Annotated in this window: 53 protein-coding genes and 2 pseudogenes (1 of these 55 running past the window's edge); 39 read left to right on the top strand and 16 right to left on the bottom strand. The window is 59.5% G+C overall.

Annotated features, from left to right (window positions below):
* The 4 genes from phaC (CKW23_RS23505) to CKW23_RS23490 all read left to right on the top strand — a co-directional run.
* Window positions 1-87, top strand: partial view of a class II poly(R)-hydroxyalkanoic acid synthase gene (gene phaC / locus CKW23_RS23505; RefSeq protein ID WP_025262303.1) — the 3' portion only. It extends 1,593 nt beyond the left edge of the window; only the last 87 of its 1,680 coding nucleotides appear in the window; the start codon falls outside the window, past its left edge; the stop codon is at window positions 85-87.
* 147 nt (window positions 88-234) lie between these two features.
* Entirely contained in the window at window positions 235-1,092 is an 858-nt protein-coding gene (gene phaZ / locus CKW23_RS23500; protein WP_025262304.1) for a poly(3-hydroxyalkanoate) depolymerase, read from the top strand.
* A gap of 160 nt (window positions 1,093-1,252) precedes the next feature.
* Window positions 1,253-2,938 (top strand): class II poly(R)-hydroxyalkanoic acid synthase, encoded by a 1,686-nt coding sequence (gene phaC, locus CKW23_RS23495; protein ID WP_095068437.1) that lies wholly within the window; start codon window positions 1,253-1,255, stop codon window positions 2,936-2,938.
* A 155-nt stretch (window positions 2,939-3,093) separates the two neighbouring features.
* A complete protein-coding gene (locus tag CKW23_RS23490) occupies window positions 3,094-3,708 on the top strand; it encodes a TetR/AcrR family transcriptional regulator (RefSeq protein WP_025262306.1) in 615 nt (204 codons plus the stop codon).
* Between the two features lie 44 nt (window positions 3,709-3,752).
* Here the strand turns inward: CKW23_RS23490 and CKW23_RS23485 are convergent, their stop codons facing one another.
* From CKW23_RS23485 to CKW23_RS23475, 3 genes are all read right to left on the bottom strand, one after another.
* Window positions 3,753-4,529, bottom strand: coding sequence for a phasin family protein (locus CKW23_RS23485; RefSeq protein WP_025262307.1), 777 nt, complete (start codon window positions 4,527-4,529; stop codon window positions 3,753-3,755).
* A 10-nt stretch (window positions 4,530-4,539) separates the two neighbouring features.
* Entirely contained in the window at window positions 4,540-5,013 is a 474-nt protein-coding gene (locus CKW23_RS23480; RefSeq protein WP_025262308.1) for a phasin family protein, read from the bottom strand.
* Window positions 5,014-5,277: 264 nt separating this feature from the next.
* Window positions 5,278-5,556 (bottom strand): polyhydroxyalkanoic acid system family protein, encoded by a 279-nt coding sequence (locus CKW23_RS23475; RefSeq protein ID WP_025262309.1) that lies wholly within the window; start codon window positions 5,554-5,556, stop codon window positions 5,278-5,280.
* A gap of 144 nt (window positions 5,557-5,700) precedes the next feature.
* Here CKW23_RS23475 and ubiE point away from each other — a divergent pair, with 144 nt between their 5' ends.
* The 12 genes and pseudogenes from ubiE to CKW23_RS27320 all read left to right on the top strand — a co-directional run bounded on the left by ubiE (window position 5,701) and on the right by CKW23_RS27320 (window position 15,919).
* The gene (ubiE, locus tag CKW23_RS23470; RefSeq protein WP_025262310.1) at window positions 5,701-6,471 is read left to right on the top strand and encodes a bifunctional demethylmenaquinone methyltransferase/2-methoxy-6-polyprenyl-1,4-benzoquinol methylase UbiE; all 771 of its coding nucleotides are present in this window, start codon (window positions 5,701-5,703) and stop codon (window positions 6,469-6,471) included.
* On the top strand, window positions 6,471-7,094 hold the full coding sequence (locus tag CKW23_RS23465) for an SCP2 domain-containing protein (protein ID WP_025262311.1): 624 nt from the start codon (window positions 6,471-6,473) through the stop codon (window positions 7,092-7,094). Before ubiE ends, CKW23_RS23465 begins: the two co-directional genes overlap by 1 nt.
* On the top strand, window positions 7,091-8,710 hold the full coding sequence (ubiB, locus tag CKW23_RS23460; RefSeq protein WP_025262312.1) for a ubiquinone biosynthesis regulatory protein kinase UbiB: 1,620 nt from the start codon (window positions 7,091-7,093) through the stop codon (window positions 8,708-8,710). The genes CKW23_RS23465 and ubiB overlap by 4 nt, the downstream gene beginning before the upstream one ends.
* A 70-nt stretch (window positions 8,711-8,780) precedes the next feature.
* A complete protein-coding gene (hisI, locus tag CKW23_RS23455; protein WP_025262313.1) occupies window positions 8,781-9,173 on the top strand; it encodes a phosphoribosyl-AMP cyclohydrolase in 393 nt (130 codons plus the stop codon).
* A 2-nt stretch (window positions 9,174-9,175) separates the two neighbouring features.
* Window positions 9,176-9,508: a phosphoribosyl-ATP diphosphatase gene (locus CKW23_RS23450; RefSeq protein WP_025262314.1), complete on the top strand. Its 333-nt coding sequence runs from the start codon at window positions 9,176-9,178 to the stop codon at window positions 9,506-9,508.
* A gap of 42 nt (window positions 9,509-9,550) precedes the next feature.
* On the top strand, window positions 9,551-9,826 hold the full coding sequence (locus CKW23_RS23445; protein WP_095068435.1) for a twin-arginine translocase TatA/TatE family subunit: 276 nt from the start codon (window positions 9,551-9,553) through the stop codon (window positions 9,824-9,826).
* 3 nt (window positions 9,827-9,829) lie between these two features.
* Entirely contained in the window at window positions 9,830-10,264 is a 435-nt protein-coding gene (tatB, locus tag CKW23_RS23440) for a Sec-independent protein translocase protein TatB (RefSeq protein WP_025262316.1), read from the top strand.
* On the top strand, window positions 10,261-11,058 hold the full coding sequence (tatC, locus tag CKW23_RS23435; protein ID WP_025262317.1) for a twin-arginine translocase subunit TatC: 798 nt from the start codon (window positions 10,261-10,263) through the stop codon (window positions 11,056-11,058). Before tatB ends, tatC begins: the two co-directional genes overlap by 4 nt.
* The gene (locus tag CKW23_RS23430) at window positions 11,055-11,762 is read left to right on the top strand and encodes a 16S rRNA (uracil(1498)-N(3))-methyltransferase (protein ID WP_025262318.1); all 708 of its coding nucleotides are present in this window, start codon (window positions 11,055-11,057) and stop codon (window positions 11,760-11,762) included. The genes tatC and CKW23_RS23430 overlap by 4 nt, the downstream gene beginning before the upstream one ends.
* A gap of 171 nt (window positions 11,763-11,933) precedes the next feature.
* Window positions 11,934-13,769 (top strand): methyl-accepting chemotaxis protein, encoded by a 1,836-nt coding sequence (locus tag CKW23_RS23425; protein ID WP_371856596.1) that lies wholly within the window; start codon window positions 11,934-11,936, stop codon window positions 13,767-13,769.
* A gap of 152 nt (window positions 13,770-13,921) precedes the next feature.
* Window positions 13,922-15,058, top strand: a pseudogene (locus tag CKW23_RS27325) (methyl-accepting chemotaxis protein); the annotation flags it as partial.
* Window positions 15,044-15,919, top strand: a complete 876-nt coding sequence (locus CKW23_RS27320) for a methyl-accepting chemotaxis protein (RefSeq protein ID WP_371856595.1) — start codon at window positions 15,044-15,046, stop codon at window positions 15,917-15,919. The pseudogene CKW23_RS27325 and the gene CKW23_RS27320, both read left to right, overlap by 15 nt.
* A gap of 79 nt (window positions 15,920-15,998) precedes the next feature.
* Here the strand turns inward: CKW23_RS27320 and mdoH are convergent, their stop codons facing one another.
* The 4 genes from mdoH to pip all read right to left on the bottom strand — a co-directional run bounded on the left by mdoH (window position 15,999) and on the right by pip (window position 22,265).
* Window positions 15,999-18,581 carry a glucans biosynthesis glucosyltransferase MdoH gene (mdoH, locus tag CKW23_RS23415; protein ID WP_095068433.1) on the bottom strand — a complete coding sequence of 861 codons (2,583 nt, stop codon included), beginning with the start codon at window positions 18,579-18,581 and terminating at the stop codon, window positions 15,999-16,001.
* A complete protein-coding gene (locus CKW23_RS23410; RefSeq protein WP_025262322.1) occupies window positions 18,574-20,505 on the bottom strand; it encodes a glucan biosynthesis protein G in 1,932 nt (643 codons plus the stop codon). Before CKW23_RS23410 ends, mdoH begins: the two co-directional genes overlap by 8 nt.
* Before the next feature lie 263 nt (window positions 20,506-20,768).
* A complete protein-coding gene (gene dtd / locus CKW23_RS23405; protein ID WP_095068432.1) occupies window positions 20,769-21,206 on the bottom strand; it encodes a D-aminoacyl-tRNA deacylase in 438 nt (145 codons plus the stop codon).
* Between the two features lie 87 nt (window positions 21,207-21,293).
* Entirely contained in the window at window positions 21,294-22,265 is a 972-nt protein-coding gene (pip, locus tag CKW23_RS23400; RefSeq protein ID WP_025262324.1) for a prolyl aminopeptidase, read from the bottom strand.
* Window positions 22,266-22,543: 278 nt separating this feature from the next.
* Here pip and CKW23_RS23395 point away from each other — a divergent pair, with 278 nt between their 5' ends.
* The 6 genes from CKW23_RS23395 to CKW23_RS23370 all read left to right on the top strand — a co-directional run bounded on the left by CKW23_RS23395 (window position 22,544) and on the right by CKW23_RS23370 (window position 29,363).
* Window positions 22,544-24,994, top strand: a complete 2,451-nt coding sequence (locus tag CKW23_RS23395) for a glycogen/starch/alpha-glucan phosphorylase (protein ID WP_025262325.1) — start codon at window positions 22,544-22,546, stop codon at window positions 24,992-24,994.
* A 238-nt stretch (window positions 24,995-25,232) separates the two neighbouring features.
* Complete coding sequence (locus tag CKW23_RS23390) at window positions 25,233-26,582, top strand: DUF3999 domain-containing protein (protein ID WP_256590481.1); 1,350 nt, start codon at window positions 25,233-25,235, stop codon at window positions 26,580-26,582.
* 146 nt (window positions 26,583-26,728) lie between these two features.
* A complete protein-coding gene (locus CKW23_RS23385) occupies window positions 26,729-27,739 on the top strand; it encodes a class 1 fructose-bisphosphatase (protein WP_025262327.1) in 1,011 nt (336 codons plus the stop codon).
* 4 nt (window positions 27,740-27,743) lie between these two features.
* Window positions 27,744-28,346, top strand: a complete 603-nt coding sequence (locus tag CKW23_RS23380) for a DUF924 family protein (protein ID WP_025262328.1) — start codon at window positions 27,744-27,746, stop codon at window positions 28,344-28,346.
* A 189-nt stretch (window positions 28,347-28,535) separates the two neighbouring features.
* On the top strand, window positions 28,536-28,790 hold the full coding sequence (bamE, locus tag CKW23_RS23375) for an outer membrane protein assembly factor BamE (protein ID WP_025262329.1): 255 nt from the start codon (window positions 28,536-28,538) through the stop codon (window positions 28,788-28,790).
* A 3-nt stretch (window positions 28,791-28,793) separates the two neighbouring features.
* Complete coding sequence (locus CKW23_RS23370) at window positions 28,794-29,363, top strand: lipocalin family protein (RefSeq protein WP_025262330.1); 570 nt, start codon at window positions 28,794-28,796, stop codon at window positions 29,361-29,363.
* A gap of 50 nt (window positions 29,364-29,413) precedes the next feature.
* Here CKW23_RS23370 and CKW23_RS23365 read toward each other — a convergent pair whose 3' ends face one another.
* On the bottom strand, window positions 29,414-30,778 hold the full coding sequence (locus tag CKW23_RS23365) for a formimidoylglutamate deiminase (protein WP_025262331.1): 1,365 nt from the start codon (window positions 30,776-30,778) through the stop codon (window positions 29,414-29,416).
* Window positions 30,779-30,963: 185 nt separating this feature from the next.
* Here CKW23_RS23365 and hutC point away from each other — a divergent pair, with 185 nt between their 5' ends.
* The 6 genes from hutC to CKW23_RS23335 all read left to right on the top strand — a co-directional run bounded on the left by hutC (window position 30,964) and on the right by CKW23_RS23335 (window position 35,486).
* Window positions 30,964-31,674 carry a histidine utilization repressor gene (hutC, locus tag CKW23_RS23360; protein WP_176767556.1) on the top strand — a complete coding sequence of 237 codons (711 nt, stop codon included), beginning with the start codon at window positions 30,964-30,966 and terminating at the stop codon, window positions 31,672-31,674.
* Window positions 31,671-32,267, top strand: coding sequence for a HutD family protein (locus CKW23_RS23355; RefSeq protein ID WP_095068430.1), 597 nt, complete (start codon window positions 31,671-31,673; stop codon window positions 32,265-32,267). Before hutC ends, CKW23_RS23355 begins: the two co-directional genes overlap by 4 nt.
* A gap of 34 nt (window positions 32,268-32,301) precedes the next feature.
* Window positions 32,302-33,477: a Na+/H+ antiporter NhaA gene (nhaA, locus tag CKW23_RS23350; protein WP_025262334.1), complete on the top strand. Its 1,176-nt coding sequence runs from the start codon at window positions 32,302-32,304 to the stop codon at window positions 33,475-33,477.
* 106 nt (window positions 33,478-33,583) lie between these two features.
* Complete coding sequence (locus tag CKW23_RS23345; RefSeq protein WP_025262335.1) at window positions 33,584-34,117, top strand: DUF3455 domain-containing protein; 534 nt, start codon at window positions 33,584-33,586, stop codon at window positions 34,115-34,117.
* A gap of 104 nt (window positions 34,118-34,221) precedes the next feature.
* Window positions 34,222-34,788 carry a sigma-70 family RNA polymerase sigma factor gene (locus tag CKW23_RS23340; protein WP_025262336.1) on the top strand — a complete coding sequence of 189 codons (567 nt, stop codon included), beginning with the start codon at window positions 34,222-34,224 and terminating at the stop codon, window positions 34,786-34,788.
* Complete coding sequence (locus CKW23_RS23335) at window positions 34,785-35,486, top strand: anti-sigma factor domain-containing protein (RefSeq protein ID WP_025262337.1); 702 nt, start codon at window positions 34,785-34,787, stop codon at window positions 35,484-35,486. The genes CKW23_RS23340 and CKW23_RS23335 overlap by 4 nt, the downstream gene beginning before the upstream one ends.
* 22 nt (window positions 35,487-35,508) lie before the next feature.
* On the opposite strand, the gene CKW23_RS23330 is transcribed toward CKW23_RS23335, so the two are convergent.
* Entirely contained in the window at window positions 35,509-36,696 is a 1,188-nt protein-coding gene (locus tag CKW23_RS23330; protein ID WP_095068429.1) for a cyanate transporter, read from the bottom strand.
* Between the two features lie 479 nt (window positions 36,697-37,175).
* On the opposite strand from CKW23_RS23330, the gene hutU reads away from it, so the two are divergent.
* The 9 genes from hutU to hutG all read left to right on the top strand — a co-directional run bounded on the left by hutU (window position 37,176) and on the right by hutG (window position 48,406).
* A complete protein-coding gene (gene hutU / locus CKW23_RS23325; protein ID WP_095068428.1) occupies window positions 37,176-38,873 on the top strand; it encodes a urocanate hydratase in 1,698 nt (565 codons plus the stop codon).
* Window positions 38,874-39,005: 132 nt separating this feature from the next.
* Entirely contained in the window at window positions 39,006-39,971 is a 966-nt protein-coding gene (locus tag CKW23_RS23320; protein ID WP_095068426.1) for an ABC transporter substrate-binding protein, read from the top strand.
* 71 nt (window positions 39,972-40,042) lie between these two features.
* The gene (locus CKW23_RS23315; RefSeq protein WP_025262344.1) at window positions 40,043-40,894 is read left to right on the top strand and encodes a proline/glycine betaine ABC transporter permease; all 852 of its coding nucleotides are present in this window, start codon (window positions 40,043-40,045) and stop codon (window positions 40,892-40,894) included.
* Window positions 40,894-41,721: a glycine betaine/L-proline ABC transporter ATP-binding protein gene (locus tag CKW23_RS23310; RefSeq protein WP_371856594.1), complete on the top strand. Its 828-nt coding sequence runs from the start codon at window positions 40,894-40,896 to the stop codon at window positions 41,719-41,721. The genes CKW23_RS23315 and CKW23_RS23310 overlap by 1 nt, the downstream gene beginning before the upstream one ends.
* An 11-nt stretch (window positions 41,722-41,732) precedes the next feature.
* Entirely contained in the window at window positions 41,733-43,274 is a 1,542-nt protein-coding gene (hutH, locus tag CKW23_RS23305; RefSeq protein WP_025262346.1) for a histidine ammonia-lyase, read from the top strand.
* A gap of 69 nt (window positions 43,275-43,343) precedes the next feature.
* Entirely contained in the window at window positions 43,344-44,891 is a 1,548-nt protein-coding gene (hutH, locus tag CKW23_RS23300) for a histidine ammonia-lyase (RefSeq protein ID WP_025262347.1), read from the top strand.
* A gap of 104 nt (window positions 44,892-44,995) precedes the next feature.
* Window positions 44,996-46,372 (top strand): amino acid permease, encoded by a 1,377-nt coding sequence (locus tag CKW23_RS23295; RefSeq protein ID WP_025262348.1) that lies wholly within the window; start codon window positions 44,996-44,998, stop codon window positions 46,370-46,372.
* A 16-nt stretch (window positions 46,373-46,388) separates the two neighbouring features.
* A complete protein-coding gene (hutI, locus tag CKW23_RS23290; protein WP_025262349.1) occupies window positions 46,389-47,594 on the top strand; it encodes an imidazolonepropionase in 1,206 nt (401 codons plus the stop codon).
* A gap of 11 nt (window positions 47,595-47,605) precedes the next feature.
* Entirely contained in the window at window positions 47,606-48,406 is an 801-nt protein-coding gene (gene hutG / locus CKW23_RS23285) for an N-formylglutamate deformylase (protein WP_025262350.1), read from the top strand.
* Window positions 48,407-48,469: 63 nt separating this feature from the next.
* On the opposite strand, the gene CKW23_RS23280 is transcribed toward hutG, so the two are convergent.
* Complete coding sequence (locus CKW23_RS23280) at window positions 48,470-50,698, bottom strand: heavy metal translocating P-type ATPase (RefSeq protein ID WP_025262351.1); 2,229 nt, start codon at window positions 50,696-50,698, stop codon at window positions 48,470-48,472.
* Window positions 50,699-50,780: 82 nt separating this feature from the next.
* On the opposite strand from CKW23_RS23280, the gene cadR reads away from it, so the two are divergent.
* A complete protein-coding gene (gene cadR / locus CKW23_RS23275) occupies window positions 50,781-51,227 on the top strand; it encodes a Cd(II)/Pb(II)-responsive transcriptional regulator (protein WP_095068424.1) in 447 nt (148 codons plus the stop codon).
* A 54-nt stretch (window positions 51,228-51,281) separates the two neighbouring features.
* Here cadR and CKW23_RS23270 read toward each other — a convergent pair whose 3' ends face one another.
* The 4 genes from CKW23_RS23270 to CKW23_RS23255 form a co-directional block, all read right to left on the bottom strand.
* Complete coding sequence (locus CKW23_RS23270) at window positions 51,282-52,253, bottom strand: thymidylate synthase (RefSeq protein WP_095068422.1); 972 nt, start codon at window positions 52,251-52,253, stop codon at window positions 51,282-51,284.
* A gap of 52 nt (window positions 52,254-52,305) precedes the next feature.
* Complete coding sequence (gene lgt / locus CKW23_RS23265) at window positions 52,306-53,115, bottom strand: prolipoprotein diacylglyceryl transferase (RefSeq protein WP_025262354.1); 810 nt, start codon at window positions 53,113-53,115, stop codon at window positions 52,306-52,308.
* 337 nt (window positions 53,116-53,452) lie between these two features.
* Window positions 53,453-55,732 carry a phosphoenolpyruvate--protein phosphotransferase gene (gene ptsP, locus CKW23_RS23260; RefSeq protein ID WP_025262355.1) on the bottom strand — a complete coding sequence of 760 codons (2,280 nt, stop codon included), beginning with the start codon at window positions 55,730-55,732 and terminating at the stop codon, window positions 53,453-53,455.
* Window positions 55,733-55,753: 21 nt separating this feature from the next.
* The gene (locus CKW23_RS23255) at window positions 55,754-56,233 is read right to left on the bottom strand and encodes an RNA pyrophosphohydrolase (RefSeq protein WP_025262356.1); all 480 of its coding nucleotides are present in this window, start codon (window positions 56,231-56,233) and stop codon (window positions 55,754-55,756) included.
* 142 nt (window positions 56,234-56,375) lie between these two features.
* On the opposite strand from CKW23_RS23255, the gene CKW23_RS23250 reads away from it, so the two are divergent.
* On the top strand, window positions 56,376-57,029 hold the full coding sequence (locus CKW23_RS23250; RefSeq protein WP_025262357.1) for an HAD family phosphatase: 654 nt from the start codon (window positions 56,376-56,378) through the stop codon (window positions 57,027-57,029).
* A gap of 12 nt (window positions 57,030-57,041) precedes the next feature.
* Here CKW23_RS23250 and CKW23_RS23245 read toward each other — a convergent pair whose 3' ends face one another.
* Both CKW23_RS23245 and CKW23_RS23240 read right to left on the bottom strand, forming a co-directional pair.
* Window positions 57,042-57,437, bottom strand: coding sequence for a DUF2269 family protein (locus CKW23_RS23245; protein WP_025262358.1), 396 nt, complete (start codon window positions 57,435-57,437; stop codon window positions 57,042-57,044).
* A 98-nt stretch (window positions 57,438-57,535) separates the two neighbouring features.
* Window positions 57,536-57,671: pseudogene (locus CKW23_RS23240) on the bottom strand (threonine dehydratase); the annotation flags it as partial.

The following is a 57,671-nucleotide window of genomic DNA, read 5'->3' as shown; positions in this document are numbered from 1 at the left end:
AAGCTGAAGAAGGCACCTGCGGCACTGGGTAACAAGGCATTCCCGCCAAGTGAAGCCTCGCCGGGTACATACGTTCACGAACGCTAAGCTGATAGAGAAGAGCGAATGCTTGCTGCCGGGTCCAGGACGGAAGTACCGGCAACAGGCAGGCGCAAACATGACCGTCGCACCTCGGTCGATCTGGTAAAAGCGCAGGACGGCTTTCCCAGCGGTTTAACCAACAGGGCTTAGCGTATGCCTCAACCGTTTGTTTTCCGTTCCATCGATCTGGACGGTCATACCATCCGCACCGCAGTGCGACCCGGCAAGAGCCATCTGACGCCCTTGCTGATCTTCAATGGCATCGGCGCCAACCTTGAGTTGGTGTTTCCGTTTGTCGACGCGCTGGACCCTGATCTGGAAGTCATCGCTTTCGATGTACCGGGAGTTGGTGGTTCTTCGACGCCCAGCCGCCCTTATCGTTTTCCGGGGCTGGCGAAGCTGGCGGCGCGCATGCTCGATTACCTGGATTACGGCCAGGTCAATGCGATTGGTGTGTCATGGGGCGGAGCGCTGGCTCAGCAGTTCGCTCACGACTACCCCGAGCGCTGCCGCAAACTGGTGCTGGCGGCGACGGCGGCCGGCATGATCATGGTGCCGGGCAAACCTCGTGTGTTGTGGTTGATGGCCAGCCCACGGCGTTATATCCAGCCGTCCCATGTCATCCGCATTGCGCCGGAAATCTATGGCGGTGCCTTCCGGCGCGATCCGCATCTGGCAGCCAATCATGCGGCCAAGGTACGTTCGTCCGGCAAGCTGGGTTACTACTGGCAACTGTTCGCCGGCATGGGCTGGACCAGCGTCCACTGGTTGCACAAGATCCATCAGCCGACGCTGGTCCTGGCCGGCGACGACGATCCATTGATACCACTGGTAAATATGCGCCTGCTGGCCTGGCGTATACCCAATGCCCAGCTACACATAATCGATGACGGTCATTTGTTTCTGATCACACGAGCCGAAGCCGTGGCTCCCATCATCATGAGTTTCCTGCAGCAGGAGCGCCAACGCGCTGTCATGCATCCACAGCCCACGCCACCCAAAGGGCACTGATCCGACACGTCGTACTCAACGAAGCAGGAACGCTTCGAGACAATCGCTTTACCGACTGCGCCACGACAGGAGTGTCACACGGAGCAGAACGACGCATGCTGCCATGACAGGCGCTGCGTCAGTCCACTGGTTGATGGCTTGACGAAGGAGTGTTGCCCTCATGCGAGAAAAATCAACGAAGGTCGCCGCCACGACTCCGGCGACTTACATAAATGCACAAAGCGCTATTACCGGCCTGCGCGGTCGAGACCTGTTTCATACCCTGCGCAGCGTCGCCTCCCAAGGCTGGAAACATCCACTGCGCAGTGCCCGACATGCCCTAGCGCTGGGCAGCCAGCTGGGCAAAGTGATGCTTCTGGGAGACATGCCCCATACCCCCAACCCGCGCGACAGCCGCTTCGCGGACCCGACCTGGAGCCTGAACCCGCTGTACCGTCGTGGCTTGCAGGCTTACCTGAGCTGGCAGCACCAGACTCGACTCTGGATCGATGAAAGCGACCTGTCCAAGGACGACCGGGCACGGGCGCACTTTCTGTTCTCGCTGATCAACGATGCGCTGTCACCGTCCAATACACTGCTCAACCCGCTGGCCATCAAGGAGCTTTTCAACTCCGGCGGCAGCAGCGTGCTCAAAGGCTTGGGCCATATGGCCGACGACCTGCTGCACAACAATGGCCTGCCTCGTCAGACCACCAAGGATGCCTTCGAGATTGGCCGTACGCTCGCCACCACTCCAGGCTCCGTGGTGTTTCGCAATGAAATGTTCGAGCTGATCCAGTACAAGCCGATGAGCGAAAAACAGTACTCCCGGCCTTTGCTGATCGTCCCGCCACAGATCAACAAGTTCTACATCTTCGACCTGAGCTCCACCAACAGCTTTGTGCAGTACGCCCTGAAGAATGGCCTGCAAACCTTCGCTATCAGCTGGCGTAACCCCGATGTACGGCATCGCGAATGGGGACTCTCCAGTTACGTCGAAGCGACCGAGGAAGCCATGAACATCTGCCGGGCGATTACCGGCGCACGGGAAGTCAATCTGCTGGGCGCCTGTGCAGGAGGCCTGACTATCGCAGCCCTGCAAGGCCATTTGCAGGCCAAGCGGCAGATCCGCCGGGTCGCCAGTGCGACTTACATGGTCAGCCTGCTGGACAGCCAGATCGAAAGCCCGGCTACGTTGTTCATCGACGAGGAAGCCCTGGAAGCAGCCAAGCGTCGCTCGTATCAGCGCGGCGTGCTGGAGGGCAGCGACATGGGCCGGATCTTTGCCTGGATGCGCCCCAACGACCTGATCTGGAGTTACTGGATCAACAACTACTTGCTGGGAAAGACTCCGCCCGCGTTCGACATCCTGTACTGGAACAACGACACCACGCGCCTGACGGCAGCGCTGCATGGCGACCTGCTGGACTTCTTCAAACACAATCCGCTCAGCCATCCTGGCGGCCTGGAAGTCTGCGGCACGCCCATCGACCTGCAGAAAGTGACGGTGGACAGCTTCAGCATTGCCGGCATCAACGACCACATCACGCCTTGGGATTCAGTCTATCGATCAACGCTGCTGCTGGGCGGCGAGCGACGCTTCCTGTTGGCCAACAGCGGCCACGTGCAAAGCATCCTCAACCCGCCGGGCAACCGCAAAGCCAACTTTGTCGAAAACGACAAACTGAGCAGCGACCCTCGGGCCTGGTATTACGATGCCAAGCACAACGAAGGCAGTTGGTGGCCAACCTGGCTGAAATGGATTCAGGAACGCTCCGGCACCCAGCACGAAACCCGGATCGAACTTGGCAACGCCAATTACCCTTCGATGGAAGCCGCGCCGGGAACCTATGTGCATATGCGTTGAAGGTGTAAGCAGGAGCGAATTCATTCGCGAGACGTCATTGGAGGCGATAGATTTTCTTCGGATGTACGGGCCTGTCGCGAATAAATTCGCTCCTACGATGCTAACAACCGAACGCCATCAGTTTTGCGTCCCTGAACCCCAAACAAGAAGACTGGATGAAAACCCGCGACCGCATACTTGAATGCGCCCTGATACTGTTCAATCAGCAGGGCGAGCCTAATGTATCCACTCTGGAAATCGCCAACGAACTGGGTATCAGCCCCGGCAATCTCTATTACCATTTCCATGGCAAGGAGCCGTTGGTGATGGGATTGTTCGAGCGTTTCCAGGCCGAACTGGCACCGTTGCTCGATCCACCTGCCGATGCGCGACTCAATGCCGAAGATTACTGGCTGTTCCTGCACCTGATCGTCGAGCGTCTGGCGCACTACCGTTTTCTGTTTCAGGACTTGTCCAACCTGGCCGGTCGCCTGCCAAAACTGGCACGCGGCATTCGCAACCTGCTCAACTCCCTCAAGCGCACCCTGGCTTCGCTACTGGCCAGACTCAAGGCTCAAGGGCAATTGATCAGCGAAACCCAGGCACTGGGGCAACTGGTGGAGCAGATCACCATGAACCTGCTGTTCTCGCTGGACTATCAGCGCATTCTGGGACGCGAAGGGGAAGTACGGGTGGTGGTCTATCAGATCATGATGCTCGTGACACCGCATCTGATACCGACATCAAGGCAGGCGGCCGAAGAGCTGGCCATGCAGTATTTGAGCAGGTAAACCCGACCTGTCGAACAGGTCGGGCTGGATGCAGCAACCTGTTATCAGGCCTGACCGGTTGTTGGCGTCGACGCAGGGGGGGTCGACGGCGCAGCAGCCGGAGAAGCAGCAGGTGTCGCCGAGGCCGACGCTGCTGGTTTGGCAGCAGGTTTTGCAGCCGGCTTCCTGGCAGCAGGTTTTTTCGGAGCAGGTTTGGCTACCGATTTGGCCTTGTCTGCAGTCGAAGATGCAGCCTTGCTCACAGCATCGACCGGCTTGGCGGCAGCTTTCTTGACTGCCGGTTTGGCCGCTGCGGTTTTGGTTGCAACCTTGTCTGCGGTTTTCGCCACAGTCTTGGCAGCAGCCTTGACCAGCGGTTTCGCCGTGCTTTTGGCAGGTGCTGTCGAACGGGACGCAACCGGCTTGGCCTTGGCGCCTGTCAACAGCTCGATCTGGCGGGTCAGTTCATCGACCTTGCCGTGCAACGCCTGCACTTCATTACGGCTCGGCACACCGAGGCGCGAAATGGCACTGTTCAGACGCTTGTCGAACGCGCCTTCGAGTTCATTCCATTTGCCCAGCGCGAGATCCTTCACGTCACCCACACGGGACTTGGCAGCCTTGGCAGTATCCTTGGCATTGTCGAGTTGCTTCTCGGCTTCTACCTTGGTCTGCTTCTCGGCCTTTTCGCCGTCTTTTACCAGTGTTTCAAATAACTTACTGCCGTCATTGCTGATCTTGGAGTAAGCGCCCAAACCAGCCAGCCAGATCTGGCGAGAGTATTTTTCAACCTCGCCAATCCAGGAGCTGCCTTCTTTTTCAACTTTTTTCTTGCCAGCCATCCTGCTCTCCTTAATGTTCAGGCTCGATACGTTCGAGCTTTTTGGGCTCATTACGCTCGAGCTTTTTAGGCCCGACACGTTCAAGCAATGCCGTCAGCTCATCGAGCTTAGCAGAGAGTGTCTCAACATCATGTTTAGATGGAATGCCGATCCGGTTCAAGCCCTTGGCGACACGGCGATCAAAGGCGCTTTCGATCTTGTCGAACTGAGCCTCGACACGGCCCTTGACGCCTGAAACCTCGCCTTTTATCGAATCGATTTCGCTGTTGGCCGCTTCAAGCTTTTCATCGACAGCCTTCTTGGCGTCTTTCTCCACTTTTTCGCCAGTCTTGATCAGTTCTCTGACGTACTCGGTGCCTTCCTGATTAGCCTTGGCATAAGCGCCCAGGCCAGCCAGCCAGATTTTGCGGGCATACAGTTTCACTTCGGAAAACGCTGTTGCCTGCTCGTCTTCAATTTTTTTCTTCAGGGTAGCCTTGGCCATGGTGCACCTCACTCTCGAAAGTTCAAGGAACCGCCCTTGTGGGGGCATGACTCAAAGGTACGGAGAAAAATTAGAATGCACACCCTAGTGTGGAAAACACAGTCTCCTTCGCGAAAGGCCAGGGCATCTGAAAAGAATCTATCGCTTTCAATGACGTCTCGCGGATAAATCCGCTCCTACTCAGCCGATGGCCGCGCAGGTTAGGTGGCTACTGAAGTAGGAACGAATTCATTAGCGAAGGGCGTTTGAACTCTCACCCGGCACTCAAGCCACCAGCGCCTTATCCAGCACACGTTCCACTTCGGACTTGATCGAGCCGCTCATGGCCGACAGGATGAAGTTCAGTTCGATGCTGACGCGGATAAGTGCCTCTTCAACTTCAACCTTGCCTTTGGCGCCCTTGCCTTCGAGTTTCACGGTGTCGCCGACCCACTCATGGGCCAGCCCGTATTTCTCAGACAGTTTCTCGACCAACTGCTCAGCCCTCTCCCGCGCCTTGTCACGGCCCAGAGTGTGCGGGCGCTCAACCGTTATTTTCGCCATTGGAGAGTTCCTTTTTCGTCGAATGAATCGCGGCGCAACTATAACAGTCGCTCGTCCCGAAGAAAGCCCTGACGATGAGCCTTGTCAAGACAAAGCCAGCCCTGGCGATTAGAATGATCGGCATTCTATTCCGGCGGCAGCGATATGAACGATCAGCGCAAAGGTAGCGATACCGAACCCACCACTCATTTCGGCTACAAAAACGTACCGGAAAGCCAGAAGGCCGAGAAAGTCGCTGAGGTTTTCCACTCCGTAGCGGCCAAGTACGACTTGATGAACGACCTTCTGTCCGGCGGCATGCACCGGCTCTGGAAGCGCTTCGCCATTGAGCTTTCCGGTGTTCGCACGGGCAACCGGGTACTGGATATCGCGGGCGGCACGGGCGACCTGACCCGCAAGTTCTCGAATCTGGTCGGCCCGACCGGTCATGTGGTCCTGGCAGACATCAACGCTTCGATGCTCAAGGTCGGGCGTGATCGCCTGCTGGACCTGGGCGTTTCGGGTAATGTCGAGTTCGTACAGGCCGACGCCGAGAAGCTGCCGTTCCCAGACAACCATTTCGATTGCGTGACCATCGCTTTCGGCCTGCGCAACGTGACGCACAAGGAAGATGCCCTGCGCTCCATGCTGCGCGTGCTCAAGCCCGGCGGTCGCCTGTTGGTGCTGGAGTTCTCCAAGCCGACCAACAAGCTGATGTCCAAAGCCTATGACGCCTACTCGTTCGCGTTCATGCCGTTCATGGGCAAGCTGGTCACCAACGACTCGGAAAGCTATCGCTATCTGGCAGAGTCGATCCGCATGCACCCGGATCAGGAAACCCTGAAGTCGATGATGGTAGACGCCGGTTTTGACCGGGTGACCTACCACAACATGACATCCGGCATCGTCGCCCTGCACCGCGGTATCAAGCCCTGATGCTGCTCCGGGGTCTGCTCGCCAGCGTCGAGCACGGCATCAATCGCGTGCTGCGCCTGGACAGCACGGCTGCGCCGCGTCTTGCCGCACTGACAGGCAAGATCATCGCCATCGATTGCCGTGACCCGGCCTTGCAACTGTTCATCCTGCCCAGTGACGAAGGCCTGCTGCTGGCGGCTGACTGGGCAGCCGATGCCGATTGCATCCTGCGCGCCCCGGCAGCCAGCCTGCTGCGTCTGGCGTTGAGTCAGGACAAGACCGCCGTGCTGCATGGCCCCGAAGTCGAGCTGGACGGTGACAGCGCCGTCTTGCTGGAGCTGGTCGGCATCCTGCAAGACCTGGAGCTGGACTGGGAGCATGAGCTTTCCCGCTGGCTTGGCCCGGTAGCCAGCCCGTTGCTCAGTGGCCACCTGCGCAGCCGCGCACGCTGGACCCGCGATAACTTCGCCAGCCTCAGCCAGAATGTGGCCGACTACCTGAGTGAAGAATCGCGTACTCTGGTCGGCAAACACGAGGCCGAAGCCCGCTTTGCCGAACTCGATCAGATCAAAATGGATCTGGAACGTCTTGAGGCGCGCTTTGCACGCCTCGCCCAATCCCTCAATTCCAGCGATAACGCATGAAGCTGCTTGCCGTCCGCCGTCTGTTTCGTATCAACCGCGTCGTGATCCGCTATCGCCTCGATGACCTGCTCTTCGCTCTTCCGCTGCCGTGGTGGATGCTGGCCGTACGCTTTGTGCTGCCGTGGCGCTGGTTGCCGCGCAAGGCCTCGGACCTGAACCGTGGCGCACGCCTGCGCCTGGCGCTTCAGGATCTTGGGCCGATCTTCATCAAGTTCGGCCAGTTGCTTTCGACCCGACGCGACTTGCTGCCCGAGGACATTGCCGACGAGCTGATGCTGTTGCAGGACCGCGTCCCGCCGTTCGACCAGCAACTGGCCGTGCAACTGATCGAAGAGCAATTGGGTGCAAGAATCAGCGAGGTCTTCAGCCGCTTCGACGTGACGCCACTGGCTTCTGCTTCCGTGGCCCAGGTACATGCCGCACGCCTCAAGAGCGGCGAAGAAGTGGTGGTCAAGGTCGTGCGCCCGGGCCTCAAGCCCATCATCGGCCAGGATCTGGCCTGGCTGTTCATCCTGGCCCGTACCGCCGAGCGGCTGTCTGCCGATGCACGGCTGCTGCATCCGGTGCAGGTGGTCAGCGACTATGAAAAAACCATCTACGACGAACTGGACCTGCTGCGCGAAGCCGCCAACTCCAGCCAGTTGCGCCGCAACTTCGAAGGCTCAGACCTGCTGTATGTGCCCCAGGTCTACTGGGACTGGTGCCGCCCGAAAGTGCTGGTCATGGAGCGTATCTACGGCGTTCAGGTCACCGATCTGGCGACTCTGGCCGATCAGCGTACCGACATGAAGCTGCTGGCCGAACGCGGTGTGGAGATCTTTTTCACCCAAGTGTTCCGTGACAGCTTCTTTCATGCCGACATGCACCCCGGCAATATTTTCGTCAGCACGGTCAATCCGTGGCGCCCGCAGTACATCGCCATCGACTGCGGAATCGTCGGCAGCCTGACGCCACAGGATCAGGATTATCTGGCCCGCAACCTGTTTGCCTTCTTCAAGCGCGATTATCGCCGGGTGGCGCAATTGCACATCGATTCAGGCTGGGTGCCCGCCGAAACCAAGCTCAACGAGTTCGAGGCCGCGATTCGTACCGTTTGCGAACCGATCTTCGAGAAGCCGCTCAAGGATATTTCCTTCGGCCAGGTGCTGATGCGCCTGTTCCAGACTGCACGCCGCTTCAATATGGAAGTCCAGCCGCAACTTGTATTGCTGCAAAAGACCCTGCTCAATATCGAAGGCCTGGGCCGTCAGCTCTATCCGGACCTGGATCTGTGGACCACCGCGCAACCCTTCCTGGAGCGCTGGATGCGTGAGCGGGTCAGCCCCAAGACCCTGGTTCAGAACCTGCAGACCCAGGTCGAACAGTTACCGCATATTGCAGGCATGACCCGTGACCTGCTGGAGCGCCTGTCACGGCCCCACGCTAACGACCCACCGCCGCCACGATTCGGCTCCAGCGATGGCTGGGCCTTGCGCCTGCTGGGCGCGGCACTGCTGAGTGGCGGCGCGGTGCAGGTCTGGGCGTTGAGCGCAGCCGGCCTGCCACTGTTGACGCTGACTGCATGGCCGGTTGGAATCATGCTGGTGGCCGGGCTGTATCTGATCGTTCGCCGATAGCCAGCGACGCATGTGACTGGCACACTGTTCAACCCGCCGGGATTATTGAAGCCCGGCTGCCGGAGTAGTTATGAAAGACTGGCTGGACGAAATCAAGTGGAACAGCGACGGTCTGGTGCCTGCAATCGCTCAGGATCACAAGACCGGTCGTGTATTGATGATGGCCTGGATGAACCGCGAATCCCTGAGCCTGACTGCAAAAGAGAACCGTGCAATATATTGGTCGCGTTCGCGTGGCAAACTCTGGCGCAAGGGAGAGGAATCCGGCCACGTTCAGCAGTTGCATGAACTGCGCCTGGATTGCGACGCCGACGTCATCATCCTGATGGTCGAGCAGATCGGCGGCATTGCCTGCCATACCGGACGCGAAAGCTGCTTCTACCGGGTTTATGAAAACTCGGGCTGGAAGACGGTCGACGCGGTGCTCAAAGACCCGGATGCCATTTATCACGCAGGACACTGAACATGACTGATACCTTGTCCCGTCTGGCCCAGGTGCTGGAATCGCGCAAGGATGCCGCTGCCGACAGCTCGTATGTCGCCAGTCTGTACCACAAGGGTTTGAACAAGATTCTGGAAAAAATCGGTGAAGAATCGGTCGAAACCATCATTGCTGCCAAGGATGCCGCCATCAGCGGTGACTGCAGCGATGTCATCTACGAAACCGCTGACCTCTGGTTTCACAGCATGGTGATGCTGGCGGCACTCGGTCAGCATCCACAGGCTGTGCTCGATGAGCTGGACCGCCGTTTCGGGCTGTCCGGACACGCAGAAAAAGCTGCACGCACGGCGGATTAACTACCTGTCTTTCAGGTTCGAATTTTCTACGAGGAATGCTTCATGGGTATTTTTGACTGGAAACACTGGGTCGTCATCCTGATCGTGGTCGTGCTGGTTTTCGGCACCAAGAAACTCAAGGGCCTGGGTAGCGATATCGGCGAATCGATCAAGGGCTTTCGCAAGGCCATGAACGATGACGAGAAACCTGCCGAGCAGCCAGGGGCGCAGCCACAGCAGGCTCAGGCCGCACCTCAGTCCTCGCCGCTGAACCAGCCGCACACCATCGACGGGCAGGCGCATAAAGTCGAAGAGCCGACCCGCAAAGACCAGGTGTAAGCCATGTTCGGTATCAGCTTCTCTGAACTGCTGCTCGTGGGTCTGGTGGCCTTGCTGGTGCTGGGCCCCGAACGCCTGCCGGGCGCAGCGCGCACCGCCGGCCTGTGGATAGGCCGGTTGAAGCGCAGCTTCAATGCGATCAAACAGGAAGTTGAACGTGAAATCGGTGCCGACGAAATCCGTCGGCAACTGCACAATGAGCACATTCTGTCTCTGGAAGAAGAGGCGAGAAAAATCTTCTCGCCCCACTCCGAGCCAGAACCTGCCGCAGAGCCGCAGAACGAACCGCAAGCAGCACCCACCCAGGAAATCGGTCCGGCAGAACCGGCACCCAAGAGCCAGCTGTCTCTGGAAAAACGTCCCAAACAGACGGCATCCCCGGTACCGGTCACGCCACCTTCCGCCCACGATTCGTCACTGCCCCCACGAGCCCCATGAGCGATATCCCGGAAAACGATCAGCAAATGCCGCTGGTCTCGCACCTCACAGAATTGCGTACACGCCTGCTGCGTTGTGTTGCGGCGGTGTTCCTGATTTTTGCCGGTCTGTTCTACTTCACTCAGAAGATCTACACGCTGGTTTCGGCTCCGCTACGGGTCTACCTGCCTGAAGGCGCGACAATGATCGCCACAGACGTGGCCTCGCCGTTCATCACGCCGTTCAAGCTGACCATGATGGTAGCGCTGTTCCTGTCCATGCCGGTCATCCTGCACCAGATATGGGGCTTTATCGCGCCAGGCCTGTACAAGCACGAGAAGCGTGTTGCCGTTCCTTTGCTGGTATCGAGCATCATCCTGTTTTATGCAGGCATGGCGTTCGCTTACTTTCTGGTCTTCCCGCTGATATTCCACTTCTTCGCCAGCGTGACGCCTGAAGGCGTGTCAATGATGACTGACATCGCCAGTTATCTGGACTTCGTCATGACGCTGTTCTTCGCCTTCGGTGTCGCCTTCGAGATTCCGGTAGCCGTGGTGCTGCTGGTCTGGATCGGCATCGTCGACGTGAAGTACCTGAAAAAGATTCGTCCCTACGTGATCATCGGCTGCTTCGTGGTCGGCATGATACTCACGCCGCCGGACATCTTTTCCCAGACCCTGCTCGCCGTGCCCATGTGGCTGCTGTTTGAACTGGGCATCCTGTGCAGTTCGATGATCAAGAAGCGTGGCGAACACCCGGACGACCAGCCCGACGACGCTGACAAGCAAGACCAGCCGCCCGCGACACTGTCGTGAACCTGCTGCTTCTTGAAGAGGCCGACTTCATTGCGGTCGACCGGGTCATTCTGCGCGACAGGCGCCTCAAGCACATGCAAGAGGTGCATCGCGCAGAAATCGGCGACAGCCTGCGCGTAGGCCGCCTCAACGGCTTGCTGGGCACCGCCGAACTGATTCGTCTCGAAAGCCATGAAGCCGAATTGCGCATCAGCCTGGACACTGCACCTCCCGCCAAACTGCCCCTGACCCTGCTGCTGGCCCTGCCTCGGCCCAAGATGCTGCGCCGGGTGTTCCAGACGGTTGCGACCATGGGTGTCCCGAAAGTCATCCTGCTCAACAGCTACAGAGTTGAGAAAAGCTTCTGGCAGACGCCATTTCTGGAGCCCGACGCCATTCGTGAGCAACTGATTCTGGGGCTGGAACAGGCTCGCGACAGCGTGCTGCCAGAGATCGTGATCGAGAAGCGCTTCAAACCGTTCGTCGAAGATCGTCTGCCACAACTGGCACAAGGCACGCTCGGGCTGGTGGGTCATCCCGGTGAGTTTGCGGCCTGCCCGCGAGCAGTTGAGCAACAGGTCACACTGGCAATCGGTCCCGAAGGTGGCTGGATTCCCTATGAAATCGACCTGCTGCGCAAATCCGGCCTGCAACCGGTGCAACTGGGTGACCGCATACTGAGAGTCGAAACCGCCGTGACAGCCCTGCTGGCCCGTCTATTCTGAGCCTTTCTTTTATCGGTTCCCTGACTACAGTTTTGTAATTGAGAGCCGATGTAGAAGCGAATCTATAAAAATAGATATTGAGGAGTTGTCATGTATCGCTGGTTCGCTCGAAGTCTCGCAAACGCGGGTGTAAGTTTGAAATTGGCGATCGGCTTCGGTCTGGTCCTGGCATTGACGCTGATGATTACGGCTACGGCCTGGCTCAGCACACAAGGCCTTATCTCTCGCGGAGACAGGGTTGCGTCGATCACCGATGTCAACGTGCTGACGCTTGAGCTGCGCATCAATCGCATGCGTTACGAAACACTGTACAACGCCGAAACAGCCAGCGCTGTCGTGGCAAATCTGGACAAGCTCGACGCCGCACTCAAGTCAGCCAGAGCCTTGCTCCGATCCCCTGAGAATATCAAGCGGCTGGACGCCCAGATCCAGAGCGCCAATGAGTATCGCCAAGCCTTCGGCGAAATGACCAAGGCTATCGAAACCCGTGAAGGCACTCGCAGCCTGATGGGCGACAATGCCGACAAGGCCGTTGCCGAAGTCGGCAAGATCGAAGCCGAACTCTTGAAAGCCGACAACATCCTGGCCTTCAACAATATTGTCGGTGCCAGCAAACAGATCCAGCAGGCTCGCTTTCAAGTGCGCGGCTACACCTACAGTGGCCGCGCTGAATTCGAGAAAAACGCCAATGCGGCCATCGATGAAGCGATGACCGGTATCAATACGCTGGCAGGTGATATTTCCTCGTCTTACCTGCCCATGCTGCAACAAGCCATTGCCGGCCTGAAAGGTTATCGCGCTGCTGTTGGTCAATACCGCGATGCGCAGGCAGCCAGTAAGGTAGCGCTGGAAAAAATGACGGCACTTGGCATAAAAATGCTGGCCGTCAACGATGAAATGATCGATGCACAGACCGTCAGCCGCGATGCCGAAAGCGCAAAGTCGGTCATGATGATTGCCGTCGCAACAGCCCTGGCACTGGTCTTTGGCATTCTGGCGGCCTGGGTCATCACTCGCCAGATCACCGTACCGCTGCAAAAGACACTCGACGTGGTAGAACGTGTTGCCTCCGGTGACCTGAGCCAGAATCTGGTCATTGATCGCAATGACGAACTGGGCAGGCTGCAAGGCAGTATCCAGCGCATGACCGTTTCCCTTCGCGAGCTGATTGGCGGTATCCGCGACGGCGTGACCCAGATCGCCAGCGCTGCCGAAGAATTGTCCGCTGTGACCGAACAGACCAGCGCCGGGGTCAACAGCCAGAAGGTCGAAACCGATCAGGTCGCCACAGCCATGCACGAAATGACGGCAACGGTGCAGGAAGTTGCGCGCAATGCCGAAGAAGCGTCGGAAGCGGCCGTTGCCGCCGACCAGCAGGCCCGCGAGGGTGAGCGCGTGGTGAAAGAAGCGATTTCCCAGATCGAGCGCCTGGCCTCCGCGGTCGGCAACTCCACCGAAGCCATGGGCGCGCTCAAGCTGGAAAGCGACAAGATTGGCAGCGTTCTGGACGTAATCAAGTCGGTGGCCGAGCAGACCAACCTGCTGGCCCTGAACGCGGCCATCGAAGCGGCACGGGCCGGTGAAGCCGGTCGCGGGTTTGCGGTAGTAGCGGACGAAGTACGCAGCCTCGCGCAGCGTACCCAGAAGTCCACCGAAGAAATCGAAGCACTGATCGCCAGCCTGCAGAACGGCACTCAGCAAGCCTCGAGCATCATGGACAGCAGCCGCGATCTGACCGCCAGCAGCGTGGACCTGACCCGCCGCGCCGGCACGTCGCTGGAAAACATTACCCAGACCGTGTCTGCAATCCAGTCGATGAACCAGCAGATTGCCGCAGCGGCAGAGCAGCAAAGCGCCACCGCCGAAGAGATCAACCGCAGCGTGCTCAACGTTCGCGACGTCTCCGAGCAGACCTCCGCAGCCAGCGAAGAAACCGCCGCTTCCAGCGTCGAACTGGCGCGCCTGGGCAATCACCTTCAGGTGCTGGTGGGCCGCTTCAAAATCTGACGCGAGCAGGAAGCGGTGCATGTCACCGCTTCCTTGTTCGACAGGTTACGCCCCTCAACGTGACCGGTTTCACCCGAAAGTCCTCCTCGGAAATCTCCTACGACCTCTTCAGGTCCAGCGATACCTCTCTCCTGCCGATGCGCTCATGACGCATGCCCTGCAACCTTCAGGGACTGCTTTTGCTCGCTGATCGCAGGAGAATCCCGATGTTTAGATGGATCAATCACTCGCTCGACAACATGAGCGTCAAACTCAAACTGTCCCTGGGCTTCGGCCTGGTTCTATTGCTGACTCTGGCTATCACGCTGACCGGCTGGCATGGCCTGGACACCATGATCGAGCGCTCCGAGTCGCTGTCCTCGATCGGCCAGCTCAGCAACCTGACCAAGGACCTGCGCGCCGAGCGCATTATTTTCCGCGAGGAAAATACTCAGGAAAACGCCAACCGGGTGGTAGAACGGCTCAATGAGCTTGAGGCTCAACTGGCGACGCTGCGCCGGGAAACCGATGATGCCAAAAGCATCGCGCTGCTTACCGAGCAGAGCCAGATCGTCAGCCGCATGGAAAAGGCCTTTGCCGACCTGGGGCTTGATCGCAAGGCACGCGACCAGTCGCGTATCGAGCTGGACCAGCAATCGGAACAGGCAGTGAAAGCCGTCGCACAGGTCGAAAGTGAAGTGCTCAAGGCCGTGAGCCAGGAGCAGGACAACAGCGAACGGCTGGATGAATTCACCAATATTTCCCAGCTCAAACAGCAGATCCAGATTGCCCGCTATCAGGTCCAGGCCTACACCTTTACCAACAAGGAAGCCGACGAATCGGCCGCTATCGCCGCCATCGACGAAGCACTCAAGGAAGTGCAGCAGATTGCCCAGGAGCAGGCCGACGAGAATATCCAGGGCCTCATACCCGCCAGCGAGACGTTACAGCGTTATCGCGAGCAACTGACCCGCTTCAAGGACATTCAGGTCAAGGTCGAGGTCCTTCAGGAAAACATGGAAGACCTGGGCGACAAGATGCTGGACCTAGTTGCCCGGCTGATCAGCCTGCAAAGCACCCAGCGCGATGTCGAGGCTGCTGGCTCGCGAACCCTGTTGACCAGTGTGGCCGGGCTGGCATTGCTCATCGGGCTATTGGCAGCCTGGGTCATGACGCAACAGATCACGCTTCCTTTGCAGCAGACGCTGGTCGCAGCCGGGCGCATTGCCAAAGGCAATCTGAGTAAGGATCTGGATATTCAGCGTCAGGATGAAATGGGCCAGCTTCAAGACAGCATGCAGACCATGACCTCAAGCCTGCGGCATCTGGTAAGCGGCATTGGCGATGGGGTCACCCAGATAGCCAGCGCTGCCGAACAGCTCTCGGCAGTAACGGAGCAGACCTGTGTCGGGGTCAACAGCCAGAAAGACGAAACCGATCAAGTCGCCACCGCCATGAATCAGATGACGGCAACGGTGCAGGAAATCGCCCGCAATGCACAAGAAGCCTCTCAGGCGGCGGTCACTGCCGATCAGCAGGCCCGTGACGGCGACAAGGTGGTCAGTCAGGCCATCAGCCAGATTGAGCAACTGGCCAGCGAAGTCGCCAACTCCACCCAGGCCATGAATCGGCTCAAGCTGGAAAGCGGCAAGATTGTCGGAGTGCTCGATGTGATCAAGTCCGTCTCCCAGCAGACCAACCTGCTGGCCCTCAATGCGGCCATCGAAGCGGCACGGGCCGGTGAAGCCGGGCGCGGGTTTGCTGTGGTTGCTGACGAGGTACGAGGCCTGGCGCAACGCACCCAGGAATCCACAGAGGAAATCGAGGAACTGATCGCAGCCTTGCAGAGCGGCACCCAGCAAGTCGCCACGACTCTGGACAACAGTCGCAGCCTGACCGACAGCAGCGTGGAACTGAGTCGTCGTGCGGGGTGTGCGCTGGAGCAGATAACCCGGACGGTGGCCACCATTCAGGACATGAACCAGCAGATCGCGACCGCCAGCGAGGAACAGAGCAACGTGGCCGAGCAGATAAACAGCAATGTGCTGAGGGTGCGGGATATTTCGGAACAGACCGCTGCTGCGAGCGATGAGACAGCCGCATCAAGTGTCGAACTGGCCCGGCTGGGCACTCACTTGAGGGAACTGGTGGGGAAGTTTCGGGTGAATTAAGAGCTTCACGAATAAATTCGCTCCTAGGGGGATTTTCAACACCCTAGGAGCGAATTCATTCGCGAAAAGACAGTGCAGCTTAAGCCAACACCGGCTCCGCATCCTGCTTGACCGGCTGAAGCGGCAGCAGAGGTGCATGTGGATCGGCTTCGATGGAAGCACGCCACGCAGCCAGCCACTCGGGGTGGCCTGCATTCCAGACCTGATCGTGCAGACGCCCCAGAGCGACAGGGTCGCTCAGCAGCATCAGACGCTCATGGTTGCTGAGCTTCTCGGGACCGACCTTGAGTGCATGCTCGACGCGCTCATGACGAACCGTCTCGACAGGCTGAGCCAGACGGTGACGGGAAGTCGCCAGCGCACACGCCAGGGCGTTCTGCTGAGGATCGACCACCGCACGGATGAAGCCTTCCTTCAGTGCATGCCAGCGGTTCTCGTGGGTGTACTGATCGGTGGAGATCAGTTCCTGAGGCGTGTCGTACTCTTCCGGGATCAGGAAGAAACTTTCGTCACGCGCCTTGAGACCCAGCTTGGTACGGCTGGAAATCACCGAGACCGGAATCGACAGCATCAGGGAAACCACGATCGGCGCAAGCCACCACAGGAAGCTCGGGTTCAGCCAGGCCACCAGCAAGGCCCAGCAGGCACCCAGCAAGGTTTGCGGACCATGGCGTTTGACCGCCTCGATCCATGGCGTGGAGTCGTCGTCGCGCTGCGGAGAGTTCCAGGTCGCGGCCCAGCCCAGGAAAGCAGCCAGTACGAAACGGGTGTGGAACAGCATGCGAACCGGAGCCAGCAGCACCGAGAACAGCATTTCCAGCAGCATCGAAACCGTAACCTTGAACTTGCCGCCAAATGCCTTGGCGCCCTTGGCCCAGATCAGAATGACGCTGAGCAGCTTGGGCAGGAACAACAGGACAATGGTGGTCGAGAACAGTGCGACGGCTTTTTCCGGGTGCCATTGTGGCCACAGCGGATACAGCTGACGCGGTTCAAGGAAGTAGGTCGGCTCCATCAGCGTGTTCACGGCCAGCAAGGCGGTGGACAACACCAGGAAGAAGAACCATAGCGGCGCTGACAGATAGGACATCACGCCTGTCAGGAACACCGCACGGTGAACCGGGTGCATGCCCTTGACCAGGAACAGCCTGAAGTTCATCAGGTTGCCGTGGCACCAGCGGCGGTCACGCTTGAGTTCATCCAGCAGGTTGGGCGGCAACTCTTCGTAACTGCCCGGCAGGTCGTAGGCAATCCATACGCCCCAGCCGGCACGGCGCATCAGCGCAGCTTCGACGAAGTCGTGGGAAAGAATCGCACCGGCAAACGCCCCCTTGCCCGGCAACGGCGCCAGAGCGCAGTGCTCGATGAAGGGTTTCATGCGGATGATCGCGTTGTGGCCCCAGTAGTGGGATTCACCCAACTGCCAGAAGTGCAGACCGGCCGTGAACAGCGGACCATAGACACGGGTCGCGAACTGCTGCATACGTGCATACAGCGTGTCCATGCCCGAGGCACGTGGCGCAGTCTGGATGATACCGGCGTCCGGAGTGGCCTCCATCAGGCGTACCAGACTGGTCAGGCATTCACCGCTCATCACGCTGTCGGCGTCGAGCACGACCATGTAGCGGTAATCGCCACCCCAACGACGGCAGAAGTCATCGAGGTTGCCGCTCTTGCGTTTGACGCGACGGCGACGGCGACGATAGAAGATCTTGCCGAAACCACCGGTCTCACGGCACACGTCCAGCCAGGCTTGCTGCTCGGCTACGGCGATGTCGGTATCGTTGGTATCGCTGAGTACGAAGAAGTCGAAACGGTCCAGATCGCCCGTTGCGGCAACCGACTCGAAGGTCGCACGCAGACCGGCAAATACCCGTGGCACGTCTTCGTTGCAGATCGGCATGACCAATGCGGTACGCGCACCGGCTTCGATCGGCTCGTTACCGGCGCTGGCACCGGAGATGCGGTATTTGTCGCGACCGGTGAGCAGTTCGAGAAAGCCCATCAGTGCGGTCCAGAAACCGGCCGAAACCCAGCAGAACAGGATTCCGAACAGCAACAGGATGCTGGTCTGCAAAGCGTACGGCAACACCTGCCATGCGGTTTGCACGAAGGTCTGGCGAGTGATTTCATCCAGCGAAACCAGCGACCAGCCCTGATACGGCAGAATGCCTTTCATGTACCAGCCAGCCACGATGGTCTGGCCAAGCATCAGCACCAGCAGAATGTAGCGACGAATCGAACCGACGGTACGCCAGCGCGCCTTGGGCAGATCACGGGGCAGATCGCTGTGATCGGGCTTGGGCGGGTTGGTCTTGCCGGTCAGACGACGCCAGCCACGCACCAGAATGTTGGTGCGCCATGGCTCCGGAACCACCTTGGTACGACGGATCGGTGGCGTGGCCTTCAGGCGGATACGGCCGCTGGCATCGACGTCGAGCAGTTCGGCATCCTGCAGTTCGTCAGCCGTGGACAGCGTCAGGCGACGGCCGACGGACGCCTGGGCGACCTCGGCCTTGTCGCTTACCGGCTGGGCGGAAAGACGTTCGTGCAATTCAGCGAACGACTTGCAGCTGGCAAGTTCTGCCCGCTGCTCGTCACTCATCGGCAGGTGCGCCAGGTACTCGTTCAGAGACTCTGGCACGGATAGAGAATTACTCATCGCTTGGCAACTGGTAGCTCCAGGTCTCGGTCATGACTTGCAGCGTCTTGGCCGGTTCCGGATGGGTGGGTGCGGCCTCGGCTTCAGGCTGCTTGATCTCTTTACCTTCAGCATCCTTGGCCACGTCGGCTTTCGCTACGTCAGGCTTGTCAGCTTTGGCTGCATCGGCCTTCGGTGCTTCAGCTTTCTTGGCGGGATCGGCCTTGGCTACGTCGGCCTTCGCGGCTTCAGGCTTGGCATCGCCAGCCTTGGTCGCATCGGCTTTGGCTACAGCAGCATCAGCCTTGGCAACTTCCTTGGCGGTTGCAGTTTTTGCAGCCTCTCTGGATGCTGACTTCTTGTCATCTTTGTCAGCGACAAGCACCGCAGGTTCCTTGCCAGGCTCGGCAGGAATTTCACGCAGCAGGTAGGCGCGCATCTCGGTCGGCTTGTTGCGGTCCTTGACCTTGACTCGCAGGGTCAGGCGATAGCCCTTGGTGACCGGGTTGTAGCGCAGGTTGTTCTCGACCAACTCGACGTTGTCATCAGTGGTGACCTGGCTGCGGATGGTCTTGTCTTCAGGCAAGGCGGCCAGAACCGGACCGACGAAGTCGACCAGGAATGCCAGGCTGCCGTCCGGCTGACGAACCAGGTTGGACTGCCTTACGTCACCGATGGAGCGCTGGGTCTGCTTGACCCAACCCAGATCAGGCGAATGGATGGCGTTTTCCTGCATGGTCCAGTGCAGACGGTAGTTGAACTCCATCGGCTCGCCTGGAGCAGCCAGGGTGTCGGGCTTCCAGAATGCAACGATGTTGTCGTTGGTTTCGTCGGCAGTCGGGATCTCGACCAGATCGACAGTACCTTTGCCCCAGTCGCCTTTAGGCTCGATCCAGGCGCTTGGGCGCTTGTCGTAGCGGTCGTCGAGGTCTTCGTACTGGCTGAAGTCACGACCACGCTGCAACAGACCGAAGCCACGCGGGTTCTCGACCGAGAAGCTGCTGACGGCCAGGTGTTTCGGGTTGTTCAGAGGACGCCATACCCACTCGCCATTGGCTGCCTGGATCGACAGACCGCTGGAGTCGTGCAGCTCACGACGATAGTTGGGTACACGCGAAGGCTGGTTGGCACCGAACAGGAACATACTGGTCAGTGGAGCCACGCCCAGTTTGGTGACGTTTTCACGCAGGTACATGCGCGACTTCACGTCCACCAGGGTGTTGGTACCAGGACGCAGGGTCAACTGGTAGGCACCGGTGGCACGCGGCGAATCGAGCAGTGCGAAGATCACCAGATGGTTGTCATCCGGGCCCGGCTTCTCGATCCAGAACTCTTTGAAACGAGGAAACTCTTCGCCAGACGGCAAGGCGGTGTCGATCGCCATGCCACGAGCGGACAGGCCGTAGACCTGACCCTTGCCAATCACGCGGAAGTAGCTGGCGCCCAGCATGGTCATGATCTCGTCCTGCTTGTCATCCTTATTGATCGGATACAGGACGCGGAAACCCGCATAGCCAAGCTTTTCAGTGGCTTTAGGGTCGATCTTGATGTCGCCGAAATCGAAACGCTCCGCGTCGTACTTGATCTCTTCGACGGTGGTGGCCGTGACTTCGTTGATCTTGACTGGCGTGTCGAAGTGCATGCCCTGGTGATAGAACGACAGCTTGAACGGCGTCTTGTCGGTCGCCCACTCAGCCTTGTCTTCACGGAAGCGGATCTTCTGGTAGTCCGCGAACTTCATTTCGCGCAACTCGGTAGGCAGATTGCTTTTTGGAGCCTCGAACTTCTGCCCGGCCATTTCTTTGGCCTTTGCCGCTACATCATCAAGGTTGAATGCCCACAGTTGGCCTGAACCCAGCAGGCAGACAAGAGCCGAGCTTGCCAAAAGCGCACTACGCAACCGTTTGACAGGTGTCTTTGGAGCATCACAGGGACTAACAATCACGAGCAACCCTCGCCGAAAACAGATGAAGAAACCAACGGCCAGCTATCAGATGCCGGGTTGGCGAGCATTGTTCCGACTCCGAATGGGCTTAATGATTCCCCAATCAATGTCAGAACCCGCTTCTGAATACGCAATGGACCAACTATCGTCGGTCCCCGTAGCGCGCGATTATCCAGTAGCACGCGTAACAACGCATCATGTATGACAAAGATTTTCTTGCACGCAGGGCTAATAAATCCGCGGCGGGCAGAGATTTCATCTTGTCAGGTATCAAACAAAAATGTCACAGGGCCATCATTCACGAGATGAACCTGCATGTCCGCACCAAATTGGCCCGCTGCAACGACCGGGTGCGCGATCCTGGCCTGTGACAATAAATAGTCGAACAACTGCGCACCCAAGGCCGGAGGCGCTGCTTTTGAAAAGCCCGCGCGCATGCCGCTCCTGGTATCCGCCGCCAGCGTGAACTGCGAAACCAGCAGCAGACCACCCCCGACATCACGCAATGACAGATTCATTTTGCCGTCGTCATCGCTGAACACCCGATAGTTGAGCAGCTTATGCAGCAACTTATCGGCACTGGCCTGTGTGTCTTGAGGCTCTACCCCCACAAGAACCAGAAGCCCCTGATCCACAGCACCGACAACTTCTCCAGCCACTTCCACACGCGCACTTCGCACGCGCTGTAACAAGCCTTTCATAAATAGGAAATCCCATCGCGCTGACTGTGTGGGAGCCAATTCATTCGCGAAAACAGCTTCGCGGATGAATCCGCTCCCACAAGGGGGTTACGCTTCTTCAGGTGGCAGATCAAGCAGGCGACGGGCGACCTGCGACGCCGCACGGACCAGCGCATCAGTGATACCGGGTTCGGAAGCGGCATGCCCGGCTTCGCGAATAACCTGCAACTCACTGTTTGGCCATGCCTGATGCAGTTCCCAGGCATTATCCAGCGGGCAGATTACATCGTAGCGGCCATGCACGATGATGCCAGGCAGATGCGCGATCCTGGGCATGTCGCGAATCAGCTGGTTCTCTTCCAGGAAGGCATTATTGATGAAGTAATGAGATTCGATGCGTGCAATGGACAAGGCGCGCTGAGGCTCGGCAAAACGGTCGACAACCTGCGGGTTCGGACGCAGGGTCGCGGTACGGCCTTCCCAGGTGGACCATGCCTTGGCGGCATGCATCTGGGCGATCTGGTCGGCACCGGTCAGGCGCTTGTGAAAGGCTGCCAGCAGGTTGTCGCGCTCATCCAGCGGGATCGGCGCCACGTAGTCCTGCCAGTAATCGGGGAACAGGCGGCTCGCGCCAGACTGATAGAACCATTCGATTTCCTGGGCACGGCACAGAAAAATACCGCGCAGGATCAGGGCATGCACGCGATCGGGATGGGTCTGGGCGTAAGCCAGCGACAGGGTCGAGCCCCAGGAGCCGCCAAACAGCACCCACTTTTCGATCCCCAGATGTTCGCGAATACGCTCCAGGTCTTCTACCAGATGCCAGGTGGTGTTGTTTTCAAGACTCGCGTGAGGGGTCGAACGGCCGCAGCCGCGCTGATCGAACGTGACGATGCGGTAGAGATTGGGATCGAAATAACGGCGACTTTGCGCATCGCATCCCGCACCCGGCCCGCCATGGATGAACACCACAGGCAACCCTTCGGGCGACCCGCTTTCATCGACATAGAGCACATGCGGCTGTTCCACAGCCAGATCGTGCCGGGCGTAGGGTTTGATCTGCGGGTACAAAGTCTGCATACATGCTCCATAAGTCCAGTTCAGAGGCGTCTATTATTCTGCCGTTGGGCATCATAAACCCGAAACGAGGAATGAGCATGCTGCACATTGCACATCCAGGTGGAACGATCAATGCAAGCGTTTTGCCAATTGCTCGGGTTCGCGAACCAGAGCATTGCAAGCGAGTCGAAACGCTAGCGACTTGCTCGGTTATTTAAATTTTTTCAGGAAATAACTGACGACACGCCTACAGTCAAAGAACCCACTTTCCACTCGTCTGACTACTTGAGGTCGTACCGATGTCTCAGGAACCACTTGTTCGTGACGCAGATGTGGCCGCTTTCCGCGCCGCTGTTCTTGCCAAACTCACCTATGCAGTGGGCAAGGACCCTGACCATGCGTTTGAGCATGACTGGTTTGAAGCTGTAGCTCTGGCTGCCCGTGACCACATGGTCGAGCACTGGATGGACCACACGCGACAGATTTATCGCAAGGTCCAGAAACGCGTCTATTACCTGTCCCTCGAATTTCTGATCGGGCGGCTTCTGTACGACAGCCTGAGCAACCTCGGCCTGCTGGAAATCGCCCGCGAAGCGATGACCGAGCTAGGCGTGGACATCGAGCGTATCCGCTTGCTGGAGCCGGACGCGGCACTGGGCAATGGTGGCCTGGGCCGTCTGGCGGCCTGCTTCATGGAAAGCATGTCGACGCTGGGCATTGCCGGTCACGGTTATGGCATTCGTTACGAGCACGGCCTGTTTCGTCAGGCGATAGTCGACGGCTGGCAACAGGAGCAGACAGAGCACTGGCTGGACTTCGGCAACCCGTGGGAGTTCGAGCGTCCCGAGGTAGTCTATTCAATCGGTTTCAGCGGCAGCGTCGATACGATGCTCAATGAAGCGGGCGAGCCGCGTCAGGTCTGGCGTCCAGCGGAAACCGTGCGCGCCATTGCCTATGACACGCCCGTGGTCGGCTGGCGCGGCAAAAGCGTCAACACCCTGCGCCTGTGGCGTGCCCGCGCACTGGATGATCTGCATCTGGAGCGTTTCAACGCCGGCGACCACTTCGGTGCGGTTGCCGAAGTCGTGCGGGCCGAAAGTATTTCCCGCGTCCTCTACCCCAATGATGCAACGGAGGCTGGCCAGGAACTGCGCCTGCGCCAGGAATACTTCTTTGTCTCGGCGTCCTTGCAGGACCTGCTGCGTCGCCACCTGAACATGCACGCGACCCTGATGGATCTGCCCGAGCACGCGGCCATCCAGATGAACGACACCCATCCTTCGATTGCCGTGGCCGAGCTGATGCGACAGCTGATCGACACCCACGGAATCGCCTGGGATGCGGCCTGGAAAATTACCGTGGGCACGCTGAGCTACACCAACCACACCTTGCTGCCCGAAGCGCTGGAAACCTGGTCGGTAGGCCTGATGGAACGCATGCTGCCTCGCCACATGCAGATCATCTACCTGATCAACGCCCAGCACATCGACACCCTGCGCGCCAAAGGTGTGCACGACTTCGACATCCTGCGAGCCGTCTCGCTGATCGAGGAAGACAATGGCCGCCGGGTACGTATGGGCAACCTGGCATTCCTGGGATCGCACAGCATCAACGGCGTTTCCGCGCTGCACACCCAGTTGATGCGCAAGACCGTGTTCGCCGAGCTGCACAAGATTTATCCAGAGCGGATCAATAACAAGACCAACGGCATCACCTTCCGCCGCTGGCTGTACCAGGCCAACCCGAAGCTGACCGAAATGCTGGTGGAAGCCCTGGGCGAAGACGTCCTGGACAGTGCCGAGACACGCCTGATCGAACTGGAACCGTTCGCGGAAAAAAGCTCCTTCCGCAAACAGATGGCCGACCAGCGCCTGCACAGTAAACGCGCACTGGCTGCCATCATTCATGAAAGACTCGGGATCGTGGTCAATCCTGCCGCGATGTTCGATGTGCAGGTCAAGCGTATCCACGAGTACAAGCGCCAGTTGCTGAACCTGTTCCACACCGTCGCGCTGTATCAGGCAATCCGCGCTGAACCCGGTACCGATTGGGTGCCAAGGGTGAAAATCTTCGCGGGCAAGGCCGCGGCCAGCTATCACTCGGCCAAGCTGATCATCAAGCTCGCCAACGACATCGCCCGCACCGTCAACAACGATCCGACCGTGCGCGGCCTGCTCAAAGTGGTGTTCATGCCCAACTACAACGTCAGCCTGGCCGAAAGCATCATTCCGGCAGCCGACCTTTCCGAGCAGATTTCCACTGCCGGCCTGGAGGCTTCCGGGACCAGCAACATGAAATTCGGCCTCAACGGCGCACTGACCATCGGCACGCTGGACGGCGCCAACGTGGAAATGAGCGAGCAGATCGGCCTTGAACATATGTTCATCTTCGGCATGACGTCGCAGGAGGTAGATGCCCGCAAGCAAGCTGGAGATTTCAGCGCTTACGCCGATGTGGCCGCATCCGGCCGCCTCAATGATGTGCTGCAGGCGATTCGCGGCGGCGTGTTCTCACCGGACGATCCGAACCGCTATGCGGGCCTGATCGATCAGTTGCTGGCCTATGACCGCTTCCTGGTCTGCGCCGACTTCGACTCGTACTGGGCCGCCCAGGCCAAGGTCGAGGAACGCTGGCACGACTCCAAGCAATGGTGGCGCTCGGCAGTTCTCAACACGGCGCGCATGGGCTGGTTCTCGTCAGACCGAACCATCCGCGAGTACGCCGGAGAAATCTGGAAAGCCCTGGAGTAACTCCGTAACCCCCGGTGGAGCCAATTATTCGCGAATGAATTGGCTCCACCGGGTTTTACACTTCTTCTTTCCTACCTCTGACTCACATCCTTTTGCTCCATAGGTGTTGGCATATTGCTACTGGTGGTGGGATATTTCACACATCACTGCCAAATTCTTTCGCCATACATCGGTGCGCAAGCAGACATCGGCTGCCTGCCCAACCCTGAGGAAAACGTTCGTGAGTCGTCCGCTCGTCATCAAAATCGCTGTGCTCGGCGCAGCCCTGTGCGCAGCGATGACTGTCAACGCCCTGGAAAAACCGGCGGACTTCACCAGCCAGACGCCTTTGACCCTCATCGGCCAAGGCCCGCTTTATCGCATCGAACTGCCTCTGGCACTGCAACTGAACGCCCGGCAGGCCAATCTGAATGATCTTCGTGTATTCAATGCCGATGGCCAGGCTCAAGCCCTTGCGCTTGTACGCAAACAGGAATCCCACGAAGAAAACCCTGCACCAAAAGCCGTGAAGTGGTTCCCGCTGTACACCACAGCCGAAGCGGGTGATGCCGTGCCGGTTATCCGCAGCAAACGCTCCAGCGACGGAGCCCTCATTGATGTACAGCCGCAGAGCGACATAGAAGCGGGTGAAGAGATACTGCGCGGCTGGCTACTGGACACCAGCACGATCAAGGCTCCCCTTGAACAACTGCTGATCGACTGGAGTGCCGAACGCGAAGGCTTCCAACACTTCAGCATCGAGGCCAGCGATGATCTCCAGCACTGGCAGGCCTGGGGCGAAGGACAAGTGGCGCGCCTGACGTTTTCCGATGAGATGGTCGAGCAGCGAGAGGTCGGTCTGCCCGGTCAGAACGCCCGCTACCTGCGCCTGCTGTGGCGCTCACCGCAAAACGCGCCCACCCTGATTTCAGCTCACGTAATGAGCGCCAGCCCCGACAGCCCGCCGACCACTCTGAGCTGGTCGCCAACGATCGTCGGTGTCGTCGGGCAACCCAATGAATATGTCTGGCAGTTGCCGGTCGACCTGCCGGTGGAGCGGGTGAAAATCGACATCAGCCAGGACAACAGCTTGGCACCCGGCACGCTCTATGGCCGACTTGATGGCAGTCAGGAATGGCAGATCATCAGCAGCGGCCTGCTGTATCGCCTGACCCAGAACAATGGCGAGATTGTGCAGGATCAGTTGCAGCTCTCAGGGCAGAGCGTGCGGCAATTGAAACTGGTCGTCGATGATCGCGGCGGCGGTCTGGGCGCACAGGCTCCAGGGCTGAGCGTTGCCGTGCCTGCGACTCAGGTAGTGTTCCGAGCCAGCGGCAACGGGCCGTTTACCCTCGCCATCGGACATGCTGCAGCACCGGCAGTCGAACTGCCGCTGACGGCACTGATACCCGACTTCGATCCGCAGAAACTGACGGCGCTGGGCAAGGCCAGGCCGGCCAAGGCGCCTGCTGCCAGCGCAGCGGTTGCTGCACCGCCAGCGGCTGAAAGCATGGACTACAAGCGCATGGGCCTGTGGGCCGTGCTAATACTGGGCACGCTATGCCTGAGCAGGATCGGTCTGAGTGCCCTGCGAGCCTCAAAACATTGACCCGTCACGGCTTCGACTTGTGGTTTTGCAGCTACGCTGAGCAAGCGTATGAACTCAATTCGCCATAAGCCAGTCTGATAGCAGTATTACGCAGCCACTCGCGCTAAACTGCGCGGGTTTTTTATCCCCCATTTTCGGAGCTATCCATGTCCCGCGTTACACTGAGTCGCTTTTTGATTGAGCAGACCCGCAGCAACAATACTCCTGCCGATCTGCGTTTCCTGATCGAAGTAGTGGCGCGAGCATGCAAGGAAATCAGCCATGCCGTTTCCAAGGGCGCACTGGGCGGCGTCCTCGGCAGCATGGGTACCGAGAACGTACAGGGCGAAGTGCAGAAAAAGCTCGACGTGATCTCCAACGAAATCCTGCTTGAAGCCAACGAATGGGGCGGCCACCTGGCTGGCATGGCGTCCGAAGAAATGGACAACGCCTACCAGATCCCGGGCAAATACCCGAAAGGCGCTTACCTGCTGGTATTCGATCCGCTGGACGGCTCCTCGAACATCGACATCAACGCCCCGGTCGGTACGATCTTCTCGGTTCTGCGCTGCCCTAGCGAATACCTGAGCCAGAACGAAGCCTTGAACGAAAAGGCCTTCCTGCAACCGGGCACCGAGCAGGTCGCAGCCGGTTATGCCATCTACGGCCCGCAGACCATGCTGGTCCTGACCCTGGGCGACGGCGTGAAAGGCTTCACCCTGGACCGTGAAATGGGCAGCTTCGTGCTGACCCACGAAGACCTCAAGATCCCGACGTCCACTCAGGAATTCGCGGTCAACATGTCCAACCAGCGTCACTGGGAAGCTCCGGTACAGCGCTACGTCGAAGAGTTGCTGGCTGGCGAAGAAGGCCCGCTGAAAAAGAACTACAACATGCGCTGGGTTGCCGCGATGGTTGCCGACGTGCATCGCATCCTGACCCGTGGCGGTCTGTTCATGTATCCACGCGACAGCCGCGAGCCTTCCAAGCCGGGCAAACTGCGCCTGATGTACGAAGCCAACCCGATGTCCTTCCTGGTCGAACAGGCAGGCGGCGCATCCACCGATGGCCATCAGCGCATCCTCGACATCCAGCCTGAAGGCCTGCACCAGCGTGTAGCCGTCTTCCTGGGTTCCAAAGAGGAAGTCGAGCGCGCCACGGCGTACCACAAGGAATAAGACCATGTCCGCTCCCTGGCTACCTCTGCTGCAATGGTGGTTCGGCTCTGCCGAATCCGCCAGCGAAGTGGTGAAGGCCAGGGAGAAATTGTGGTTCGGCAAGAGCCGGGCCACTGACACCGAAGCTCGTGAGCGCTTCGGTGAGCTGGTCGAACAGGCGCTGACTGGCGGCCTCAAGGAGTGGGCAGAAAACCCCAAGGGCTGGCTGGCACTGGTCCTGCTGCTCGATCAGTTGCCCCGCATGATCCATCGCGACACACCCAAGGCATTTGCCGGCGATGAACGCGCTCAGGCACTGGTGCAACACGGCCTGAAACTGGGTCGAGATCAGCATCTGGAACCCCTTGAACGCACCTTCATCTATCTGGTGCTGGAGCACAGCGAAAACCTGGACGTGCAGAACCAGGCCATCACCTGCTTTGGCAAACTGCTTCCCCTGCTGCCTGCCACCGACCGCGATTACTTCAATCAGAGCCTTGATTACGCTGAGCGTCATCAGAAAATCATTGCCCGCTTCGGTCGCTTCCCCCATCGCAACGACATTCTCGGCCGTGCCTCGACCGATGAAGAGATCGAGTTTCTGAAGACGCCCGGCTCAAGCTTTTAGGGGCTTCGCCAATCGATGCGCTCTGGCTCGCCGGAAATCATCCATCGTCCGCGCATCACCTGCCATCAGGGATTTACGGGTCAAGGGAACCAGATCCCGGTTTTATCTTCTAAGCTTTCGGCATTGCGCCAGCCAGGTTCATAGACCTGTTGCTGCGACGCAGCCTCCTTCCGTTCAGGAGCTTCATCCATGTCTTTGCGCTCTCTCGCGTTACTGTCGTTTTGCGTGCTGCTGACTGCCTGCAGCAAGATCACTCAAGAGAATTACTCCAAGCTTTCCGCTGGCATGCCCAAGGCGCAGGTCGAAAGCCTGCTGGGCAGCCCGACTGAATGTTCCGGCGCACTGGGGATGTCCAGTTGCACCTGGGGCGACCAGAAAACCTTTATCAGCGTGCAATATGCGGGCGACAAAGTGCTTATTTTCTCGGGCCAAGGTCTGAAATAACTCATGATCAAGCTACTTCTACGCTTCGGTATTCTCGTCATGGCCAGCTTCCTGGCCATCGGTTTCGCGCATTCTGCAGACAACCTCGAACCCAAGACCGTCGACAGTGTCGACCTGAACCGCTATCAGGGCACCTGGTATGAACTGGCGCGGCTGCCCATGTTTTTCCAGCGCAACTGCGCGCAGTCCGAAGCGCATTACACGCTCAAGCCTGACGGTAATATCGGCGTAACCAACCGCTGCCGGACAATCGAAGGCAAATGGCAGGAAGCAACCGGCACCGCCTCGCCACAAGTACCGGGCAAGACCGACAAGCTGTGGGTGGTTTTCGACAACTGGTTCTCACGACTGCTGCCGGGTCTGGCAAAAGGCGACTACTGGGTTCTGGCCATCGGTGACGACTACAAGACTGCCGTGGTCGGCAATCCTGATCGCAAATACCTGTGGCTGCTGTCCCGCACGCCAACCGTGTCGGAGCAGGTCAAGCAGGACATGATGAGCAAGGCACGCCAGCAGGGTTACGACACCAGCCGGCTGATCTGGCGTGAGGATAATTCAAAGATCGGGAAGTGATCTGTATTCATGGAGGGGCTGTGAGGCCCCTTTCGTGAATACATTCACTCCTAGCCCAGCAACTCCCGAAGCACCTGCGCAAACGCCCGGCTGCTTTCCTCTTCTGCCGCATGGTGCCCTTCGCGCACTACCCAGCGGCCCTTGACCAGCACATCGCGAACCTGCCGATCACCGCCCGCAAACAGCCAGCGGTTGAGGATTGCATCGCCGGAGGCGGTTTCCAGATACGGGTCCGAGCCATCCAGCACTATCCAGTCTGCGCGCTGCCCGACCTCAAGCTTGCCGATGCCCTGCCCCAACGCCTGCGCGCCGCCGCTCAATGCCGCATCGAACAGGGTTCGACCGACCATGGGCTGATCGCTGCGATACAACCGGTTGCGGCGCTGATCCCGAAGACGCTGGCCGTATTCCAGCCAGCGAAGTTCTTCGACCACACTCACCGACACATGGCTGTCCGAGCCAATCCCCCAACGACCGCCCTGAGCGATGTAGTCCACGGCCGGGAAAATACCGTCGCCGAGGTTGGCTTCCGTGGTCAGGCACAAACCGGCAACGCTGCCGCTTTGCGCCATGAGGGCGACTTCATCCGGCTCGGCATGGGTGGCATGCACCAGGCACCAGCGCTGATCCACGGCCACGTTTTCATACAGCCACTGCAACGGACGTCTCCCGCTCCAGCTCAGGCAATCATCGACTTCCTTCTGTTGCTCGGCGATGTGGATGTGTATCGGGCACTGCCGGTCACTGGCGGCCAGCACTTCGCTGATCTGCTGCGGAGTAACGGCGCGCAACGAGTGGAAACACAGACCCAGGTTCTGCGCCGCCTGACTGGCGATGACCGGTTTGAGGCGGGCCTGCAAATCCAGATAGCTGTCGGTGCTGTGGATAAACCGGCGCTGCCCTTCGTTTGGCGCTTGCCCGCCAAAGCCCGAATGGCTGTAGAGCACCGGCAGCAATGTCAGGCCAATGCCCGCCGATATGGCGGCCTGGCTGATCTGCAAGGCCAGCTCGGCAGGATCGGCATAAGGTTTGCCGTTGGTGTCCTGATGGACGTAGTGAAACTCCGCGACCGAGGTGAAACCGCCCTTGAGCATCTCGATATAGAGCTGACGGGCGATGACGCCCACCTGCGGCGCGCTGATCTTTCCGACCAGTCGATACATGAGGTCGCGCCAGGTCCAGAAGCTGTCGCTGGGGTTGCCTGCCACTTCCGCCAAACCCGCCATCGCACGCTGGAACGCATGGGAGTGCAGATTCGGCATGCCGGGCAGCAACGGGCCGCAGACAGACTCGGCGCCCTGCCGGTCAGCATTGGCCTGCACCGAACTCAATAAACCCTCGGCACTGACCTCCAGACGGACATTATCGGCCCAACCACCAGGTAGTAATGCGCGCTCGGCAAAGAAGGCTGGCATTGACTTCAAACCTCATCACTGTAATTTGTATATACATATACAGACGTTCTGGGGCCCGGTAAACCTTCGCACGCTTGCCGTACCGCAGGTTAATGGTTAGCTTGGGCGCTATTTCGTAGCTGAACCACCCAGACAAGGACCCGCACGTGCCGATTCCGCCCGCCTCTTCTCCCTTGGCAGCCCAGATGGGCGAAAGTCCGGCACCGCTCTATGCCCGCGTCAAACAGATGATTGCCCTGCAAATCCAGAACGGCACCTGGCCGCCGCATCATCGCGTGCCCTCGGAAAGCGAACTGGTGACCCAACTGGGTTTCAGCCGCATGACCATCAACCGGGCCTTGCGCGAGCTGACCGCCGAAGGCCTGCTGGTGCGCATGCAGGGCGTCGGTACTTTCGTCGCCGAACCCAAAAGCCAGTCGGCGCTGTTTGAAGTCCACAACATTGCTGACGAGATCGCCACGCGAGGCCACAGGCACACCTGCAAGGTCATCATTCTCAAGGAAGAATCCGCTGGCTCCGAGCGGGCGCTGGCACTGGACATGCGCGAAGGCCAGAAGGTGTTTCACTCGTTGATCGTGCACTTTGAAAACGATATCCCGGTGCAGATCGAGGACCGTTTCGTCAATGCGCTGGTGGCTCCTGACTACCTCAAGCAGGACTTCACCCAACAGACGCCTTACGCCTATCTGTCGCAAGTCGCTCCGCTCACCGAAGGCGAGCATGTGGTCGAAGCGATACTGGCCGATGCCGACGAGTGCCAGTTGCTGCAAATCGATGCAGGCGAGCCGTGCCTGCTGATTCGTCGCCGGACATGGTCAGGACGCCAACCGGTTACCGCCGCGCGCCTGATTCACCCCGGCTCCCGCCATCGCCTGGAAGGACGCTTCACCAAATGACCCAGACCAGAACCCTGCGCGCCATCGATTACCCTCGCATGCCCTGGAAAAACGGCGGCGGCAGCACCGAAGAAATTGCTCGCGATGGGGGGCAGGACCTGGACGGCTTCGGCTGGCGCCTGTCGATTGCAGACATCGAGACGTCTGGCGACTTTTCAGTGTTTGCCGGTTATCAGCGGATCATCTCCGTAATCCAGGGGGCTGGCATGACCCTGGATATCGACGGTGTAACCAGCCGCCCCTTGCTACCAACCGACCCGCTGGCCTTCAGTGGCGACAACCAGGTCAGTTGCGCTCTGCTCGACGGCCCTATTCGTGATTTCAACCTGATCTATGCTCCACAGCGTTACAGTGCCCGCCTGCACTGGATCGATGTGCGTCAGCCACAGAGGGTGTTCAGCTCCGCCAGCACTTTTTTGCTGTTCAGCGTTGCCGAGCAGATCGGCGTCAGCGTGAATGACGGGCTCTGGGAAATCCTTGGCAGAAACGACTGCCTGCAAGTGGACAACCCAGGCGGCCTGCTGGAAATCGAGTTACAAGCACCCAGCGCCAGCCGCTGCTGCCTCATCGAGTTGAGCGCCTTGCGCGTTTGAACCGCCAAATCAAGATCCTGTTTCAAGGACGAGCATGACCCAATTCCCTCCAAAGGAAACACCTAGAGCCGTTGCCATTCTGGCCAGCTTCCTGTCATCGGAATCGGCAGGCGGCATTGTCCTGATGGGCGCGGCGCTGGCTGCACTGATCGTTGCCAACTCACCTCTGGCTCCCGGCTACTTCGCCATTCTGCATAGCGTCTGGCTCGGGCTTTCCGTCGAGCTATGGATCAACGACGGACTCATGGCGATCTTCTTTCTGATGGTCGGCCTGGAAATCAAACGCGAAGTGCTCGCGGGCGGGCTCGCCACGTGGGAACAACGCGCCCTGCCCGGTTTTGCAGCGGCAGGCGGCATGCTGGTCCCGGCGTTGATCTATATAGCGATCAACTGGGGCAACCCGCAGACCATCAGCGGCTGGGCGATCCCCGCGGCAACCGACATTGCTTTCGCACTCGGGGTTTTGTCATTACTGGGCAACCGGGTGCCTGTGTCCCTGAAAGTGTTCCTGGCGGCGCTGGCGATTCTCGACGATCTGGGGGCCGTGACCATCATCGCCTTCTTCTACAGCTCGGGCCTGAACCTGCCGATGCTGCTGGCGTCCTTCGTGACCCTGGCAGTGCTGGTTGCGATGAACCGCCTGAAGGTGCGGCGCTTGTTGCCGTACCTGATACTGGGCGCGCTGCTGTGGTTCTTCGTGCTGCAATCAGGCGTGCATGCCACGCTGGCGGGTGTGGCGCTGGCGCTGTGCATTCCCTTGGGCAAGCCAGAGGAAGAAGCGCGCTCGCCGCTGCTGTTTCTGGAAGAAAAACTGCATTACTGGGTCGCGTTCGCCATTGTGCCGGTGTTCGGATTCGCCAATGCGGGGGTTTCGCTTTCAGGTATTTCCGCCGAAAACCTGCTGGACCCTGTGCCGCTCGGGGTTGCGCTGGGGCTGTTCGTCGGCAAGCAGATCGGCGTTTTCCTGGCGGCAGCGCTGGCGATCCGGGCCGGGCTTGCGGTCTTGCCACAAGGCAGCAACTGGGTGCAGCTCTATGGCGTGGCGCTGCTGTGCGGCATCGGTTTCACCATGAGCCTGTTCATCGGCAACCTCGCTTTCCCCGGCGCAGTGCATCTGGTGGACGAGGTAAAAATCGGCGTTCTCATGGGGTCGGGGCTGGCAGCGATTGCAGGTGTGCTGCTGTTGCGCAGCCGTTTCAGTCGGCCCTGAAAAAATATTTTCAAATCACTGCATCCAGATTGTCTTCTCGCGGGTAGTACATACAGCAGCCACTTCGAGTTGCTGAGCGCGGTTAAACAATCTGGAGATTTTCTGCATGAACGCAAAACGTTTGCTCTGCCTTGCAGGTAGTACCCTGGCTCTCACTTGCCTGACTTCTGTTGCCATGGCTCAGACCTCCCTGCCCGAAAGCGTACGGGTCCCGGACGGTCACAAGATCACTCTGGAAACCACCGGCGTGGGCGAGATCACGTACGAGTGCCGCGCCAAAGCCAACTCCGCCAGCGAAACCGAATGGGTATTCGTCGGCCCCAAAGCTGTTCTCAATGATCGCAGCGGCAAACAGGTCGGCACCTACTACGGCCCACCGGCTACCTGGGAATCCAAAGACGGCTCCAAACTGACCGGCACTCAAGTGGCCGTTGCACCTTCCAGCGCGGGCAACCTGCCTTACCAACTGGTCAAGGCCAATCCGGCTGAAGGCAAAGGCGCCCTGACCGGTACGGCCTACATCCAGCGCGTGGCACTGAAAGGCGGCGTTGCACCGGCCACTGCCTGCTCGGCCAGCAACAAGGGCGCGAAGGAAGTGGTCAAGTACCAGGCCGACTACATCTTCTGGGCCAGCAAGTGATCGAAGCCATTCAATGGGGTGTCGCGCAGTCAGTAGGCTATGCTGCTGCGCGGGAGCCTTGTGATGTCAACGAGGCAGCAATCATCCATTGATGGCGGATCGACGTGTCTTCACACGAATCTCTTTTTGACTACGAAGCCACGCTGCAGGCCTGCGCTCGCGGTGAGCGCCAGGCATTGCAGCGTCTCTATCAACAGGAAAGCGCCCGGCTGCTCGGCGTCGTCGTGCGGCTCGTACGTGACAGCGCACTGGCGGAAGACATCGTGCATGATGCATTCCTCAAGATATGGACCCATGCGGCAAGCTTCGATCAGACACGAGGTTCGGCACGCGGCTGGATTTTCAGCGTGACCCGGCATCTGGCGCTCAATCGCCTGCGCAACAATGCCCGGGAAGAGCACCTGGAAGACAATGGCAGCGAAGACCACCACGAACCGGCCACGCTTGAAGGTTGGCAGGAAACCGGTGATGCCTTCGACTGGCGCGTCAATCCCGGACGAATCCAGTTCTGCCTGGAACAACTTGAACCGGTGCGGCGCAACTGTATTTTCCACGCTTATGTGGACGGCTACTCGCATCAGGAAATCGCGCAGAAAATCGGCGCCCCATTGGGTACGGTCAAAGCCTGGATCAAGCGCAGCCTGACGGCTTTGCGGGAGTGTATGGGATGACTCGGCCCACAGACGAAAACATCCATGAACTGGCTGGGGAATACGTGCTCGGCACCTTGTCTGCCCGGCAGAGAATCGATATCCAGCGCCGCCTGCCACACGAGCCCGCCTTGCAGGCCGCAGTCGACGCCTGGGAGCAACGCCTGCTGCCGCTGACGGCAATGGCCGAACCTGTGACGCCTGCGCCGGGACTCTGGAGCCGTATCGAACGCAGCATCACCGAGCTTTCCGCCAACAGAACCGAACCGCAACGTGCACGCTGGTGGGACAGCCTGTCGATCTGGCGCGGGCTGGCCGGTGCCGGGCTGGCCGCATCGCTGGTGCTGGGCACGATGCTTTTCATACAGCCATCGCAGGCACCGTCCTATCTGGTCGTACTCGTCGCCCCACAGGACAAGGCGCCTGGCTGGGTCGTCCAGGCCAGCAACTCGCAGGAAATCCAGCTCATTCCACTGGGCGAAACCCAAGTCCCTGCGGACAAGGCACTGGAGTTCTGGACCAAGGCCGACGACTGGCAAGGACCGGTGTCCCTCGGCCTGGTAAAACCGGGTCAGACCCTGCATATACCGCTCGATAAATTGCCACCGCTGCAACATAACCAGCTGTTTGAGCTGACACTGGAGAAGTCCACGGGCTCGCCTGTTGGTAAACCGACCGGGCCAATACAGTTTATCGGGCGGGCGGTGAAGGTGATTTAGCCCGCAATACCGACTTCACCCCTCAACCAATGCGCTCACGGTACTGACGCGGATTGAATCGCAACACAATGCCGACCATCACCACAATCACAGCCGTCAATGCCCACCATGCCGCCTCGAAACTTCCTGACTGGTCACGGATGACGCCAGCCAGCAGAGGAGACAGGCCAGCAATCAGGTAGCCGATGCCTTGCACAAAGGCGGTCAGGCTTCCGGCACGGGCCGGATTATCGATATGGTCCATGGAGATGATCAAACTCATCGGGAACAGACCGCCGATCCCCAGTCCCAGCAGACAAGGCCACAGCAGGGTCAAGTGTTCAAAGGAGAGGATGAGGCCGCTGAAACCGGCAATGATCAGCAGCAACAAGGCAACCAGCGCCCAACGTTTGTCCCGGGTCTGATTGACCATCGCGGGCACCGCCAGACCGGCCAGCACTTCCATCGCTGTCAAAAAGCCCAGCACCAGCCCGGCGTCCTGCTCGCTCCAGCCCCTTTCCACGTAATAAGGTGCCAGCCAGGCCAGCACACAGGTGTAGGAAGCCGTGCCAAGGCCGAAGAACACGGCCAACAACCAGGCGCGTGGCTTTGCGGAAAACGAGTCGGCCTTGCCTTTGGGCGCGGCTTCGACGACCGGAATCGCCGAGCGTTGAAACGTCCACAGGACCAGCGCCAGCAACGCGAGCACACCCCATATCGCCAACGAAACCTTCCAGCTACCGCTCTGCTTGAGCACGAAGGGCGAGAACGACGCCGCCAGTGCAGCACCGCCCATGATCGAGGTGACATACAGGCCCATGAACAGGGACACGTTGTCCTTGAAACGGGTCTTGATCAAGGCCGGCATCAACGCCTGAATCATTGCGATGCCCAGCCCGGAAAGGACCGCGCTCACGATCAGTTCCACCGCGCCATCAATGAACAGTCGGGACGCACTGGCGATACCGATCACCAGCAGCGACAACCCGATGGCCCGATGCTCGCCCAGGGATCGGGCCAGCCGCATCCCGAAAAACATCCCGAGTCCCATCGCCATCACCGGCAACATGGTCAACAGCGAAGCCAGGCTGAAACTGAGGGGAATATCACCCCGAATGGCCGACAGAAGCGGCCCGATGGCCGCCATGCTGGGCCGAAGATTCAACGCCACCAGCACGACACTGGCCATCAACCAGAAAGCGTGAGTGGTTGAAGTACGAATGTTTTCCATCACAAGACCTTGCCATCCCAAAGCCACGATTAGGCCCCTCAACCGCACAGGCTACAAATGAAAATCTGGGGGGTGGTATTTAGAAATTAGGTTTGAGGCAACCGCCGCCTCCATCGCAGCCTGCTGCAGGCCTTCCTCTTGCTGGCAGGCCCCAGCACAAAGCAGAAGCACGATCTCGCTGTTACCCATCGCCCCAAAACCGTGCAAAACATCCAGCCAGTAACAAACTTCTCTTTCGTGCCCGGCGGGTCCATAAACCCGCAGTAACTCTCGAACCCCACGATTTACAAGGGCTTCAGGCTGCCCATGAGATTCTTCACCGGGTTGCGAAGAAAGTTGGTCCCTCGATTGCATATGCTTGTATGTACAAGTAGAGACAGGTTATAAAAGACCTCGCTCCACTCAACAGAATTCGCCTGAGTGCCAGGCACCACTCGCCCGTCATCGGGCTGGTTTGGATTGATCGCTGAGGATTTTTTGTGACCGACACTAATCAAGACCGCAAGCATGACTGGACCCGCCATCGTGACGTCGAAGTGCGGGCTGCCCGTGGCACTCAACTGACAGCAAAGAGCTGGCTGACCGAAGCCCCGCTGCGCATGCTGATGAACAACCTTGATCCTGAAGTGGCCGAAAACCCGAAAGAGCTGGTGGTCTACGGCGGGATTGGGCGGGCGGCACGCAACTGGGAGTGCTACGACAAGATCGTCGAGAGCCTGACCCGGCTCAACGACGATGAAACCCTGCTGGTGCAATCCGGTAAACCGGTTGGCGTGTTCAAGACCCACAGCAATGCGCCGCGTGTACTGATCGCCAACTCGAACCTGGTGCCGCACTGGTCAAGCTGGGAGCATTTCAACGAGCTGGATGCCAAGGGTCTGGCAATGTATGGCCAGATGACGGCAGGCAGCTGGATCTACATCGGCAGCCAGGGCATCGTTCAGGGCACTTACGAAACCTTCGTCGAAGCCGGTCGCCAGCATTACGACGGCAGCCTCAAGGGCCGCTGGGTGCTGACCGCAGGCCTGGGTGGCATGGGTGGCGCACAGCCGCTGGCCGCAACACTGGCCGGAGCCTGTTCGCTGAACATCGAATGCCAGCAGAGCCGCATCGACTTCCGTCTCAAGACCCGTTACGTCGATGAGCAAGCCACCGACCTGGACGACGCTCTGGCGCGTCTCGCCCGCTACACCGCCGAAGGCAAGGCCATCTCCATAGCCCTGTGCGGCAATGCGGCTGAAATCCTGCCGGAAATGGTCCGCCGCGGCGTGCGCCCGGACATGGTCACCGACCAGACCAGCGCCCACGACCCTCTCAATGGCTACCTGCCCAAAGGCTGGAGCTGGGAAGACTACCGCGCCCGTGCGCTGACCGAGCCGGCTGCCGTCGTCAAAGCGGCCAAACAGTCCATGGCCGAACACGTCGAAGCCATGCTGGCCTTCCAGAAAGCCGGGATTCCAACCTTCGACTACGGCAACAACATCCGTCAGATGGCCAAGGAAGAAGGCGTCGCCAATGCCTTCGACTTCCCGGGATTCGTACCCGCCTACATCCGGCCATTGTTCTGCCGTGGCATCGGTCCTTTCCGCTGGGCGGCCCTGTCGGGCGATCCGCAGGACATCTACAAGACCGACGCCAAGGTCAAGGAACTGATCCCGGACGATGCACACCTGCATAACTGGCTGGACATGGCCCGCGAACGCATCAGCTTCCAGGGCTTGCCGGCACGTATCTGCTGGGTCGGCCTGGGTCAGCGCGCAAGGCTGGGTCTGGCCTTCAACGAAATGGTCCGCAGCGGCGAGTTGTCTGCGCCCGTGGTGATCGGTCGCGATCACCTGGACTCCGGCTCGGTCTCCAGCCCCAACCGCGAAACCGAGTCCATGCGTGATGGCTCCGACGCAGTCTCCGACTGGCCGCTGCTCAACGCCCTGCTCAATACCGCCAGCGGTGCGACCTGGGTTTCCCTGCACCATGGCGGCGGTGTCGGCATGGGCTTCTCGCAGCATTCGGGCATGGTGATTGTCTGCGACGGCACCGATGAAGCGGCCGAGCGCATTGCCCGCGTACTGCACAATGACCCGGCGACAGGCGTCATGCGTCACGCCGATGCCGGTTACGACATTGCCATCGAATGCGCCAAAGAGCAGGGCTTGAACCTGCCGATGATTGGGCGTTAAAGGCATTTGCCATGGGTGTGGCGGTTCAGCGCCGTCACATTGAAAAAAGTCAGGATAGACACTGATAACGCCCACAGGCCGGATGCCTACTTGAAGCTGCCGTCATCCTTTTCAGGTTTTGGAGCATCGACAATGAAAATGAAAAAAGCGCTGTTAACCACTCTGGTATCGGCTGGCCTGCTGGTCAGCGCCGGTGCAAGTCAAGCGGCCGGGTGGTGCGAGTCAGGCAAGCCGGTCAAGTTTGCCGGTCTGAACTGGGAAAGCGCGATGTTGCTGACCGACATTCTTCAAGTCGTCCTGAGCAAGGGCTACGGTTGCAGCGTGGATGCGTTGCCGGGCAATTCCATCGCCATGGAAAACGCCCTGAGCACCAATGACATTCAGGTCTTCGCCGAAGAGTGGGTAGGCCGTAGCGAAGTCTGGAACAAGGCCGCTGCGGCAGGAAAAGTCGTAGGCGTCGGCGCACCTGTGGTCGGAGCGGTCGAAGGCTGGTACGTGCCGCGCTACGTGATTGAAGGCGATGCCAAGCGCAAGCTGGAAGCCAAGGCTCCGAACCTGAAGTCCATCACAGATCTGGCTCAATACTCAGCCGTGTTCAAGGATCAGGAAGAGCCCGGTAAAGGCCGTTTCTACAACTGCCCGGCCGGCTGGACCTGCGAGCTTGAAAACAGCGAAATGCTCAAGACCTACGGCCTGGAAAGCAAGTACACCAACTTCCGCCCAGGCACCGGCCCGGCACTGGACGCGGCTATTCTGTCCAGCTACAAGCGCGGTGAGCCGATCCTGACGTATTACTGGTCACCCACGCCGTTGATGGGGCAAGTCGATCTGGTTCGTCTGGAAGAACCATGCGTCAACAAGACCATCGACATCAAGGTCGGTGTCTCCAAGGCGTTCCACGAACAGGCACCTGAACTGATCGCCGTACTGGAGAAGGTCAATCTGCCCATCGACCTGCTGAACCAGAACCTGGGACGCATGGCCAAGGAGCGGATCGAATCACCGAAACTGGCGAAGATTTTCCTCAAGGAACACCCGGAAGTCTGGCACACGTGGGTCAGCGAAGACGCTGCGAAAAAGGTTGAGGCCTCTCTGTAAACCCCGGAGCAGATTATCTGCGCAGGCACAGGCGACATGGCTGTGCCTGACAACCTGATCGAGAGCACCTTATGTTTCCCGAAAGTTTTACCTTCTCCATTGCCAACTGGGTCAACGACGGGGTTGATTCGCTGGTCACCGAGTACGGCGATGTGTTCCGGCACATCTCCGATACCTTGCTGTGGGCCATCGTCAATCTGGAAAGCCTGCTGCGCATGGCACCCTGGTGGCTGGTGCTGATGATCGTCGGCGGCATTGCCTGGCATGCGACGCGAAAAATCGTCACCACCGCATTGATTGTCGGCCTGCTGTTCCTCGTCGGCGCTGTCGGGCTGTGGGACAAGCTGATGCAGACGTTGGCGCTGATGCTGGTCGCCACCTTCATCGCAGTGTTGATCGGCATTCCTCTGGGCATTCTTTCAGCGCGCAGCAACCGCCTGCGCTCCGTGCTGATGCCGCTGCTGGACATCATGCAAACCATGCCCAGTTTCGTTTACCTGATCCCGGTGCTGATGCTGTTCGGCCTGGGCAAGGTCCCGGCCATCTTCGCCACCGTGATTTACGCCGCGCCGCCGCTGATTCGCCTGACCGACCTGGGCATCCGTCAGGTCGATAGTGAAGTGATGGAAGCGATCAACGCCTTTGGTGCCAATCGCTGGCAGCAACTGTTCGGCGTGCAACTGCCACTGGCGATGCCGAGCATCATGGCCGGGATCAACCAGACCACCATGATGGCGCTGTCGATGGTCGTGATTGCTTCGATGATCGGCGCCCGTGGCCTGGGCGAAGACGTTCTGGTGGGCATCCAGACCCTCAATGTCGGGCGCGGCCTGGAAGCCGGTCTGGCCATTGTCATTCTGGCGGTTGTCATCGACCGCATCACCCAGGCCTATGGCCGCCCACGGCATGAGGCGAGCAAATAATGAGCCTGGAACCGAACAAAATCGTCGTCAAAAACGTGTTCAAGATCTTCGGCAGCCGCTCGAAAGAAGCCTTGGCGATGGTAAAGCAGAGCAAGAGCAAGGATCAGGTGCTGGCCCAGACCGGCTGCATGGTGGGCGTCAACGACCTCTCGCTATCGATCGGCAGCGGCGAGATTTTCGTCATCATGGGCTTGTCGGGTTCGGGCAAATCGACGCTGGTGCGCCATTTCAATCGCCTGATCGACCCTACCAGCGGCGAGATTCTGGTGGATGGCGAAGATATCCTGCAGTACGACACGGAGGCCCTGCGCCAATTCCGTCGCCACAAGATCAGCATGGTGTTCCAGAGCTTCGGCCTGCTGCCCCACAAGAGTGTGCTGGACAACGTGGCGTACGGCCTGAAGGTGCGCGGCGAGAGCAAAGCCCTCTGCCAGGAGCGTGCGCAGCACTGGATTAGCACCGTGGGCCTCAAAGGCTACGAAAAGAAATACCCGCACCAGCTCTCTGGCGGCATGCGTCAGCGCGTTGGTCTGGCACGGGCACTGGCGGCCGACACCGACATCATCCTGATGGATGAAGCGTTCAGCGCCCTTGATCCGCTGATCCGCGCCGAGATGCAGGACCAGTTGCTGGAGCTGCAAGCGACGCTGAAGAAAACCATCGTGTTCATTACCCACGACCTGGACGAAGCCGTGCGCATCGGCAACCGGATCGCGATTCTCAAGGATGGCCGTCTGATTCAGGTCGGAACGCCAAAGGAAATCCTTCACTCGCCCGCCGACGATTACGTTGATCGCTTCGTGCAGCGGCGCGCAGTCACTGTTTAAGGATGGTGTCGATGCAACGAGCAGAACAGATCGTTTTCGGTGAGGCCACGACAGGTTGGCAGGACGTGGTGGCCGTGGCCCGTGATGGTGCGCACCTGATGCTGTCGGAACGGGCCTGGGCGCGTATCGACAATGCCCAGGCCATCGTTCAGCGCATCGTTGCCCGTGGCGAGCGGGCTTACGGTGTGAACACCGGACTCGGCGCACTGTGCAACGTCTCGCTGGAAGACGAACAACTCAGTCGCCTGTCGCGCAACACATTGCTCAGCCATGCCTGTGGCGTAGGCACACCGCTGCCCGACGAACAGACACGCGCAATCATCTGTGCCGCGATTCTCAACTACAGCCAGGGCAAGTCCGGCATCCATCGTCAGGTTGTGCAAGCGCTGCTGGCCTTGCTCAATCAAGGCATCACGCCGCAAGTGCCGTCGCAGGGGTCGGTGGGTTATCTGACCCACATGGCGCATGTCGGCATCGCGCTGCTGGGCGTGGGTCAGGTCAGTTATCGCGGGCACATCGTTCCAGCGCAGCAGGCATTGAGCGAAGCAGGTCTGCACCCCGTTGAACTGGGCGCCAAGGATGGGCTGTGCCTGGTCAACGGCACACCCTGCATGACCGGCCTGAGCTGTCTGGCCATTGCCGACGCCACGCGCCTGACGCAATGGGCCGACGTGATCGGTGCCATGACCTTTGAAGCGCTGCGCGGCCAGCTCGATGCCTTCGACGAAACCATCATCGCCCTCAAGCCCCATCCGGGTATGCAACAGGTCGGCAGAAACCTGCGCAGCCTGCTGGCGGGCAGCGAAGTGCTTGCCAGCAGCCAGGGCATTCGCACCCAGGACGCCCTGAGCATACGCTCTATCCCGCAGGTACACGGCGCAACACGGGACCAGTTGGCCCATGCGATAAGGCAGGTCGAAACCGAGCTGAATGCGGTCACCGATAACCCGTTGCTGCTGGGCACTCCTGACGATTACCGCGTGGTGTCGCAAGCCAACCCGCACGGTCAGTCAGTCGCCATGGCGGCGGATCTGTTGTGTGTGGCGGTGGCGGAGCTGGGTTCGATTGCCGAGCGGCGTCTGGATCGACTGATCAACCCGGCCGTCAGCGGTCTGCCGGCTTTTCTGGTCAGCCAGCCGGGTGTCAACTCGGGGATGATGATCGTCCAGTACGTGGCCGCCTCGCTGTGCGCAGAAAACCGCCAGATGGCACAACCGGCGGTGGTCGATAACTATGTCACCTCGGGCTTGCAGGAAGATCATCTGAGCCTGGGCACCAGCGCTGCCTTGAAGCTGCATAAGGTACTGGGCAACGCAACGCAGATTCTGGCCATCGAATACCTGCTGGCGGCCCAGGCGTTTGAGTTCCTCAAGGAACAGCATTTTGGGGCAGGCACCGACATTGCCTGGCGCGCACTGCGTGAGCAGATCCCCGCGTATGACCAAGACCGCTGGCTGGCCCCGGATATTGCCAGCAGCGTAGCCGTACTCAAGAACGAAGAAGTGCTGGAGAGGATTTTCCGGCACGGTCGTGAACAGACGACAACCCCATAACAACAGGGCTGCAAGGCGGCATGCTTCAAAAGAGCAACCGCCTGACATCAATCAAGGAGTAGCTGCATCGTGACCAAACCCTCTGCCAAGTCATTGAATCTGACCCCCGGCCAACTGACCCTGGCGCAACTGCGAGCGATCTATCAGCAACCGGTAACGCTGAAGCTCGATAGCAGCGCCGATCAGCAGATCGAAGACAGCGTTGCCTGTGTGGAACGCATCCTGGCCGAAAACCGCACGGCCTATGGCATCAACACCGGTTTCGGCCTGCTGGCTTCGACGCGCATCGCCAGCGAGGACCTGGAAAACCTGCAGCGTTCTCTGGTGCTGTCCCATGCCGCCGGTGTCGGGCAGCCGATCAGCGACGAATTGGTGCGTCTGGTCATGGTGCTCAAGGTCAACAGCCTGAGCCGTGGTTTCTCCGGCATCCGGCGCGTGGTGATCGATGCCCTGATCGCCCTGATCAATGCCGAGGTCTATCCACATATCCCGCTCAAGGGTTCGGTGGGTGCTTCCGGTGACCTCGCGCCGCTGGCCCATATGTCTCTGGTGCTGCTGGGCGAAGGCAAGGCTCGCTACAAAGGCGAATGGCTCGATGCCGTCGATGCGCTTGAAGTGGCAGGCCTGAAACCGCTGACTCTGGCTGCCAAGGAAGGTCTGGCATTGCTCAACGGAACGCAGGTTTCCACCGCGTTCGCACTGCGCGGCCTGTTCGAGGGTGAAGACTTGTTCGCCGCAGCCATGGCCTGCGGCGCGCTGACCGTAGAAGCGGTGCTGGGCTCGCGCTCGCCTTTCGACGCCCGCATCCATGCCGCTCGCGGCCAGCGTGGCCAGATCGATGCCGCTGCCTGCTATCGCGACCTGCTGGGTGAAAGCAGCGAAGTGTCCGAATCCCATCGCAACTGCGACAAGGTTCAGGATCCTTACTCCCTGCGCTGCCAGCCACAGGTCATGGGTGCCTGCCTGACCCAGTTGCGTCAGGCCGCCGAAGTGCTGGAGATCGAAGCCAACGCCGTCTCCGACAACCCGCTGGTGTTCGCAGCCGAAAACGATGTGATCTCCGGCGGCAACTTCCACGCGGAACCGGTTGCCATGGCCGCCGATAATCTGGCGCTGGCCATCGCGGAAATCGGTTCCCTGAGCGAACGCCGCATTTCGCTGATGATGGACAAGCACATGTCGCAGTTGCCGCCCTTCCTGGTGGCCAACGGTGGGGTCAACTCCGGCTTCATGATCGCCCAGGTCACGGCTGCTGCCCTGGCCAGTGAAAACAAGGCGTTGGCCCATCCGCACAGCGTCGATAGCCTGCCGACTTCAGCCAATCAGGAGGACCATGTTTCCATGGCTCCGGCAGCCGGCAAGCGGTTATGGGAAATGGCAGAAAACGTTCGCGGGATTCTTGCCGTAGAATGGCTGGCTGCATGCCAGGGACTGGACTTGCGCAACGGCCTCAAAACCTCTCCAAAACTGGAGCAGGCCCGCGCCGTACTGCGCAGCAAAGTACCGCCCTATGAGAAGGATCGTTTTTTTGCACCGGACATAGAAGCTGCCAGCCAGCTGTTGTCCTCAACTTGCCTGAACCCGTTGGTTCCTGCACGTCTGCTACCCAGTCTGTGATGTACCGCGAGCCTGGCAGGGCTCGCAATGGTAGTTCGCTGCGGGAAGCCGGAAGCAGGTGTTCTCGCAGCTATTTGCCATACCCAGTAATGAGATGGACGGAAATGACGTCAAAAGTTGGTTTGAAACGCGGGTTATCCGCCCGCCACATTCGCTTCATGGCTCTGGGCTCTGCCATCGGCACAGGGTTGTTCTATGGCTCTGCCGCCGCAATCCAGCAAGCGGGGCCTGCGGTTCTGCTGGCTTATCTGATCGGTGGTGCAGCGGTCTTCATGGTGATGCGCGCCCTTGGTGAGATGGCCGTGCACAACCCGACCTCCGGCTCGTTCAGCCATTACGCCAGCCGTTATCTCGGCCCTCTGGCGGGTTTCGTGCTGGGCTGGACCTACGCCTTCGAGATGATCATCGTCTGTCTGGCCGATGTCACCGCGTTCGGGATCTACATGGGCTTCTGGTTCCCGGAAGTGCCGCGCTGGATCTGGGTGCTGGGCATCGTGTTCCTGATCGGCGCGCTCAACCTGTGCAACGTCAAGGTGTTCGGTGAAACCGAGTTCTGGCTGTCGCTGCTCAAGGTCGGCGCCATCGTAGCGATGATCGTGGCCGGTTTCGGCATCATGCTGTTCGGCATCGGTTCATCCACTGGCGACAACGCCATCGGGATCAGCAACCTCTGGGCCCACGGCGGTTTCATGCCCAATGGCATCGGCGGCCTGATCGCCTCGCTGGCCGTGGTGATGTTCGCCTTTGGCGGCATCGAAATCATCGGTATCACGGCGGGCGAAGCCAAGAACCCGCAACGCACGCTGCCACAGGCCATCAATGCCGTGCCGCTGCGCATTCTGCTGTTCTACGTCCTGACCCTGTTCGTGCTGATGTCCATTTACCCATGGCCACAGATCGGCACTCAAGGCAGCCCGTTCGTGCAGATTTTCGACAATCTGGGCATCGCTTCAGCGGCGACCATTCTCAATATCGTGGTGATCTCGGCTGCCGTATCCGCCATCAACAGCGACATCTTCGGCGCAGGCCGCATGATGTATGGCATGGCGCTCGAAGGTCAGGCCCCGGCCGGTTTTGCCAGACTGTCGCGCCAGGGCGTGCCATGGATGACAGTCGTGGTCATGGGCGTGACGCTGCTGGCTGGCGTGCTGCTCAACTACCTGATCCCGAAGAACGTCTTCCTGCTGATCGCCTCCCTGGCCACCTTCGCCACGGTCTGGGTATGGCTGATGATCCTGCTGACCCAGGTTGCCATGCGCCGCTCCATGAGCCGCGAAGAAGTTGCACAACTGAAGTTCCCGGTCCCGTTCTGGCCTTATGGGCCGGCTGCCGCCATCGTCTTCATGCTGTTCATCTTCGGCGTGCTGGGCTACTTCCCGGATAACCGGGCTGCGCTGATCGTCGGCGCGATCTGGATTGTGCTGCTGGTCATCGCCTACTACCTCTGGATAAAACCCAGACACACCCAAAACACCCAATGACCCAAGGAGGCCCGGGATGACAACACTCTGGAAGAACTGTCACATCGCAACCATGGCGCAAGGCAACTACTCGATCATCGAGGATGCCGCCATCGTGACCTCTGGAGCATTCATCCACTGGATCGGGCCTCACAATCAGCTCTCGGAAACTGATTTTGGCAGCACCGTAGACCTGGGCGGCGCCTGGGTCACGCCGGGCCTTATCGATTGCCACACTCATACGGTATTCGGTGGCAATCGCAGCGGTGAATTCGAGCAGCGCCTGCAAGGCGTGAGCTATGCCGAGATCGCTGCTGCAGGCGGCGGCATAGCCAGCACGGTACGGGCGACACGCGCAGCCAGCGAGGACGAACTGTTCGCCAGTGCCGAGCGACGCTTGAAGCATCTGCTGCGCGACGGAGTGACCACTGTCGAGATGAAGTCCGGCTACGGCCTGGATCTGCCAAGCGAACGCAAGATTCTCAAGGTGATCCGTCGCCTGGGCAGCAGCCTGCCCGTCACCGTGCGCAGCACCTGTCTGGCCGCCCACGCCCTGCCGCCGGAATACACCAACCGCGCCGACGATTACATCCGGCATATCTGCGACGACATGCTTCCGGCACTGGCCGAGGAAGGTCTGGTGGATGCCGTGGATGCGTTCTGCGAGTACCTGGCGTTTTCGCCAGCGCAGGTCGAGCAGGTATTTATCACCGCAAAGCAACTGGGTTTGCCGGTAAAACTGCATGCCGAACAGCTTTCGTCACTGGGCGGTTCAAGCCTTGCGGCGCGTTATCAGGCCTTGTCGGCGGACCATCTGGAGTTCATGACCGAAGACGACGCCATTGCCATGGCCGCTGCCGGAACCGTCGCCGTGCTGCTGCCGGGCGCGTATTACTTCCTGCGCGAAACCCAACTGCCGCCGATGGATGCCCTGCGCAAGCATGGCGTGCCGATTGCCATCTCCACCGACATGAACCCCGGCACCTCGCCCGGCCTGTCACTGCGCCTGATGCTGAACATGGCCTGCACACTGTTCCGCATGACGCCTGAAGAAGCCCTGGCAGGCGTCACCCTCAATGCCGCGAAGGCACTGGGCCTGGATAAAACCCATGGCTCGCTGGAAATCGGCAAGGTAGCGGACTTCGTCGCCTGGAACATCGAACGCCCTGCCGATCTGGCCTACTGGCTGGGCGGCGACCTGGATAAACGCATCGTGCGCCACGGCGTCGAATCATCGATCTGAAGGAGAGCCCTGTGGATAACGTTCTGACATTCAAGCGTGGTCGCGTCCCGCTGCTGATCAGCATGCCTCATGCGGGCCTGAAGCTGACACCGGCAGTCAAAGCCGGCTTGGTGGACGAAGCCTTGAGCCTGCCCGACACCGACTGGCACATCCCACGCCTTTACGACTTTGCGGCCGAGCTTGGGGCCAGTACCCTGGCTGCCGAGTATTCGCGCTTCGTCATCGACCTCAATCGCCCGTCCGACGACAAACCGCTGTATGCCGGTGCGACGACCGGACTGTTTCCTTCGATCCTGTTCGACGGCGTGCCGCTGTTCAAGGAGGGCCAGGAGCCCGACGCGGCCGAGCGCGCCAGCTACCTGCAACAGATCTGGGTGCCTTACCACCAGACGCTGGAGCAAGAGCTGCAACGCCTGCGCGATGAGTTCGGTTATGCGCTGCTGTTCGATGCCCACTCCATTCGCGGCCACGTCCCGCATCTGTTCGACGGGCGCCTGCCGGACTTCAACCTCGGCACCTTCAACGGTGCCAGTTGTGATCCGCAACTGGCAGGCAGGCTGGAAAATGTGTGCGCAGCCGCCAAGGACTACAGCCATGTGCTCAACGGTCGCTTCAAGGGCGGCCATATCACCCGCCATTACGGCGACCCTGCCAATAACATCCACGCCGTACAACTGGAACTGGCGCAGAGCACCTACATGGAAGAGTTCGCCCCTTTCCATTACCGCCCTGACCTTGCGGCACCGACCCGAGAGGTATTGAAAGGATTGCTGGAGACGTTTATTGCCTGGGGGCAGGAGAGGTTTGGTTGATCCCGCTGAATGAATTCGCTCCCATAGCGGAGCGAATTCATTCGCGAAAAGCTCAAAAGCAGCTCACTTCTTGAGCAACCTCAACCCGTTGAACACCACCAGCAAGCTCACACCCATATCGGCAAACACCGCCATCCACATGGTCGCCAACCCGGCAAAGGTAATGCCCAGAAAGAACACCTTGGTGATAATCGCCAACGCGATGTTCTGCTTGAGTATCGCCGAGGTGTCGCGTGACAACCGGATAAAGGCCGGGATCTTGCGAAGGTCGTCGTCCATCAGGGCGACATCGGCAGTCTCAATGGCAGTGTCAGTGCCCGCCGCAGCCATGGCGAAACCGATCTCCGAACGGGCCAGCGCAGGGGCATCGTTGATACCGTCGCCCACCATGCCGACGCGATGATTGCGTGCATACAAGTCTTCGATGGCCTGCAACTTATCCACAGGCAGCAGATTGCCCTGAGCCTGATCGATCCCCACCTGCTCAGCGATGGCCTTGGCGGTGTGCGGGTTGTCACCGGTCAGCATCAGGGTCTTGATGCCAAGCTCGTGCAACTGGGCGATAGCCTCGCGGCTGCTGTCCTTGACCGTATCGGCCACCGCGAACAGCGCCAGCGGGCCTGAGGTATCCAGCAGCAGAACCACGGTCTTGCCCTGTATTTCCAGTGCATCGAGCCTGGCTTCAAGCTCCGGCGAGCACAGCCCCAGTTCTTCGACCAGACGGTGGTTGCCCAAGTGGTAGAGCTGGCCATTGATCTCGCCTTTCACGCCCCGCCCCGGCAATGCCTCGAAAGCGCTGACCTCATGCAAACCCTGCCCTTGCCCCGACGCCTTCGCGATGGCCTGGGAAACCGGGTGATCGGAGCGACCAGCCAGGCTGGCAGCAATGGCTGGCGCACTGTCGGAGACAGTCACATCCAGCGGTAGATAGTCAGTCTGCACCGGCTTGCCATGGGTGATGGTGCCGGTCTTGTCCAGAGCCAGGTAATCGAGCTTGCGGCCCATTTCCAGATAGACGCCACCCTTGATCAGAATCCCCTTGCGCGCCGCAGCGGCCAGACCGCTGACGATGGTCACCGGCGTGGAAATCACCAGGGCACACGGGCAGGCCACGACCAGCAATACCAGCGCCCGATAGATCCAGTCGAACCAGGCACCGCCGAAGAACAGCGGCGCAATCAGGGCTACGGCCAGTGCCGTCAGGAACACCACCGGGGTATAGATTCGCGAAAAACTATCGACAAAACTCTGGGTCGGTGCCCGCGCGCCCTGAGCCGCTTCCACCGCATGAATGATCCGCGCCAGCGTGGAATGGCTCGCGGCAGCCGTCACCCGGTATTCAAGCGAGCCGGACTGATTGATGGTGCCGGCAAAGACCTTGTCGCCCACGGTTTTTTCCACAGGCAGGCTTTCGCCGGTAATCGGTGCCTGATCGATGGTCGAGTTACCCGAAACCACCTCGCCATCCAGACCGATCCGCTCACCCGGTCGAACCCGCACGATAGCACCCATTTCGACGCTCTTGACCTCTGTTTCAACCCAGTTTCCATCACTCTGCCTGACGGTCGCCACATCGGGCGTCAACTGCATCAGGCTGCTGATCGCGTTACGGGCACGGTCCAGCGACTTGGCTTCGATCAGTTCGGCCACGGTGAACAGAAACATCACCATTGCCGCTTCAGGCCATTGGCCGATCAGGACCGCGCCAGTCACCGCGATGCTCATCAAGGCGTTGATATTGAGGTTGAAGTTCTTCAGCGCGATCCAGCCCTTTTTATAGGTGGTCAGGCCGCAACTGAGGATCGAAACAATGGCCAGCAACGCCACGACCCAGGTCGGGCCAAGCTCAGCGAAATGGACGATTTCCGCACCCAGCGCCATCACACCGGACAGCGCCAGAGGCCACCAGTGCTTTTTCGGCGCAGGTGTCGCCGGGGCATCCTGGCTAGTGCCTTCCTCGATGGGCTCGGCCTGCATGCCCAGCGAACCGATGGCTTCACGAATCGGCTCGGTCGTCGGCAGGTCATGCCACACACCAAGGATGCGATTGATCAGGTTGAACTCCAGCTTCTGCACACCCGGCAACTTGCCCAGTTTGTTCTGGATCAGCGTCTGCTCGGTCGGACAATCCATCTGCTCGATGCGAAAACTGCTCAGACGCCCACCGGCTGCCGGTGCCTCGTCAAAAGTGACAGTGGCAGGCGCAGCTGCGCTGGAACAGCACGAATGGGCGTGCTTGTGATCATCCTTGTTGTCGTCATGCGGTGGAGAAATCTTTGTAATCTGGCCCATGGTCGGCTCCCGGGATCTACTTGTTGCCAAGTGAACACCCTGTAGCCACTATAGGGTCAAGCGCTCAAACGAGATGAATCCTATGAAAATCGGCGAACTGGCAAAGTTGACGGATGCTCAGGTCGAAACCATTCGTTATTACGAGCGTGAAGGCCTGCTGCCTGCTCCGGCCCGCAGCGACGGCAATTACCGCTTGTACACCCAGGCGCATGTGGAACGGCTGTCGTTCATCCGCAACTGCCGAAGCCTGGACATGACCCTGGAAGAAATCCGCAGCCTGCTCAACCTGCGCGACAGCCCGCAGGACCAGTGCGAAAGCGTCAATGCGTTGATCGACGAACACATCGAACACGTCAACGCTCGCATCGCCAGCCTGCAAGTCCTTCAGGAACAGCTATTGGACCTGCGTCGCCGTTGTGGCGACGGGGAGTCGGACCATTGCGGGATTCTGGAACGGCTGGAAGTGACAGGCGCGGTCGCGCCGGCAGAAGGCGAACCTTCCCATGTGGGCAAGAGTCATGGGCACTGAAGCTGCAAGCTATAAGCCTCAAGCAGCTTGTAGCTTAAGGCTTGCCGCTTTCCCCTATACCGCCATCGGCGCTGTCATCGCCGGATGGTGCTCATAACCTTCCAGGGAGAAGTCGGAAGGTTCGATCAGTTCCAGCCATTGCGGCTGGTAGATACCAGTCTTGGCGAACTCGGGCACACGGTCCGAGATTACCAGCTTCGGCATCGGGAACGGCTCACGGGTGAGCTGCTCGTTGAGCATGTCCAGATGATTTTCGTAGACGTGGGCATCACCGATGAAATAGGTGAACCAGCGCGGCGTGTAGCCGGTCAGGCGACCGATCAGGCTCAGGAGTGCAGCGCCTTCGGTGAGGTTGAACGGCGTCCCGAGGCCCAGATCGTTTGAGCGAATGTACAGCGTCAGGGAGATTTCCCGGGTCTGCGGGTTCGGGTGCAACTGGTAAAGCAGGTGACAAGGAGGCAAGGCCATCTCATCAAGCTGCGCGCAGTTCCAGCCATGGAACAGGATACGACGGCTGCCCGGGTCCTTGATGATGGTGTCGACGCACTGGCGAATCTGGTCGATGGCCTTGTACAGCACCACAAAGCTTTCGCCGTCTTCTTCGGACTCGGCAATCTGCTTGTAGCCCTGGCTGACCGCCAGCTCGATCGCTGCGGCATTGCCGGTTGCGATGCGCTTGTAGGCAGGCCATTTGCGCCACTGCACGCCGTAGATCTCGCCCAGGTCATCCTCGCCCTTGCGGAACGGGTTGTTCAGCCACTGAGCGTTCTCGTTGGCGTTCTGATCCCAGACCTTGCAGCCCAGTTCACGGAACTCGGCCGCGCTGTTGGCGCCCCGCAGGAAACCGACCATTTCACCGATAGCCGACTTGAAAGCCATGCGCCGGGTCGTGATGGCCGGGAAACCTTCCTGAAGGTCATAACGCAGCATCGCGCCGGGGAAACTGATGGTATTCACCCCGGTGCGGTTGGACTGCAAGGTCCCGTGCTTGATCACATGGGCGACGAGTTCAAGATATTGCTTCATAAATTACCTGCATCCTTGAATCCGCCGGGCAAACTCGCCCGGCGCTTCAGTGTTATACCGTTGCTTTGACAGCAGGTTCGCGCTTGTAGGCCAGCCAGATCATGGCCAGACCCGCAATGATCATCGGCAGGCTCAGGATCTGACCCATGGTGACCCAGCCCCACGCCAGATAGCCCAGTTGCGCGTCGGGTACGCGGACGAACTCGACGATGAAGCGGAAGATCCCGTAAAACAGGGCGAACATGCCGGAAACGGCCATGGTCGGGCGCGGTTTGCGTGCATAAAGGTTGAGAATGATGAACAGCGCCACGCCTTCCAGGGCGAACTGATACAGCTGCGACGGATGACGCGCCAGTTGCGCAGGGTCGCTGAAAGGCGGGAAGACCATGGCCCATGGCACATCGCTTGGCTTGCCCCACAGCTCGGCATTGATGAAGTTACCGATACGCCCGGCGCCCAGACCAATCGGCACCAGCGGAGCAACGAAGTCCATCAACTGGAAGAAGGTCTTGCCATTGCGTCTGCCGAACCACCAGGCCGCCAGCATTACGCCGACAAACCCACCGTGGAAGGCCATGCCGCCTTTCCATACCTCGAAGATCAGCAGCGGGTTGGCGAGGTAGGCCGACAGGTCGTAGAACAGCACATAACCCAGACGCCCGCCGACAATGACACCCATGGCCAGCCAGAAAATCAGGTCCGAGAGTTTTTCCTTGGTCCAGGTCGGGTCGAAAGCGTTCAGGCGACGCGACGCAAGCAGCCATGCGCCACCTATGCCGACCAGATACATCAGTCCGTACCAGTGAATCTGCAGCGGGCCGAGTGATACGGCTACCGGGTCAATCTGCGGGTAAGGCAGCATTGCAACTCCTCAATGGGAACGCTCTTGCGAGCGACCAAATACAAAAGCGGTTAAATCAGGGAACAGACGCCCATGCACGAAGCCAGACTATGCGGCGATAACAGGGCCTCGGCCAGCCCGCGATCATGAAAACTTATTGCACCTGTCGGCGCCGGCGGTCTTGGGCTACCCCGTAGAAATCAGTCGGGCATGTTACCGGAGCCCGGCAGGATGCTCTAGGCATGGGCGATGGATGAATCATGAATTCGCAGGAGCGGATTTATCCGCGAGACGTCATTGAAGGTTATACATTTACGGGCCTATCGCGAATAAATTCGCTCCCACGGGTAGTGCGGCCTCAATGTCCCTTGACCGACCCCGGATTGATCATCCGGGACAGGCCCAGATTGCGCAGTGCCAGTTGCAGGGAGCTGCTGATCACTTGCGGGTTGTCGTTGGTCATCAACTGGGCCAGCAGTTCCTTGGCCTTGCTCAGGTTGATCTGGCGCAGCATCCATTTCACTTTCGGCAAGTTGGTGGCGTTCATCGACAGGCTGTCAAAGCCCATCGCCATCAACAGCACAGCCGCTGCAGGATCGCCCGCCATCTCTCCGCAGATACTCACCGGCTTGCCTTCGGCATGGGCATCGCGCACGACGCTTTGCAGCGCTTGCAGCACAGCCGGGTGCAGGTAGTCGTAGAGGTCGGCGACACGCGGGTTGTTGCGGTCAACCGCCAGCAGGTATTGGGTCAGGTCGTTGGAGCCCACGGACAGGAAGTCCACCTGACGAGCCAGGTCGCGGGTCTGATAGACCGCAGCCGGAATTTCGATCATGACGCCCACAGGCGGCATCGGCACATCGGTGCCTTCGTCGCGGACTTCGCCCCATGCCCGGTGAATAAGGTGCAAGGCCTCTTCCACTTCATGGGTGCTGGAAATCATCGGCAACAGAATGCGCAGGTTGTTCAGGCCTTCGCTGGCCTTGAGCATGGCGCGGGTCTGGACCAGGAAAATTTCCGGGTGGTCGAGGGTGACACGAATGCCACGCCAGCCCAGGAACGGGTTTTCTTCCTTGATCGGGAAGTAGGACAGCGCCTTGTCGCCGCCGATGTCCAGGCTGCGCATGGTAACCGGCAGCGGATGGAAGGCCGCCAGTTGTTCACGGTAGATGGCCAGCTGTTCCTTTTCGCTCGGGAAACGCTGGTTGATCATGAACGGCACTTCGGTGCGATACAGACCGACACCTTCGGCGCCACGCTGCTGGGCACGGGCGACGTCGGCCAGCAGGCCGGTGTTGACCCACAGCGGCATGCGATGGCCATCCAGCGTCACACAAGGCAGCTCGCGCAGGGCATCGAGCCCCTGGGACAGTTGGCGCTCCTCCTCCACCACCTTGGTGAACTGCTGGCGCATGATGTCGCTGGGGTTGGTGAAGACTTCACCGTGGTAGCCATCGACGATCAGGTCGATGCCATCCACCTTGGAATAAGGGAAGTCCACAAGGCCCATGACCGTGGGAATGCCCATGGCCCGCGCCAGAATCGCCACGTGGGAGTTACCCGAACCCTGTACCGACACCAGACCGACCAGCTTGCCTTCCGGCACTTCGCCGAGCATGGCCGGGGACAGCTCTTCACTGACCAGAATGGTGTTATCGGGGTAGACCAGCGCCTGTTGCCGGGCTTCCTGCAGGTAACCCAGCAAACGGCGGCCCAGGTCCTTGACGTCCGATGCACGCTCGCGCAGATAGGCGTCGTCCATCAGCTCGAAACGGTTGACGTGCTCGTTCACCACCGAACGCAAGGCACCCTGCGCCCATTGGCCGGTCTTGATGATGTTGGTCACTTCGCTACCCAGCGAAGCGTCATCGAGCATCATCAGGTAAACATCGAACAGCGCCAGCTCTTCAGGACGCAACTGAGTCGCCAGCTTGGCCGACAGGGTCCGCATGTCATTGCGCACGCCTTCCAGCGCATTCTGGAACAGGGCCAGTTCGGCATCGATATCGGTGACGACTTTATCCGGGACCACTTCCAGGTCGGCGGGAGGCAGCATGACCACCGCCACACCCACTGCCGCACCGGGCGAGCCAGCCACGCCGACAAACTTGGCCTCCTGAATACCCTTGCCTTGGCGACCCAGACCGCGGATCGAGCCAGTGGCTTCGGCATGGGCGATTACGCCTGCCAGTTGAGCACTCATGGTGACGAGGAAGGCTTCTTCCCCTTCGTCGAACTGACGCCGCTCCTTTTGCTGGATCACCAACACGCCCACCACACGACGGTGGTGGATGATCGGCGTGCCAAGGAAAGAGGCATAACGCTCTTCACCGGTTTCGGCAAAGTAGCGGTAACGGGGGTGGTCGGCGGCGTTTTCGAGGTTCAGCGGCTCTTCGCGAGTACCGACAAGCCCCACAAGGCCCTCGTTCGGCGCCATGCTCACCTTGCCGATGGAGCGCTTGTTCAGACCCTCGGAAGCCATCAGCACGAAACGGTTGGTTTCGGGGTCAAGCAGATAGACCGAGCAGACCTGGCTGCCCATGGCCTCCTTGACGCGTAACACAATAATGCCCAACGCCGCCTTGAGATCCTTGGCGGAGTTTACTTCCTGGACGATCTTGCGCAGCGTATTGAGCATGGCTCGGGGTCGAACTCCGTGTCAGTCGCGCGATAAAAGGCGCGGGGCAAGCTCTTTGAGTGCGCGTCGATACACCTCGCGCTTGAATGTCACCACTTGGCCTAACGGGTACCAATAGCTGACCCAACGCCAGCCATCGAACTCCGGTTTACCGGTCAAATCCATCCGCACCCGCTGCTCGTTGGAGATCAGGCGCAGGAGAAACCACTTCTGTTTCTGGCCGATACATAGCGGTTGGCTATGAGTACGGACCAGTCGCTGCGGCAGACGATAACGCAACCAACCGCGGGTACAGGCCAGAATCTGCACATCCTGTCGTTCCAGCCCGACTTCTTCATTCAATTCGCGATACAGCGCGTCTTCCGGCGTCTCCTGAGGGTTTATTCCACCCTGTGGAAACTGCCAGGCATCTTGGTTAATACGCCGAGCCCATAGGACCTGACCAGCATCGTTTGTCAGAATAATCCCGACATTAGGACGGAAACCATCGGGGTCGATCACGGCAACAACCTCGCAAACGCATGTCGCCGCATTGTTCCACAAAGGCGCTCAAAGCAGCAACGAGCCTAAGCACCTTATGTGAAGTCTTGTGAAAACCTCGTATTCTTGTGCTCTTTTTTCAGTTATTTCAGCGAGTAACCACATGCGCCTGGCTTTATTCGACCTCGACAACACACTTCTGGGCGGTGACAGCGATCACGCTTGGGGCGATTACCTGTGCGAACGCGGCATCCTCGATGCCGCTACGTACAAGACGCGCAACGACGCATTCTATGAAGACTACCTGGCCGGCACGCTCAACCTGACCGACTACCTGAATTTCACCCTCGAAATCCTGGGCCGGACCGAAATGGCTCAGCTCGATGAATGGCACCGGGATTTCATGCGCGACTGCATCGAACCCATCGTACTGCCCAAAGCGCTGGAACTGATCGCCAAACACCGTGACGCAGGCGACAAACTGGTGGTCATAACCGCCACCAACCGCTTCGTGACCGCTCCGATCGTCGCCCGCCTGGGGATCGACACCCTGCTGGCGACCGAATGCGAGCTGGTCGACGGGCGCTATACCGGGCGCACGACAGGTATACCCTGCTTCCGTGAAGGCAAGGTGACCCGCCTCAATCATTGGCTTGAAGAGCATGCATTCAGTCTGGAAGGCAGCTATTTCTACAGCGATTCCATGAACGACCTGCCACTGCTGGAGCAAGTCGCCCATCCAGTGGCCGTGGACCCGGACCCGAAACTGCGTGCAGAAGCAGAAAAACGCGGCTGGCAGGTGATTTCACTGCGCTGATGGCTACAGCGGTCAGGCCGGTTTGAAGAACATCAGACCGGCCATCGCCATGAAACAAGCGGTAGACATGATTGCCAGAGCCAGTGTGAACCGCAGATTGCCAGCTTTCCCGGCCAGCCGACTCACCAGCCAGACCCAACCGAAAAGCCCCACGACATAAAGCACACTACTGGCCAACACCCACGTCTGGCCCAATGACCAGCCCAGCAGATGAACCAGCCACCATCCGCTGAAAGGCAGGATTGCCAGGCAGACGGCCATCAGCAGCCAGACAAACAAGGCCGGGCGCTGCATAAGGCGGCCATGAGCCTCTTTCTTGATAACCCAGAAAGCCAGACCCAAGGCGCTGAGCAGCCATAGCGTGATGGCGGCTATATGCAGGGTTTTCAGCGCTGTGATGTATTCCATTGCGGACATCCCTTGCAGGCGAAGCTGTATGGAGCGTAGCAAATCAAGGTAGGAACGAATCGGGCGGCGCCGCGAATGAATTCGCCCCTACCGTTCGTTTACCCCAGAAACAGCTTGTACGCCGGATTCTGGCTCTCGTCCCAATACGGATAGCCAATCTCGTCCAGCGCTGCGCCCACCAGATGCCGCTCTTCTTCCGGCACCACCAGCCCGGCCACCACCCGGCCATCGGCG

Origin of the sequence: Pseudomonas sp. Irchel 3A18, from assembly GCF_900187465.1 — a bacterium.
GTDB lineage: Bacteria > Pseudomonadota > Gammaproteobacteria > Pseudomonadales > Pseudomonadaceae > Aquipseudomonas > Aquipseudomonas cichorii.
The sequence above is the reverse complement of the archived record's forward strand: the minus strand, read 5'-3'. Positions and strand labels throughout refer to the sequence as shown.

Coding starts and splice junctions, on each gene's coding strand:
- ubiB (WP_025262312.1), top strand. CDS start 7,091: ATGAAGCTGCTTGCCGTCCGCCGTCTGTTTCGTATCAACCGCGTCGTG.
- CKW23_RS23345 (WP_025262335.1), top strand. CDS start 33,584: ATGAACGCAAAACGTTTGCTCTGCCTTGCAGGTAGTACCCTGGCTCTC.
- CKW23_RS23245 (WP_025262358.1), bottom strand. CDS start 57,437: ATGGAATACATCACAGCGCTGAAAACCCTGCATATAGCCGCCATCACG.
- CKW23_RS23315 (WP_025262344.1), top strand. CDS start 40,043: ATGTTTCCCGAAAGTTTTACCTTCTCCATTGCCAACTGGGTCAACGAC.
- CKW23_RS23385 (WP_025262327.1), top strand. CDS start 26,729: ATGTCCCGCGTTACACTGAGTCGCTTTTTGATTGAGCAGACCCGCAGC.
- bamE (WP_025262329.1), top strand. CDS start 28,536: ATGTCTTTGCGCTCTCTCGCGTTACTGTCGTTTTGCGTGCTGCTGACT.
- CKW23_RS23295 (WP_025262348.1), top strand. CDS start 44,996: ATGACGTCAAAAGTTGGTTTGAAACGCGGGTTATCCGCCCGCCACATT.
- phaZ (WP_025262304.1), top strand. CDS start 235: ATGCCTCAACCGTTTGTTTTCCGTTCCATCGATCTGGACGGTCATACC.
- CKW23_RS23490 (WP_025262306.1), top strand. CDS start 3,094: ATGAAAACCCGCGACCGCATACTTGAATGCGCCCTGATACTGTTCAAT.
- lgt (WP_025262354.1), bottom strand. CDS start 53,115: ATGCTGCCTTACCCGCAGATTGACCCGGTAGCCGTATCACTCGGCCCG.
- CKW23_RS23380 (WP_025262328.1), top strand. CDS start 27,744: ATGTCCGCTCCCTGGCTACCTCTGCTGCAATGGTGGTTCGGCTCTGCC.
- hutH (WP_025262346.1), top strand. CDS start 41,733: ATGCAACGAGCAGAACAGATCGTTTTCGGTGAGGCCACGACAGGTTGG.
- CKW23_RS23250 (WP_025262357.1), top strand. CDS start 56,376: ATGCGCCTGGCTTTATTCGACCTCGACAACACACTTCTGGGCGGTGAC.
- phaC (WP_095068437.1), top strand. CDS start 1,253: ATGCGAGAAAAATCAACGAAGGTCGCCGCCACGACTCCGGCGACTTAC.
- CKW23_RS23335 (WP_025262337.1), top strand. CDS start 34,785: ATGACTCGGCCCACAGACGAAAACATCCATGAACTGGCTGGGGAATAC.
- CKW23_RS23330 (WP_095068429.1), bottom strand. CDS start 36,696: ATGGAAAACATTCGTACTTCAACCACTCACGCTTTCTGGTTGATGGCC.
- nhaA (WP_025262334.1), top strand. CDS start 32,302: ATGACCCAATTCCCTCCAAAGGAAACACCTAGAGCCGTTGCCATTCTG.
- ptsP (WP_025262355.1), bottom strand. CDS start 55,732: ATGCTCAATACGCTGCGCAAGATCGTCCAGGAAGTAAACTCCGCCAAG.
- CKW23_RS23365 (WP_025262331.1), bottom strand. CDS start 30,778: ATGCCAGCCTTCTTTGCCGAGCGCGCATTACTACCTGGTGGTTGGGCC.
- CKW23_RS23355 (WP_095068430.1), top strand. CDS start 31,671: ATGACCCAGACCAGAACCCTGCGCGCCATCGATTACCCTCGCATGCCC.
- CKW23_RS23485 (WP_025262307.1), bottom strand. CDS start 4,529: ATGGCTGGCAAGAAAAAAGTTGAAAAAGAAGGCAGCTCCTGGATTGGC.
- CKW23_RS23480 (WP_025262308.1), bottom strand. CDS start 5,013: ATGGCCAAGGCTACCCTGAAGAAAAAAATTGAAGACGAGCAGGCAACA.
- dtd (WP_095068432.1), bottom strand. CDS start 21,206: ATGAAAGGCTTGTTACAGCGCGTGCGAAGTGCGCGTGTGGAAGTGGCT.
- CKW23_RS23370 (WP_025262330.1), top strand. CDS start 28,794: ATGATCAAGCTACTTCTACGCTTCGGTATTCTCGTCATGGCCAGCTTC.
- ubiE (WP_025262310.1), top strand. CDS start 5,701: ATGAACGATCAGCGCAAAGGTAGCGATACCGAACCCACCACTCATTTC.
- pip (WP_025262324.1), bottom strand. CDS start 22,265: ATGCAGACTTTGTACCCGCAGATCAAACCCTACGCCCGGCACGATCTG.
- tatB (WP_025262316.1), top strand. CDS start 9,830: ATGTTCGGTATCAGCTTCTCTGAACTGCTGCTCGTGGGTCTGGTGGCC.
- hutC (WP_176767556.1), top strand. CDS start 30,964: ATGGGCGAAAGTCCGGCACCGCTCTATGCCCGCGTCAAACAGATGATT.
- mdoH (WP_095068433.1), bottom strand. CDS start 18,581: ATGAGTAATTCTCTATCCGTGCCAGAGTCTCTGAACGAGTACCTGGCG.
- CKW23_RS23280 (WP_025262351.1), bottom strand. CDS start 50,698: ATGGGCCAGATTACAAAGATTTCTCCACCGCATGACGACAACAAGGAT.
- CKW23_RS23465 (WP_025262311.1), top strand. CDS start 6,471: ATGCTGCTCCGGGGTCTGCTCGCCAGCGTCGAGCACGGCATCAATCGC.
- CKW23_RS23270 (WP_095068422.1), bottom strand. CDS start 52,253: ATGAAGCAATATCTTGAACTCGTCGCCCATGTGATCAAGCACGGGACC.
- CKW23_RS23475 (WP_025262309.1), bottom strand. CDS start 5,556: ATGGCGAAAATAACGGTTGAGCGCCCGCACACTCTGGGCCGTGACAAG.
- CKW23_RS23395 (WP_025262325.1), top strand. CDS start 22,544: ATGTCTCAGGAACCACTTGTTCGTGACGCAGATGTGGCCGCTTTCCGC.
- tatC (WP_025262317.1), top strand. CDS start 10,261: ATGAGCGATATCCCGGAAAACGATCAGCAAATGCCGCTGGTCTCGCAC.
- hutI (WP_025262349.1), top strand. CDS start 46,389: ATGACAACACTCTGGAAGAACTGTCACATCGCAACCATGGCGCAAGGC.
- CKW23_RS27320 (WP_371856595.1), top strand. CDS start 15,044: ATGCAGACCATGACCTCAAGCCTGCGGCATCTGGTAAGCGGCATTGGC.
- CKW23_RS23320 (WP_095068426.1), top strand. CDS start 39,006: ATGAAAATGAAAAAAGCGCTGTTAACCACTCTGGTATCGGCTGGCCTG.
- CKW23_RS23450 (WP_025262314.1), top strand. CDS start 9,176: ATGACTGATACCTTGTCCCGTCTGGCCCAGGTGCTGGAATCGCGCAAG.
- CKW23_RS23310 (WP_371856594.1), top strand. CDS start 40,894: ATGAGCCTGGAACCGAACAAAATCGTCGTCAAAAACGTGTTCAAGATC.
- cadR (WP_095068424.1), top strand. CDS start 50,781: ATGAAAATCGGCGAACTGGCAAAGTTGACGGATGCTCAGGTCGAAACC.
- hisI (WP_025262313.1), top strand. CDS start 8,781: ATGAAAGACTGGCTGGACGAAATCAAGTGGAACAGCGACGGTCTGGTG.
- CKW23_RS23445 (WP_095068435.1), top strand. CDS start 9,551: ATGGGTATTTTTGACTGGAAACACTGGGTCGTCATCCTGATCGTGGTC.